Origin of the sequence: Pseudomonas brassicacearum subsp. brassicacearum (assembly GCF_008801605.1) — a bacterium.
Taxonomy (GTDB): Bacteria; Pseudomonadota; Gammaproteobacteria; order Pseudomonadales; family Pseudomonadaceae; genus Aquipseudomonas; species Aquipseudomonas brassicacearum.
Window position 1 is genome coordinate 1 of the sequence record NZ_VZPJ01000023.1, and the last position, 55,243, is coordinate 55,243.

54 protein-coding genes and 1 riboswitch (1 of these 55 cut by a window edge) are annotated in these 55,243 nt (G+C 62.1%); of the genes, 33 read left to right on the top strand and 21 right to left on the bottom strand.

From position 1 onward, the window contains the following. Positions 1–159 precede the first annotated feature (159 nt). Positions 160–1,158, bottom strand: coding sequence for an AraC family transcriptional regulator (locus tag F7R20_RS30095; protein ID WP_003204710.1), 999 nt, complete (start codon positions 1,156–1,158; stop codon positions 160–162). Positions 1,159–1,491: 333 nt separating this feature from the next. Between F7R20_RS30095 and F7R20_RS30100 the strand changes: the two genes are divergently transcribed. After that, the gene (locus F7R20_RS30100) at positions 1,492–2,844 is read left to right on the top strand and encodes a dicarboxylate/amino acid:cation symporter (RefSeq protein ID WP_003204708.1); all 1,353 of its coding nucleotides are present in this window, start codon (positions 1,492–1,494) and stop codon (positions 2,842–2,844) included. A 178-nt stretch (positions 2,845–3,022) separates the two neighbouring features. Beyond that, positions 3,023–4,204, top strand: coding sequence for a CaiB/BaiF CoA transferase family protein (locus tag F7R20_RS30105; protein WP_003204706.1), 1,182 nt, complete (start codon positions 3,023–3,025; stop codon positions 4,202–4,204). A 120-nt stretch (positions 4,205–4,324) separates the two neighbouring features. Here F7R20_RS30105 and F7R20_RS30110 read toward each other — a convergent pair whose 3' ends face one another. Continuing rightward, complete coding sequence (locus F7R20_RS30110) at positions 4,325–4,819, bottom strand: SprT family zinc-dependent metalloprotease (protein ID WP_003204703.1); 495 nt, start codon at positions 4,817–4,819, stop codon at positions 4,325–4,327. 172 nt (positions 4,820–4,991) lie between these two features. Next, complete coding sequence (locus F7R20_RS30115) at positions 4,992–5,594, bottom strand: Yip1 family protein (RefSeq protein WP_003204699.1); 603 nt, start codon at positions 5,592–5,594, stop codon at positions 4,992–4,994. A gap of 403 nt (positions 5,595–5,997) precedes the next feature. Between F7R20_RS30115 and ttcA the strand changes: the two genes are divergently transcribed. Together ttcA and F7R20_RS30125 are read left to right on the top strand one after the other, a co-directional pair. Further along, positions 5,998–6,822, top strand: a complete 825-nt coding sequence (gene ttcA, locus F7R20_RS30120) for a tRNA 2-thiocytidine(32) synthetase TtcA (RefSeq protein WP_003204698.1) — start codon at positions 5,998–6,000, stop codon at positions 6,820–6,822. A gap of 64 nt (positions 6,823–6,886) precedes the next feature. Next, the gene (locus tag F7R20_RS30125) at positions 6,887–7,561 is read left to right on the top strand and encodes a DNA-3-methyladenine glycosylase I (protein ID WP_003204697.1); all 675 of its coding nucleotides are present in this window, start codon (positions 6,887–6,889) and stop codon (positions 7,559–7,561) included. A 98-nt stretch (positions 7,562–7,659) separates the two neighbouring features. Here the strand turns inward: F7R20_RS30125 and F7R20_RS30130 are convergent, their stop codons facing one another. From F7R20_RS30130 to arsC, 3 genes are read right to left on the bottom strand one after another with little or no spacing between them, the layout of a single operon-like run. Continuing rightward, positions 7,660–8,085 (bottom strand): DUF2069 domain-containing protein, encoded by a 426-nt coding sequence (locus F7R20_RS30130; RefSeq protein ID WP_003204696.1) that lies wholly within the window; start codon positions 8,083–8,085, stop codon positions 7,660–7,662. Continuing rightward, the gene (gene wrbA, locus F7R20_RS30135) at positions 8,078–8,683 is read right to left on the bottom strand and encodes an NAD(P)H:quinone oxidoreductase (RefSeq protein WP_003204695.1); all 606 of its coding nucleotides are present in this window, start codon (positions 8,681–8,683) and stop codon (positions 8,078–8,080) included. Before wrbA ends, F7R20_RS30130 begins: the two co-directional genes overlap by 8 nt. Next, entirely contained in the window at positions 8,680–9,033 is a 354-nt protein-coding gene (gene arsC, locus F7R20_RS30140; protein WP_003204694.1) for an arsenate reductase (glutaredoxin), read from the bottom strand. The genes wrbA and arsC overlap by 4 nt, the downstream gene beginning before the upstream one ends. A gap of 114 nt (positions 9,034–9,147) precedes the next feature. Here arsC and F7R20_RS30145 point away from each other — a divergent pair, with 114 nt between their 5' ends. Beyond that, positions 9,148–9,615 carry a TlpA disulfide reductase family protein gene (locus F7R20_RS30145; RefSeq protein ID WP_003204690.1) on the top strand — a complete coding sequence of 156 codons (468 nt, stop codon included), beginning with the start codon at positions 9,148–9,150 and terminating at the stop codon, positions 9,613–9,615. A gap of 124 nt (positions 9,616–9,739) precedes the next feature. On the opposite strand, the gene F7R20_RS30150 is transcribed toward F7R20_RS30145, so the two are convergent. The 4 genes from F7R20_RS30150 to F7R20_RS30165 form a co-directional block, all read right to left on the bottom strand. Continuing rightward, positions 9,740–10,144: an META domain-containing protein gene (locus tag F7R20_RS30150; protein WP_003204689.1), complete on the bottom strand. Its 405-nt coding sequence runs from the start codon at positions 10,142–10,144 to the stop codon at positions 9,740–9,742. Continuing rightward, the gene (locus tag F7R20_RS30155) at positions 10,144–10,578 is read right to left on the bottom strand and encodes a hypothetical protein (RefSeq protein WP_003204688.1); all 435 of its coding nucleotides are present in this window, start codon (positions 10,576–10,578) and stop codon (positions 10,144–10,146) included. Before F7R20_RS30155 ends, F7R20_RS30150 begins: the two co-directional genes overlap by 1 nt. A gap of 193 nt (positions 10,579–10,771) precedes the next feature. Next, positions 10,772–11,761, bottom strand: a complete 990-nt coding sequence (locus tag F7R20_RS30160; protein WP_003204687.1) for a 2-hydroxyacid dehydrogenase — start codon at positions 11,759–11,761, stop codon at positions 10,772–10,774. An 87-nt stretch (positions 11,762–11,848) separates the two neighbouring features. Further along, entirely contained in the window at positions 11,849–14,599 is a 2,751-nt protein-coding gene (locus F7R20_RS30165; protein ID WP_013694068.1) for a response regulator, read from the bottom strand. A gap of 275 nt (positions 14,600–14,874) precedes the next feature. On the opposite strand from F7R20_RS30165, the gene cysM reads away from it, so the two are divergent. The 5 genes from cysM (at position 14,875) to F7R20_RS30190 (ending at position 21,026) form a co-directional block, all read left to right on the top strand. Then, a complete protein-coding gene (cysM, locus tag F7R20_RS30170; protein ID WP_003204682.1) occupies positions 14,875–15,777 on the top strand; it encodes a cysteine synthase CysM in 903 nt (300 codons plus the stop codon). Beyond that, positions 15,777–17,147 carry a 23S rRNA (uracil(1939)-C(5))-methyltransferase RlmD gene (gene rlmD, locus F7R20_RS30175; protein ID WP_003204677.1) on the top strand — a complete coding sequence of 457 codons (1,371 nt, stop codon included), beginning with the start codon at positions 15,777–15,779 and terminating at the stop codon, positions 17,145–17,147. The genes cysM and rlmD overlap by 1 nt, the downstream gene beginning before the upstream one ends. Before the next feature lie 100 nt (positions 17,148–17,247). Further along, a complete protein-coding gene (gene relA, locus F7R20_RS30180) occupies positions 17,248–19,494 on the top strand; it encodes a GTP diphosphokinase (protein ID WP_003204671.1) in 2,247 nt (748 codons plus the stop codon). A 132-nt stretch (positions 19,495–19,626) separates the two neighbouring features. After that, the gene (gene mazG, locus F7R20_RS30185; RefSeq protein ID WP_003204669.1) at positions 19,627–20,460 is read left to right on the top strand and encodes a nucleoside triphosphate pyrophosphohydrolase; all 834 of its coding nucleotides are present in this window, start codon (positions 19,627–19,629) and stop codon (positions 20,458–20,460) included. 26 nt (positions 20,461–20,486) lie between these two features. Further along, positions 20,487–21,026 (top strand): DUF2058 domain-containing protein, encoded by a 540-nt coding sequence (locus tag F7R20_RS30190; protein ID WP_003204668.1) that lies wholly within the window; start codon positions 20,487–20,489, stop codon positions 21,024–21,026. A 190-nt stretch (positions 21,027–21,216) separates the two neighbouring features. Here F7R20_RS30190 and F7R20_RS30195 read toward each other — a convergent pair whose 3' ends face one another. From F7R20_RS30195 to purM, 4 genes are all read right to left on the bottom strand, one after another. Beyond that, a complete protein-coding gene (locus F7R20_RS30195) occupies positions 21,217–21,411 on the bottom strand; it encodes a hypothetical protein (RefSeq protein WP_003204666.1) in 195 nt (64 codons plus the stop codon). A 288-nt stretch (positions 21,412–21,699) separates the two neighbouring features. Further along, positions 21,700–22,413 (bottom strand): DUF3108 domain-containing protein, encoded by a 714-nt coding sequence (locus F7R20_RS30200; protein ID WP_003204662.1) that lies wholly within the window; start codon positions 22,411–22,413, stop codon positions 21,700–21,702. Between the two features lie 8 nt (positions 22,414–22,421). Next, positions 22,422–23,072: a phosphoribosylglycinamide formyltransferase gene (gene purN, locus F7R20_RS30205; RefSeq protein WP_003204660.1), complete on the bottom strand. Its 651-nt coding sequence runs from the start codon at positions 23,070–23,072 to the stop codon at positions 22,422–22,424. Then, entirely contained in the window at positions 23,072–24,130 is a 1,059-nt protein-coding gene (purM, locus tag F7R20_RS30210) for a phosphoribosylformylglycinamidine cyclo-ligase (protein ID WP_003204658.1), read from the bottom strand. Before purM ends, purN begins: the two co-directional genes overlap by 1 nt. 364 nt (positions 24,131–24,494) lie before the next feature. Between purM and F7R20_RS30215 the strand changes: the two genes are divergently transcribed. From F7R20_RS30215 to F7R20_RS30235, 5 genes are all read left to right on the top strand, one after another. Next, on the top strand, positions 24,495–25,553 hold the full coding sequence (locus tag F7R20_RS30215) for a DUF2066 domain-containing protein (protein WP_003204656.1): 1,059 nt from the start codon (positions 24,495–24,497) through the stop codon (positions 25,551–25,553). A gap of 32 nt (positions 25,554–25,585) precedes the next feature. Then, the gene (locus tag F7R20_RS30220; RefSeq protein ID WP_003204655.1) at positions 25,586–26,659 is read left to right on the top strand and encodes an AI-2E family transporter; all 1,074 of its coding nucleotides are present in this window, start codon (positions 25,586–25,588) and stop codon (positions 26,657–26,659) included. A 169-nt stretch (positions 26,660–26,828) separates the two neighbouring features. Further along, a complete protein-coding gene (gene hda, locus F7R20_RS30225) occupies positions 26,829–27,533 on the top strand; it encodes a DnaA regulatory inactivator Hda (protein WP_003178999.1) in 705 nt (234 codons plus the stop codon). A 212-nt stretch (positions 27,534–27,745) separates the two neighbouring features. Then, on the top strand, positions 27,746–28,372 hold the full coding sequence (locus tag F7R20_RS30230) for a C40 family peptidase (RefSeq protein WP_003204649.1): 627 nt from the start codon (positions 27,746–27,748) through the stop codon (positions 28,370–28,372). A gap of 165 nt (positions 28,373–28,537) precedes the next feature. Further along, entirely contained in the window at positions 28,538–29,074 is a 537-nt protein-coding gene (locus F7R20_RS30235; protein ID WP_003204647.1) for a C40 family peptidase, read from the top strand. 146 nt (positions 29,075–29,220) lie between these two features. Here the strand turns inward: F7R20_RS30235 and F7R20_RS30245 are convergent, their stop codons facing one another. Then, positions 29,221–30,531 (bottom strand): PQQ-dependent sugar dehydrogenase, encoded by a 1,311-nt coding sequence (locus F7R20_RS30245; protein ID WP_003204646.1) that lies wholly within the window; start codon positions 30,529–30,531, stop codon positions 29,221–29,223. Between the two features lie 137 nt (positions 30,532–30,668). Further along, complete coding sequence (locus F7R20_RS30250; RefSeq protein WP_003204644.1) at positions 30,669–31,253, bottom strand: hypothetical protein; 585 nt, start codon at positions 31,251–31,253, stop codon at positions 30,669–30,671. Between the two features lie 154 nt (positions 31,254–31,407). Next, positions 31,408–31,616, top strand: a riboswitch (cobalamin riboswitch). Positions 31,617–31,696: 80 nt separating this feature from the next. Between F7R20_RS30250 and cobO the strand changes: the two genes are divergently transcribed. The 13 genes from cobO (at position 31,697) to F7R20_RS30315 (ending at position 43,220) form a co-directional block, all read left to right on the top strand. Then, the gene (cobO, locus tag F7R20_RS30255) at positions 31,697–32,323 is read left to right on the top strand and encodes a cob(I)yrinic acid a,c-diamide adenosyltransferase (RefSeq protein WP_003204642.1); all 627 of its coding nucleotides are present in this window, start codon (positions 31,697–31,699) and stop codon (positions 32,321–32,323) included. 11 nt (positions 32,324–32,334) lie between these two features. Then, on the top strand, positions 32,335–33,732 hold the full coding sequence (locus F7R20_RS30260; protein ID WP_013694064.1) for a cobyrinate a,c-diamide synthase: 1,398 nt from the start codon (positions 32,335–32,337) through the stop codon (positions 33,730–33,732). Then, positions 33,729–34,379, top strand: a complete 651-nt coding sequence (gene bluB / locus F7R20_RS30265) for a 5,6-dimethylbenzimidazole synthase (RefSeq protein WP_003204638.1) — start codon at positions 33,729–33,731, stop codon at positions 34,377–34,379. The genes F7R20_RS30260 and bluB overlap by 4 nt, the downstream gene beginning before the upstream one ends. Further along, on the top strand, positions 34,376–35,284 hold the full coding sequence (gene cbiB, locus F7R20_RS30270) for an adenosylcobinamide-phosphate synthase CbiB (RefSeq protein WP_003204636.1): 909 nt from the start codon (positions 34,376–34,378) through the stop codon (positions 35,282–35,284). Before bluB ends, cbiB begins: the two co-directional genes overlap by 4 nt. Next, on the top strand, positions 35,277–36,269 hold the full coding sequence (gene cobD / locus F7R20_RS30275; protein WP_003204633.1) for a threonine-phosphate decarboxylase CobD: 993 nt from the start codon (positions 35,277–35,279) through the stop codon (positions 36,267–36,269). Before cbiB ends, cobD begins: the two co-directional genes overlap by 8 nt. After that, entirely contained in the window at positions 36,266–37,717 is a 1,452-nt protein-coding gene (locus F7R20_RS30280; RefSeq protein ID WP_003204630.1) for a cobyric acid synthase, read from the top strand. The genes cobD and F7R20_RS30280 overlap by 4 nt, the downstream gene beginning before the upstream one ends. Before the next feature lie 152 nt (positions 37,718–37,869). Beyond that, positions 37,870–38,391, top strand: a complete 522-nt coding sequence (gene cobU / locus F7R20_RS30285; RefSeq protein WP_003204628.1) for a bifunctional adenosylcobinamide kinase/adenosylcobinamide-phosphate guanylyltransferase — start codon at positions 37,870–37,872, stop codon at positions 38,389–38,391. Beyond that, positions 38,388–39,443, top strand: a complete 1,056-nt coding sequence (cobT, locus tag F7R20_RS30290; RefSeq protein ID WP_003204626.1) for a nicotinate-nucleotide--dimethylbenzimidazole phosphoribosyltransferase — start codon at positions 38,388–38,390, stop codon at positions 39,441–39,443. The genes cobU and cobT overlap by 4 nt, the downstream gene beginning before the upstream one ends. Then, positions 39,440–40,015, top strand: coding sequence for an alpha-ribazole phosphatase family protein (gene cobC / locus F7R20_RS30295; protein ID WP_003204623.1), 576 nt, complete (start codon positions 39,440–39,442; stop codon positions 40,013–40,015). The genes cobT and cobC overlap by 4 nt, the downstream gene beginning before the upstream one ends. A 2-nt stretch (positions 40,016–40,017) precedes the next feature. Next, the gene (locus tag F7R20_RS30300) at positions 40,018–40,749 is read left to right on the top strand and encodes an adenosylcobinamide-GDP ribazoletransferase (protein WP_003204621.1); all 732 of its coding nucleotides are present in this window, start codon (positions 40,018–40,020) and stop codon (positions 40,747–40,749) included. Between the two features lie 72 nt (positions 40,750–40,821). After that, complete coding sequence (locus tag F7R20_RS30305; protein ID WP_003204618.1) at positions 40,822–41,226, top strand: MarR family winged helix-turn-helix transcriptional regulator; 405 nt, start codon at positions 40,822–40,824, stop codon at positions 41,224–41,226. 52 nt (positions 41,227–41,278) lie between these two features. Further along, entirely contained in the window at positions 41,279–42,487 is a 1,209-nt protein-coding gene (locus tag F7R20_RS30310; protein ID WP_003204616.1) for an MFS transporter, read from the top strand. Between the two features lie 181 nt (positions 42,488–42,668). Continuing rightward, on the top strand, positions 42,669–43,220 hold the full coding sequence (locus F7R20_RS30315; RefSeq protein ID WP_003204612.1) for a glutathione peroxidase: 552 nt from the start codon (positions 42,669–42,671) through the stop codon (positions 43,218–43,220). Positions 43,221–43,310: 90 nt separating this feature from the next. On the opposite strand, the gene F7R20_RS30320 is transcribed toward F7R20_RS30315, so the two are convergent. The 3 genes from F7R20_RS30320 to F7R20_RS30330 all read right to left on the bottom strand — a co-directional run bounded on the left by F7R20_RS30320 (position 43,311) and on the right by F7R20_RS30330 (position 45,720). Beyond that, positions 43,311–44,591, bottom strand: coding sequence for an OmpP1/FadL family transporter (locus F7R20_RS30320; protein ID WP_003204610.1), 1,281 nt, complete (start codon positions 44,589–44,591; stop codon positions 43,311–43,313). A gap of 145 nt (positions 44,592–44,736) precedes the next feature. Next, on the bottom strand, positions 44,737–45,219 hold the full coding sequence (locus tag F7R20_RS30325) for a hypothetical protein (RefSeq protein WP_013694058.1): 483 nt from the start codon (positions 45,217–45,219) through the stop codon (positions 44,737–44,739). Positions 45,220–45,495: 276 nt separating this feature from the next. Beyond that, positions 45,496–45,720 carry a hypothetical protein gene (locus F7R20_RS30330; protein ID WP_003204606.1) on the bottom strand — a complete coding sequence of 75 codons (225 nt, stop codon included), beginning with the start codon at positions 45,718–45,720 and terminating at the stop codon, positions 45,496–45,498. A gap of 955 nt (positions 45,721–46,675) precedes the next feature. Between F7R20_RS30330 and F7R20_RS30340 the strand changes: the two genes are divergently transcribed. Both F7R20_RS30340 and rmuC read left to right on the top strand, forming a co-directional pair. Then, positions 46,676–46,999, top strand: a complete 324-nt coding sequence (locus F7R20_RS30340) for an SEL1-like repeat protein (RefSeq protein WP_003204604.1) — start codon at positions 46,676–46,678, stop codon at positions 46,997–46,999. 188 nt (positions 47,000–47,187) lie between these two features. Next, entirely contained in the window at positions 47,188–48,576 is a 1,389-nt protein-coding gene (gene rmuC / locus F7R20_RS30345) for a DNA recombination protein RmuC (RefSeq protein ID WP_161796658.1), read from the top strand. Positions 48,577–48,733: 157 nt separating this feature from the next. Here the strand turns inward: rmuC and F7R20_RS30350 are convergent, their stop codons facing one another. Both F7R20_RS30350 and F7R20_RS30355 read right to left on the bottom strand, forming a co-directional pair. After that, complete coding sequence (locus F7R20_RS30350) at positions 48,734–52,204, bottom strand: hybrid sensor histidine kinase/response regulator (protein WP_003204600.1); 3,471 nt, start codon at positions 52,202–52,204, stop codon at positions 48,734–48,736. Positions 52,205–52,454: 250 nt separating this feature from the next. Then, a complete protein-coding gene (locus F7R20_RS30355) occupies positions 52,455–52,994 on the bottom strand; it encodes a TetR/AcrR family transcriptional regulator (protein ID WP_003204598.1) in 540 nt (179 codons plus the stop codon). Between the two features lie 103 nt (positions 52,995–53,097). Between F7R20_RS30355 and F7R20_RS30360 the strand changes: the two genes are divergently transcribed. From F7R20_RS30360 to F7R20_RS30370, 3 genes are all read left to right on the top strand, one after another. Beyond that, entirely contained in the window at positions 53,098–54,288 is a 1,191-nt protein-coding gene (locus tag F7R20_RS30360) for an MFS transporter (RefSeq protein WP_003204597.1), read from the top strand. A gap of 69 nt (positions 54,289–54,357) precedes the next feature. After that, complete coding sequence (locus F7R20_RS30365; RefSeq protein WP_003204594.1) at positions 54,358–54,669, top strand: cupin domain-containing protein; 312 nt, start codon at positions 54,358–54,360, stop codon at positions 54,667–54,669. 103 nt (positions 54,670–54,772) lie between these two features. After that, positions 54,773–55,243, top strand: partial view of a TDT family transporter gene (locus F7R20_RS30370; RefSeq protein WP_003204592.1) — the 5' portion only. The gene runs 678 nt beyond the window's last position; 471 of the gene's 1,149 nt are visible here — the first part of the coding sequence; the start codon lies at positions 54,773–54,775; the stop codon falls past the right edge of the window.

Here is a 55,243-nt window from a genome sequence, read left to right on the forward strand (position 1 = left end):
TCCTTATTGGCGCTTTGGGTAGAAAGGGCGGGACGAGAAGTCTCCCACGGTCCGTACTGGCTAGAGTCGGAATCGAGCTTTTAGTCCCGCCCACCCCTTCAAGTCTAAACATACAAGCGAGCTTGCTCGCGATGAGGCCAGTCAACACAGCACATCCATTCAGTTCTCCAACTCCCGATAGGCCCCCGGCGTGACCCCCGTCCACTTCTTGAACGCCCGGTGAAACGCCGACGGCTCTGAGAACCCCAACTGCTCGGCGATCTGCTGCAACGACAAATCCGCACGCCCCAAGTGGTAGATGGCGATATCCCGCCGCAGCTGATCCTTGAGTTCCTGGAAGCTGGTGCCTTCCTCACGCAAATGCCGGCGCAAGGTCTGTGGGCTGATGTGCAGATGGCCGGCGACGGTGTCCAGGTCGGGCCAGCGGGCGGCGTCGCGGCAGAGCAGGCGGCGCAGTTGGCTGCTCAGGCTGTGGCCATCGTCCGGGCGCGACAGCAGGTCGGCGGGGGAGCGTTCGAGGAAATGCTTGAGGGTGCGTTCGTCCTGCAGCAGCGGCATGTCCAGGTAACGGCTGTGGAACAACAGGCTGCTGCTGCGCGCTTCGAACACCAGCGGGCAAGGAAACAGTAAGTCGTATTCGGCACCGTGGGTGGGCTTGGGGTAGCCGAAGGTCGCCTGTTCCAGGCCGATCCGCTGGCCGATCAGCCAACTGGCAAGTCGATGCCAGACTACCAGCAAGCTTTCAGTCAGGAAGTGATCCGGGTCCCACAGCGTCGAATCGTCCAGCACCAGCCGCACTCGCTCGCCTTCGGCTTCCAGCGTCAGGCTCGGCGCGTCGGGGAACAGGCTGTAGAACAGCAAGCCGCGCTGAAGGGCCTTGCCCAGTGTCCGACAGTGGATCAACGCGTGACACATCATGGCAAACGTCCCGGGTTTACTCGCAGCCCTGCCGAATCCCAGGTATTCGTCCCCCAATGCCAGCCACAGCGCCTGCAACAGACGCGCGAACTGCTCGGGCGCAATCCGCGCGCGCGGCTCATCCAACAGCTCTGGGCTGATGCCCAGCTGGTGCAGCAGAGGAAAATAGTCGAAGCCTTGCCGACGCGCGCCGCCCAAGGCTGCGCGGGCGAAGTGGCTGGCGATCGTGCGTTGGCGCATGGCTGAAGTCCGTCCGTTGAGCGGGCGATGGTAGCAGGGCACTGCGGCTCGACAAGGCGGATATCCGCCAAATCCCGGAGTGATAAACGCCCTGTGGGCGGAAATCCGCCACATTCCGCGCCCGCGTTTAACCCGTGAATAATTCCAGGAGCCTTCTGCAACAGCGCTTGTAGGGTTTTTCTGAAAAATGGCACGAGCCTTGCGATAGAGCACTCAGGTCTGCCGCGTGCAGCCGACAAAAAACAAATCCCTCCAGTGCAGGAGGGTTCGCAATTGAGGTGCCGTGGACGACAGGTGGATGTCGTCAAACGGGACTCTTGAGGAAGGTTTGCCATGACGACTCGTCAGCCACTGTACAAATCCCTGTATTTCCAGGTGATCGTAGCCATTGCCATCGGTATTTTGCTCGGCCACTTCTACCCGCAGACCGGTGTTGCCCTCAAACCATTCGGTGACGGGTTCATCAAACTGATCAAAATGGTCATCGCTCCCATCATCTTCTGTACCGTCGTCAGCGGCATCGCGGGCATGCAGAACATGAAGTCGGTGGGCAAGACCGGTGGCTACGCGCTGCTGTACTTCGAAATCGTTTCCACCATCGCCCTGCTGATCGGCCTGGTCGTGGTCAACGTCGTGCAACCGGGCGTCGGCATGCACATCGATGTGTCGACCCTGGACACCAGCAAGATCGCCGGTTTCATCTCGGCTGGTAAAGACCAGAGCATCATTGCCTTCATCCTCAACGTGATCCCGAACACCATCGTCGGCGCGTTCGCCAACGGCGACATCCTGCAAGTGCTGATGTTCTCGGTGATCTTCGGTTTTGCCCTGCATCGCCTGGGTGCCTACGGCAAGCCGGTGCTGGACTTCATCGATCGCTTCGCCCACGTGATGTTCATCATCATCAACATGATCATGAAGCTGGCCCCCCTCGGTGCCTTCGGTGCCATGGCGTTCACCATCGGTGCCTATGGCGTCGGTTCGCTGGTGCAACTGGGCCAGCTGATGATCTGCTTCTACATCACCTGCGTGGTGTTCGTGCTGGTAGTGCTGGGCGCCATCTGCCGCGCCCACGGCTTCAGCGTCGTCAAGCTTATCCGCTACATCCGTGAAGAACTGCTGATCGTGCTGGGCACTTCCTCGTCGGAATCGGCCCTGCCACGCATGCTGATCAAAATGGAGCGCCTGGGTGCCAAGAAGTCGGTCGTAGGCCTGGTGATCCCGACTGGCTACTCGTTCAACCTCGACGGTACTTCGATCTACCTGACCATGGCCGCAGTGTTCATCGCCCAGGCCACTGACACCCAGATGGACCTGACTCACCAGATCACCCTGCTGCTGGTGCTGCTGCTGTCGTCCAAAGGTGCGGCCGGCGTGACCGGTAGCGGCTTCATCGTGCTGGCGGCCACCCTGTCGGCCGTGGGCACCTTGCCGGTGGCCGGCCTGGCACTGATCCTGGGTATCGACCGCTTCATGTCCGAAGCCCGTGCCCTGACCAACCTGGTGGGTAACGCTGTCGCCACGATCGTGGTTGCCAAGTGGGTCAAGGAGCTGGACGAAGACCAGTTGCAGACCGAGCTGGCTTCCGGTGGTCGTGGTATCTCCGACGTCCGTGAAGATGACGAGCAGATCGCAGCGGCGCAGATTGTAGCGGCTGAAACCTCTGCTCCAGGCGCTGTGAAGTAATTTTCAGGTTGCAATGAAAAACCCGCTTCGGCGGGTTTTTTATTGGTTCTCAATTTTGAAGCTCCCTCGCCACGATGGGTTCACACTGAGCGCAATCGTCATCCAAAACGACACCTGCGGTAATTGCCCCACCGCCAACCCCTGCCTAGTCTTTAGCCATCCCCCTCGGAGATCGCCCATGCAAGGCCCACTGGCATCGCTCAAGGTTCTGGACTTCTCGACCCTGCTGCCCGGGCCGTTCGCCTCGCTGTTGCTGGCGGACATGGGGGCCGAGGTGTTGCGCATCGAGTCGCCGACCCGCCAGGACCTGCTGCGGGTACTGCCGCCCCATGACCAGGGGGTATCGGCCAGCCACGCCTACCTCAACCGCAACAAACGCAGCCTGGCCCTGGACCTCAAGCAACCGGAAGCGTTGGCGGTGGTCACGCAATTGCTGAAGGACTACGACATCCTGCTGGAACAGTTTCGCCCCGGCGTGATGGAGCGACTGGGCCTGGGGTACGAGGCCTTGAAGGCGATCAATCCGCGGCTGATCTACGTGTCGATCACCGGCTACGGCCAGACCGGACCCTACAAGGACCGCGCCGGTCACGACATCAATTACCTGGCCCTGGCGGGGCTGGCCAGCCACATCGGCCGTGCCGACAGCGGTCCGTTGCCGCTGGGGATCCAGGCGGCAGACATCGCCGGTGGTTCGTTGCACGGGGTGATCGGGCTGTTGGCGGCGGTCATCGCCCGCCAGCAAACCGGGCAGGGCCAGCACCTGGACGTGAGCATGACTGACTGTGTGTTCAGCCTCAACGCCATGGCTGGTGCCGGTTACCTGGCCTGCGGTGTCGAGCCGGGGTGGGAAAAGCAGATGCTCAACGGCGGCAGCTTCTATGACTATTACCGCACCCGCGATGGTCGCTGGATGTCGGTGGGCAGCCTGGAACCGGTGTTCATGCAGGCGTTGTGCGAGGCCTTGGGACGGCCGGAACTGGCGGCCCAGGGGTTGTCGCCCAAGCCTGAACAACAACACGCTCTTAAGCAGGCGCTGCAGGCCGAGTTTGAAAAACACGATTTCGCCGAGCTGTGCAGCCTGTTTGCCGGGATCGATGCCTGCGTCGAGCCGGTGCTGAGCCTGGAGGAAGCTGTCCGGCATCCGCAGTTACAGGCTCGGGAGCTGGTGACTCAGGTGCCCCGGGGCGATGGTTCGAGCCAGGCGCAGATGGCTTGTCCATTGAGATTTTCCGAAGGGTTGCCCGAGCCTCGGCATATTGGCGCGGAGTTGGGGGCGCATACGGATCAGGTGCTGGGGGAGTTGGGGTTCAGTGCGCAGCGGATCGAAGCGTTGCGTAAGCGCGGGGTGGTTTTGTAGCGTCTGTCAGGCCGCCATCGCGAGCAAGCTCGTTCCCACACTGGATTTGCGGCGCTCACAAAACCCCTGTGGGAGCGAGCTTGCTCGCGAAGGGGTCAGCCCAGACACCACAAAGCCTGACTACTCGACCCGGGTTTCTCCACTGAACACCAAGGTATTGCGGCAGCTACGGCACAAATACCGTCGCCCCTGGCGCACCAGGCTGTGGCGCTGGGCCGAGAACGGGAAGTCGCTGCCGTCGCAGGGGCATTTGTAGATGTAGCGGGTCACGCTGCGGCGTTTGATTTCGTAGGTGTGGCAGCGGTTGGGCGGCAGTTCGTACACCCCGCGCATGATCAGTTGCCATTCCTCGCCATGGGGCTGGATGCGTTCGCCAAACAGTTGATGGGCGATCAGGTGCGCGACTTCATGGGCAACGGTCTGCTTGAGGAAGTCTTCGGCGTTTTCCCGGTACAACTGTGGATTGAAGCGCAGCAGATTCTCATGCAGGTGCGCGACACCGGCCTTCTGGCCACGCAATTTGAAGCTGACCACCGGGCGTTTGAAGGGACGTTTGAAAAAGGATTCGGCTTGTTGGTAACACTCTTCGACGCGGGTATTGAGTTGCTCGAGCATGCTTTACGGGTCTCCAGAAGCCCGAGTATGCCGCAAGCGTCGGCCGTTGCGAATCGTCCAGGCGCCCAGTGGTCGTTTCGAGCGGCTCAAACACAGGAAGGCCGCCTTGCGGCGGCCTGTGTCGGCAGATCCTGTTTTTATTGGAGGGTACTATCGGGACCTTTTCATTCCTTCAATTGGTATAGATCGGGCCGACGCCGAGCCCCCAGACAATCACCGTGAACGCCATGATGGCCACCAGTACCACCAGGCCGACGGCGAGCACCGAACTGGAAAACAGAAAACCTTCGTCCTGGGGAATATTCATGAACGTCGGCAAGCCCACATACAGCAGGTAGACCGTGTAGCAGATCGCCGCTGTGCCGACGATCATTCCCAGCCACATGTGCGGGTAGAGCGCCGCCAGGCCGCCGATGAACAAAGGTGTCGCGGTGTAGGTGGCGAACGCGACGCAACGGGCCAGGCTCGGATTGGCGTCATAAGTGCGGGCCATCCAGTGGATGAAGGCGCCCATCACTGCCACACCGCCCAACATGGCCAGGTACGACATGACGGTCATCCACAGCGCACTTTCCTGGGTAAGCATGACCGGTGCACGATTGCCGATGACCCATCCCACCTGTGTGGTGCCGATGAACGCCGAAACCGCGGGAATGGCCGCCAGGATCAGCGTGTGGGTGAGGTACATGTGGCTGATGCTTTCCTCCTGGTCGCCACGGATTTCTTTCCATTCTTGATCAGGGTGGGTAAAGAGCCCCACGACATGAGAGATCATAGTCAGTCACTCCTTTGTTATTGCCATCGCCCCCCAACGGAGCGCCTACGGGCCAAATGGCCGGGTAAGTAAAGGTCTGTAAGTGTGTGCGACCTTATGTCGCAGTATAGAAAGGAGTCACCCCGAGGGGGATGGGGGGCTTAGAGCAAATCGCGCTCTAGGTCGTGGTGCTAATCGCCGATGGGTCTGTACACAACCCTGGCAAAGAAATTCACCTTGTGGGAGCAAGGCTTGCCCGCGATGGAAGAGATGCGGTCTTTCAGAAACCGAGCCGTCTGTTTTCGCGAGCAAGCTTTGCTCCCACAATGGTCTCGCCACAAAAGTGCCTGTCATCAGCCTTCGCCGACGGCGGATTTTTTGCGTAAAATGCCGGCCTTTCGTCACACCTCACGGATTTCGCGTCATGGGCACTCTTACGGTCAACCAGAACAAACTGCAAAAGCGCCTGCGCCGCCAGGCCGGTGAGGCGGTCGCCGATTTCAACATGATCGAGGACGGCGACAAGGTCATGGTCTGCCTGTCCGGCGGCAAGGACAGCTACACCTTGCTCGATGTGCTGATGCATCTGCAGAAGGTTGCGCCGATCAAGTTCGACATCGTCGCGGTGAACATGGACCAGAAGCAGCCCGGGTTCCCCGAGCATGTGCTGCCGGCCTACCTTGAGTCGCTGGGTGTGGAATATCACATCGTCGAGAAAGACACCTATTCGGTGGTCAAGGAACTGATTCCCGAAGGCAAGACCACCTGTTCGCTGTGCTCACGCCTGCGGCGCGGAACGCTCTACACCTTCGCCGACGAGATCGGTGCGACCAAGATGGCCCTGGGGCACCATCGCGACGACATCGTCGAGACCTTCTTCCTGAACATGTTCTACAACGGCTCGCTCAAGGCCATGCCGCCCAAGCTGCGCGCCGATGACGGGCGCAACGTGGTGATCCGCCCGCTGGCCTATTGCAGCGAGAAAGACATCCAGGCCTATTCGGATTTCAAGCAATTCCCGATCATCCCCTGCAACCTGTGCGGCTCCCAGGAAAACCTGCAACGCCAGGTGGTCAAGGAGATGCTCCAGGAGTGGGAACGCAAGACGCCGGGCCGTACCGAGAGCATTTTCCGCGGCTTGCAGAACGTCATTCCGTCGCAACTGGCGGACCGCAACCTGTTTGACTTCACCAACCTGCGCATCGATGAAAACGCCACGCCGCGGTTCGTCAATGTGGTGAATCTCTGACTCTACCGATAGTTATTACGGCGCTTTCAAGCGCCGTTTTCATTTCTAACCCCCAGGAGAGGGCATGCGCGATTACAAGTGGCTGCACGAGTACTGTCTGAACCGCTTCGGTTCGGCGGCTGAACTGGAAGCCCGTCTGCCGGTGCCCAAGACCCCGGCGCAACTGCGCAAGATCAGCGACGATCGCTACCTCTCGACCATGGCGCTGCGGGTCTTCCGCGCCGGGCTCAAGCACAGCCTGGTGGACGCCAAGTGGCCGGCGTTCGAGGAAGTGTTCTTCAAGTTCGACCCGGAAAAAGTCGTGTTGATGGGGGCTGAGCATCTGGAGCGATTGATGCAGGATACGCGGATCATCCGCCACCTGGGCAAGCTCAAGAGCGTGCCGCGCAACGCGCAACTGATCCTGGACGTGGCCCATGAAAAGGGCAGCTTCGGCGCGCTGGTCGCCGACTGGCCAGTGACCGACATCGTCGGCCTGTGGACCTATCTGAAAAAACACGGCCATCAGTTGGGCGGCCTGTCGGCACCGCGCTTCCTGCGCATGATGGGCAAGGACACCTTCACGCCCAGTTATGACGTAGTGGCGGCGCTCAATGCCCAGGAGATCATCGACAAAGTCCCCACCAGCCAGCGGGACCTGGCGACGGTGCAGAATGCCTTCAACCAGTGGCATGAACAGAGTGGCGGACGGCCGATGTCGCAGATTTCGATGATGCTGGCGTATACCGTCAATCATTGAGACCGCGTCGCGCCCATCGCGAGCGAGCTCGCTCCCACACTGGATCTTTGGCGTTCACAAAACCCTGTGGGAGCGAGCTTGCTCGCGATGGCGGCCTATCAGGCGACGGAGACCTCTCCCTCTCCCGCCAACCGTCGATTCAACTGAAACCGCCACCGCACATACAACAACGCCGAGCAGAACACCGCCACGCTCGCCACCATTTCCAGCACGCCGAACAACTGTCGGTTGGGGTCGTAGGCCGCCAGCGCACCCTTGATGAAATACAGGTTCACCACGAAGCACATCCACGAGTGTCCGCGGGCGCTGCCGGTGAGCATGCCGGGGGCGAGTATCAGCAGCGGCACCAGTTCGATCAGCAGAATGACCCAGGGGCGTGCGCCGTGCAGGTCGGCGATCAGCAGGTAGTAGGCGCTGAGCAACCCCACCAGGCCGAAAAAGCACAGCAGGCTGAGGATGCGGGCGATGCGTACGCGCGGTTCCAGCCATTGGATCGAAGGCAGGATCTTCGGCTTCTTAGCCACGGCCGTTCTCCAGTAACAGGGCGGTTTTCGCCAGGCGCAAACCCAAGGCGCGGCACAGGGCGACCTCATGTTCGTTCAAGCCGCTTTTGCCGTCGGCCCCGGCGTGATGGCTCGGGCCGTAGGGCGTGCCACCGCCCTGGGTGTCGATCAGGGCCGATTCGCTGTAGGGCAGGCCGGTGATCAGCATGCCGTGGTGCAGCAGCGGCAGCATCATCGACAGCAGGGTGGTTTCCTGGCCGCCGTGCAGGCTCGCGGTGGAGGTGAACACCCCGGCCGGTTTGCCCACCAGGGCGCCGGTCAGCCACAGGTTGCTGGTGCCGTCGAGAAAGTATTTGAGCGGCGCGGCCATGTTGCCGAAACGGGTCGGGCTGCCCAAGGCCAGGCCAGCGCAGTTCTTCAGGTCATCGAGGCTGGCGTAGAGCGGGCCTTGTTCAGGGATGTCCGGCGAAACCGCTTCGCACTCGGCAGAAATTGCCGGCACCGTACGCAACCTGGCTTCCAGCCCGGCCTGCTCGACACCACGGGCGATCTGCCGGGCCATTTCGTTGGTGGAGCCGCTGCGGCTGTAATACAACACCAGGATGTACGGCGTGGTCACGGCAGGATCTCCAGGATCTTCTCCGGCGGACGGCCGATCACGGCCTTTTCCCCGGCTTCCAGAATCGGCCGTTCCATGAGTTTCGGGTGGGCGGCGATGGCCGCGATCAACTGGGCCTGGCTCAGGCTTTCGTCGGCCAGGTTCAGATCCTTGTACTCGTCCTCGCTGGTGCGCAGCAATTGCCGGGCGGTGATGCCGAGCTTGCCCAGCAGGCGTTCCAGTTGCGCGGCGTCGAGCGGGGTTTCCAGGTAGCGGACCACGGTGGGCGTCAGGCCACGGGCCTCCAACAGTTCCAGCGCACCGCGGGATTTCGAGCAGCGCGGGTTGTGATAAAGCGTCAGATCGGTCATGAGTGGGTCGCATCTTGCGTAAGGTGGCGGCTATTCTACTGTGCCGCGAAGCCCCTAGCACCTGAGAGAGGCGACGGGTCGCAGCAGCGTTCACATTCAGACAAGGATTGGCACATGGCAAGGCGATTGACGGCGGCACTGACATTCATCGGCATTTTGTTGCTCGCCGGCTGCGGGAACGACTACGGCGTGGACCAGAACGGCCAGGCCATTGCCTCGCAGCGGCTGGACAAACAATGGGTGGTGCTCAACTACTGGGCCGAATGGTGCGCGCCGTGCCGTACCGAAATCCCGGAATTCAATGCCTTGGCCGAACAGCTCAAGGGCCGCAATGTCGGTGTGTTCGGGGTCAACTTCGACCAGGTGCAGGGCGAAGAACTCAAGAGTGCCAGCGACAAGATGGGGATTCGCTTCACGGTGCTGGCCCGGGATCCGGCCGAGATCTTCGACCTTCCTCGCAGCGAAGGGCTACCGGTGACGTACATCATCGATAACAAGGGCAAGGTGCGCGAGCAGTTGCTGGGGGAGCAGACGGCGGCGGGGGTGATGGCCAAGCTTGAGGCGTTGCAGGCGCTCAAGTGATGATCGTTCCCACGCTCCGCGTGGGAATGCAGCCCGGGACGCTCTGCGTCCCAAAAGCGGAACGCGGAGCGTCCCCAGAGGCGTTCCCACGCGGAGCATGGGAACGATCAAGTGGGGCCGGAGCTCAGCCCTCTTCCAGCCACCAACGCAGCGGCTTGCCCTGGGCTGGCCAGAAGCGTATTTGCTCGATGGGCGAGATGTCCCAGCGCTCGACCTTTTCCAGGGCCTGCAAGAAGCGCGTTTCTTGCTCCATCACCGCCGGGGCGCAGAGTTTGCGTGTGCTGCCGATCTTGCCGAAGCTCAAGCGGTGGCCTTCCAGGGTGTAGGGCGCGAACCAGTGGTTGCAGCCGCCGTTGCCATAGGCGCGACCGTCATCCCCAAGGGTGATGGTCAGGTGGCTGTAGTCCATCAATGGCCGCTCACCGATCCACTCCAGGATGTAGCTGCGGTTATGTTGCAGCTGCACAGGTTCAGCGGCACAGCCCATCAGGCTCATGCCGATCAACGCGGACAGGGCCAAACGTTTCATCAGGCGGCTTCCTGGCATTTCGGGCACAGGTGTTTTTCACCCACGGTGGTCCAGCCCAGTTCGGCGATTCGCGCGGTGGCGGCCGGTTTTTCGGCCTTGACGCCGAGCTTGGCATCCACGGCGAATTCGAAGCTCAGTTCCTTGGCGCAGCTGTCGCAGTTGACCTGCCAGGTGTGGATCGCCAGTTCGCCGAACACCGGGCCGGTGGTCATGGCCGTCCATTGGCCCATGGGCTTGAGCAGGTGCCGCACGGTGTCCACGGTCAGGCGCATGGACAAGTCCTTGCTGCCCTTGAGCGTGACGAGCAACACATCGTTGGCCTGGATCGAACCGCCATTGCCCGTGACCTGGTAGCGGCCCGGCGCCAGCGCGCGGACTTCGGTCAAGGTGTGCTGAGGGTTCATCAGGGTGTAGCGGAAATCGTGTTCGGCCATGGGTCCTCCAAATAGGCGCGACATGCTAGCACGGGGCATGGGTTGGGATGGTCAACCACGAATCTTGCCGACGAAACTCCATCCCTAATGTGGGAGCGGGCTTGCTCGCGAAGGCGGTCTGTCAGCAACACATAGGCTAACTGAAACACCGCCTTCGCGAGCAAGCCCGCTCCCACAGGGGGGACTGGGAGGGTTAGCTGTCTACCAGGTTTTGCGGCGTGCCGGCGGCCCAGGCGGCGATGTTGTCCAGGGTGGTCATGGCAATCGCCGCCAAGGCCTCATGGGTCAGGAACGCCTGGTGGGCGGTGACGATCACGTTGGGGAAGGTCAACAGCCGGGCCAGCACGTCGTCCTGCAAGGGCAGGTCGGAGCGGTCCTTGAAAAACAGCTGGGCTTCTTCCTCGTACACATCCAGGCCCAGGTAGCCCAACTGGCCGCTTTTCAACGCCTCGATCAAGGCCGGTGTGTCCACCAGGCCGCCGCGCCCGGTATTGATCAGCATGGCGCCGCGTTGCATCGCAGCAAGCGATCGGGCGTTGATCAGGTGTCGGCTTTGTTTATTGAGCGGGCAATGCAGGCTGATGATCTGCGCCTGCGCGAGCAGCTCGGCCAAGGGCAGGTAGCGGGCGCCCAAGGCTTCGACCTGCGGGTTGGGGTAGGGGTCATAGGCCAGCAACTGGCAGCCGAAGCCGGCCATGATCCGTGCGAACGTCGCGCCGATCTGCCCGGTGCCGATCACCCCGACGGTCTTGCCCACCAGGTCGAACCCGGTCAGCCCATGGAGGCTGAAATTGCCGTCTCGGGTGCGGTTGTAGGCGCGGTGTAGGCAGCGATTGAGGGCCATGATCAACGCCACGGCATGTTCGGCCACGGCATGGGGCGAGTAGGCCGGCACCCGGACGATGCTCAAGCCCAGGCGCTGGGCGGCGAGCAGGTCGACGTGGTTGTAGCCGGCCGAGCGCAGGGCGATCAGCCGCGTGCCGCCTTCGGCCAGCCGCTCCAGCACCGGGGCGCTGAGGTCATCGTTGATGAAGGCGCACACCACTTCATGCCGTTCGGCCAGGGCCACGGTGTCGAGGTTCAGACGGGCGGGCTGGAATTGCAATTGAAGACCCGCGGGCGACGGAGCCTTGGTGAAACTGTCGCGGTCGTAGGTCTGGCTGCTGAAAAAAATCACGCGCATGGCGGCCTCCTGGCAGAAAAAAAAGCCCGTAGGAGCTGTCGGAACGTGGATTTTCAGCGATTCCGGTTCCCTGGATCTTGCCCTGGATCAGGCGCTGATACGGGCCTCGCTGGCCAGGCGGTTGATGGCCCGCTCCAATTCTTCCAGGGCGGCGGTGGCCTTGGGATCCTGTTGCTTGAGCAGGGTTTCGCTGCGCTGGCAGGCCGCCCGCAATTGCGGTACGCCGCAGTAGCGGGTGGCGCCGTGCAGGCGGTGGACGCGTTCGATCAGTGCGTTGTGATCGTTGGCCTCGCTGGCCTGGCGGATCGCTTCGCGGTCGGCTTCCAGGGACGCCAGCAGCATCGCCAGCATGTCCGCCGCCAGGTCGGCCTTGCCGGCGGCCAGGCGCAGGCCTTCTTCGTGATCGAGCACCAGCAGTTCGCTGCCGCCCTGGGCATCGCCGCTGCGCTCCGGTGACTGGTTGCGCAGGGCCAGGCCAGTCCATTTGAGCACCACCTGGGCCAGTTGCCGCTCGCTGATGGGTTTGGTCAGGTAGTCGTCCATGCCGCTTTGCAGCAGGGCACGCTTTTCGTTGGCCATGGCGTGGGCGGTGAGGGCGACGATCGGCAGCGGCGTGCAGTGCCGCTCGCTTTCCCACTGGCGGATCGCCTCGGTGCTCTGGCGACCGTCCATGCCGGGCATCTGCACGTCCATCAAGACCAGGTCGAAGGTTTCCTTCTGCACGGCCTTGACCGCCGCATAGCCGCTTTCCACGGCCAGCACCTTGGCGCCCATGTCTTCGAGCAGGGTCTGCACCAGCAGCAGGTTGGCCGGGTTGTCGTCCACGCACAGAACTTTCGGGGCGCGGCTGGAAACCGGCTCGTGGGGTTCGCTGCGGGTCGGGCGCGGGTTGACCAGGTCGGAAAGCGCGCGGCGCAACTTGCGGGTGCAGGCCGGCTTGGCCTGGAGCTGGCTGTGAGGGTTGGGCACCGAGAGGTGGTACAGGGTCTGTTCGGTGGTGGGGCACAGCACGAGTACTTTGCAGCCCAGGTGCTCAAGGTCCCAGATGTGTTGGTTGAGGCGCTCCGGTGGCATGTCGTTGCTGGTGATGCCCAGCACGGCCAGGTCGATCGCCTGATCGGTCTGGTGGGCGACGGTGATGCCGTTGGTCAGGCTTTCCAGGGTGTTGAACGGCGTCACTTGCAGGCCGCAGTCTTCGAGCTGGTGCTGCAAGGCCTGACGGGCCAGTTCGTGATTCTCCAGCACCGCCACGCGCCGGCCCAGCAACGGCGGGCCGGGCAGGTCCTCGGCATCGTCGCGGGTCTTGGGCAGGCGCAGGCTGATCCAGAACTCCGAGCCTTCGCCCGGTGTGCTGTCGACGCCGATCTCCCCGCCCATCTGTTCCACCAGGCGCTTGGAAATCACCAGGCCCAACCCGGTGCCCCCCGGTTGCCGCGACAGTGAGTTGTCAGCCTGGCTGAACGCCTGGAACAGCGCTCGCACATCCTGGTTGGACAGGCCGATACCCGTGTCCTGGATGCTGATGCGCAACTGCACGCTGTCTTCGTGTTCGTCTTCGAGCATGGCCCGGGCGACGATGGTGCCCTCGCGGGTGAACTTGATGGCGTTGCTCACCAGGTTGGTCAGGATCTGCTTGAGGCGCAGCGGATCGCCCACCAGCGACAGCGGCGTGTCCCGGTAGACCAGGCTCACCAGTTCCAACTGCTTGGCATGGGCGGCGGGGGCGAGGATGGTCAGGGTGTCCTGCAGCAGGTCGCGCAGGTTGAACGGAATGCTGTCGAGCACCAACTTGCCGGCCTCGATCTTCGAAAAGTCGAGGATCTCGTTGATGATCCCCAGCAGGCTGTCGGCGGATTTCTCGATGGTGCCCAGGTAGTCGAGCTGGCGCGGGGTCAGTTCGCTTTTCTGCAACAGGTGGGTAAAACCGAGGATGCCGTTGAGCGGTGTGCGGATTTCATGGCTCATGTTCGCCAGGAACTCGGATTTGATCCGGCTCGCTTCCAGGGCTTCCTTGCGGGCCAGGTCCAGCTCGATGTTCTGGATCTCGATGGTTTCCAGGTTCTGGCGCACGTCTTCGGTGGCCTGGTCGATGCTGTGCTGCAATTCTTCCTGGGCGTTCTGCAAGGTACTGGCCATGCGGTTGATGCCCGAGGCCAGTTCGTCCAGCTCCTGGCTGCCCAGCGGCGGCAGGCGGGTTTCCAGGTGACCGTCCTTGAGTTGCGCCACGGCCTGCTTGATCTGGCTCAGTGGACGGTTGATCGTGCGGCCCATGCGCAGGGCCAGCAACCCGGTCAGGCACAGGCCGGCGGCGATCAGCAGCAGGCTGGCGAACAGGCTGCGATAGCCACGCAGCAACATGCCGCTGTGGGACAACTCCAACTCGACCCAGCCCAACAGGCGGTCTGCTTCTTCGGGAATCAGTTCGCCCGCCAGGTTGCGGTGCTTGCCGAATACCGGCAGCAGGTAGCGCGTGGCGTCGTTGCCAGTGCGTTGCAGTAGCTGCGTGCTGTTGCCCTCCGGTGCCCGGTTGAGCATGGTCGGGCCAGCGTGGGCCAGTGGTATGCGGTCGGGGGCGAGAAAGGTTACGGCACGCACGTCCGCCTGTTCGAGGGACTGGGTGGCGATGCGCTCCAGCAGATCGGTGTCCTGGCGGCTCATGGCTGGGGCGACCAGTGGCGCAAGTTGTTCGGCGATCATCTCGCCACGTTGCAACAACTGGGCGTGCAGGTCCGATTGCTGCATCCAGGTGAAATAGCCGCCCAGGACCAGCGCCATCAGGCTGGTTGGCAACAGGGTCAGCAACAGCACGCGGCCTTTGATTCCCAGTTTCTTGAGCACACTTGTCTCCTGCATCCAGCGTCTGATTGAGCGGTGCGCGCATCCGGCACGCATTACCTGCGCAGTGTAGCGATTTGCGGGCGGGCGATCTTCGTAAAATTCACAAGGCGATGGGGGCGCGGTCCATGGGATAGCCATCGAGGGAAAGCTAAGCGCGTGCTCGGCTTTCGCCTCGCTTATTCCCATAAGCCATAACCCCCTTACTTTGCGTGATATGGCCTGGCCAGGTTTGCCGGTATGATAGGCGCCCCCGCAGTCCGGATTGCGAATACGCCATGACTCTGCAGTACCCAACCATCGCCGATTGCGTCGGCAACACTCCGCTGGTCCGTTTGCAACGCTTGCCCGGCGTGACCACCAATACGCTTTTGCTCAAGCTCGAAGGGAATAACCCGGCGGGTTCGGTCAAGGACCGGCCGGCGCTGTCGATGATCACCCGTGGCGAATTGCGCGGGCAGATCCAGCCCGGCGACACGCTGATCGAGGCGACCTCCGGCAACACCGGTATTGCCCTGGCGATGGCAGCGGCGATCAAGGGCTACAAGATGATCCTGATCATGCCCGACAACTCCAGCGCCGAGCGCAAGGCGGCGATGACGGCCTACGGTGCCGAGTTGATCCTGGTGACTCAGGAGGAGGGCATGGAGGGTGCCCGGGACCTGGCCGAGCGCATGCAGGCCGAGGGTCGTGGCAAGGTGCTGGACCAGTTCGCCAACGGCGACAATCCCGAGGCCCACTACACCACCACCGGCCCTGAGATCTGGCGCCAGACCGACGGCACCATCACCCATTTCGTCAGCTCGATGGGCACCACCGGCACCATCATGGGCACCTCGCGCTATCTGAAAGAACAGAACCCGAACGTGCAGATCATCGGCCTGCAACCGATGGAAGGTTCGGCCATTCCAGGCATTCGTCGCTGGCCGGAGGAATATCTGCCGAAGATCTACCAGGCCGAGCGCGTGGACCGCATCATCGACATGGCCCAGAGCGAAGCCGAGGACGTGACCCGTCGTCTGGCTCGCGAAGAAGGCATTTTCTGTGGCGTGTCTTCGGGCGGTGCCGTGGCGGGGATGCTGCGTCTGTCCAAGGAAGTTGAAAATGCGGTGATCGTCGCGATCATCTGCGACCGTGGCGACCGTTACCTGTCGACCGGCATTTTCGACGCGCCCAACTGATGGCCAAGCAAGAAAGAGGCTTGCGCTTCCAACCCAGCGGCGGAAGCCGGGCCCCGCAAGTGCCCACCGGTAAAAAGCAGCGTTTGACCATCGAACGCCTGGCCAACGATGGCCGGGGCATCGCCTTTGTCGAGGGGCGCACCTGGTTTGTCATCGGCGCCCTGGCCGGCGAAGAAGTCGAGGCGCGGGTGCTCGGTGCCCATGGCAAAGTGATCGAGGCACGCACCGAGCGGGTGTTCCTGCCCAGTGAACTGCGTCGTGCGGCGCCGTGCATCCATGCCGGTCGTTGTGGCGGATGCAGCGTCCAACATTTGCCCCATGACGAACAACTCGCCCTGAAACAGCGCATGCTCGCCGAGCAGTTGTCTCGGGTGGCTGGGGTGGTGCCAGAGGAATGGGCCGCGCCCCTGAGCGGACCGGAGTTCGGTTACCGGCGTCGCGCCCGGGTGGCGGTGCGCTGGGACCAGAAAGCGAAAAAACTCGAAGTCGGTTTCCGCGCCGTCGGCAGCCAGGACATCGTTGCCATCGGTGATTGCCCGGTGCTGGTACAGCCCTTGCAGCCGATCATGAGCCGTCTGCCGGAAATGCTGCGTCGCTTGAGCAAACCCCAGGCGCTGGGGCATGTGGAGTTGTTCGCCGGTTCGTCCCTCGCGGTATTGCTGCGCCACATGGCGCCGCTGTCGGAGGCCGACCTGACGATCCTCAAGGACTTCTGTGCGTTCCATGAAGCCCAGTTGTGGCTGCACGGTGAAGGTGAGCCGCAACCGGTGGAGCCTGGGCAGGCCCTTGGGTTTCGCCTGGATGCCTGGGACCTCGAGCTGGCTTACCGGCCGGGGGATTTCATCCAGGTGAACGCCGGGGTCAACGAGGCGATGATCGCCCAGGCCCTGCAATGGCTGGCGCCGCAAGCCGAGGAGCGGGTGCTGGATCTGTTCTGCGGCCTGGGCAACTTTGCCTTGCCGCTGGCCAAAAGCGTGCGCCAGGTAGTGGCCGTCGAAGGCGTGCAGACCATGGTGGAGCGTGCGGCGGCCAATGCCGTCAGCAACAATTTGAATAACACTGCTTTTTTTCAGGCCGATTTATCCCAGCCTCTGGCTGATGCCGAATGGATCGGCGAGGGCTTTTCTGCGGTACTCTTGGACCCACCCCGTGACGGTGCTTTCGAGGTGGTGCGCAAGCTGTCGTCCCTGGGTGCCAAACGGTTGGTTTATGTTTCGTGCAACCCGGCAACTTTGGCCCGGGATACGGTCGAACTGATCAAGCAGGGCTACCGGTTAAAACGTGCCGGGATTCTCGATATGTTTCCTCAAACGGCGCATGTCGAGGCCATGGCGTTATTTGAAGCGAGCCAGGATGGCTTGTCCGACTGACCCGTTCGTGCCAACTCGCCACAGCCCTGGGCGCAAACACGGGCATGAAGGTCAGCGAAGTTGACGCATTGAATCTGCGTCGTAGGGAAGGTAAGTAAAGATGGTACAGGTGAGAGCACACCAGCCGATCAACACCGACGGCAGTATCAATCTCGAGGCTTGGCTCGATCATGCGGTCAGCGTCGACATGGCTCTGGATCGCGAAGCCTTGAAGGCCGCCTGCGAGTTCGCTCGTGAGGCGGAGCAGCAACATAACGCGGCGAAGAACCTGTGGTCCGAAGGCACCTCGAGTTTCCAGACGGGCCTGGAGATCGCCGAAATTCTCGCTGACCTCAAGCTCGACCAGGATTCGCTGGTGGCGGCGGTGCTGTACCGCGGCGTGCGCGAAGGGCAGATCCAGCTACCGGTGGTCAGCCAGCGCTTCGGCACGGTGGTGGCCAAGCTGATCGACGGCGTGCTGCGCATGGCGGCCATCAGTGCCAGCCTCAGCCCGCGCCAGTCCATGGTGCTGGGCACCCAGGGCCAGGTGGAAAACCTGCGCAAGATGTTGGTGGCGATGGTCGACGACGTGCGTGTCGCGCTGATCAAGCTGGCCGAACGCACCTGTGCGATCCGCGCCGTGAAGTCCGCCGATGACGAAAAACGCAATCGCGTCGCCCGGGAGGTGTTCGACATCTATGCACCCCTGGCCCACCGTCTCGGCATCGGTCACATCAAGTGGGAGCTGGAGGACCTGTCCTTCCGCTACCTGGAGCCCGATCAGTACAAGCAGATCGCCAAGCTGCTGCATGAGCGGCGCCTGGATCGCGAGCGCTTCATCACCGATGTGATGACCCAGTTGCGAGAAGAACTGCAGGCCACCGGCGTGGTAGCCGACATCAGTGGCCGGGCCAAGCACATCTACTCGATCTGGCGAAAAATGCAGCGCAAAGGCCTGGAATTCAGCCAGATCTACGACGTTCGCGCCGTTCGCGTCCTGGTCCCGGAAATGCGCGACTGCTACACCGCGCTGGGGATCGTCCATACCTTGTGGCGGCACATTCCGAAGGAGTTCGACGACTACATCGCCAATCCCAAGGAAAACGGCTATCGCTCGCTACACACTGCAGTGATCGGCCCCGAGGGCAAGGTGCTGGAAGTGCAGATCCGCACCCACGCCATGCACGAGGAGGCCGAGCTGGGCGTCTGCGCCCACTGGAAATACAAGGGCACCGACGTCAAGTCCGGGTCCAATCACTATGAAGAGAAAATCTCCTGGCTGCGTCAGGTGCTCGAGTGGCATGAGGAGCTGGGTGACATTGGTGGCCTGGCCGAACAGCTGCGGGTCGATATCGAGCCGGACCGGGTCTATATCTTCACCCCCGACGGCCACGCCATCGACCTGCCCAAGGGCGCGACGCCACTGGACTTCGCCTACCGGGTTCACACCGAGATCGGCCACAACTGCCGTGGCGCCAAGATCAACGGGCGGATCGTGCCGCTCAACTACAGCCTGCAGACCGGTGAGCAGGTCGAGATCATCACCAGCAAGCACGGTACGCCGAGCCGCGACTGGCTGAACCCGAACCTGGGCTACATCACCACCTCGCGGGCGCGGGCGAAAATCGTCCACTGGTTCAAGTTGCAGGCTCGCGACCAGAACGTCGCCGCCGGCAAGACCCTGCTCGAGCGTGAACTCGGTCGCCTGGGCCTGCCGCAGGTGGATTTCGACAAGCTGGCCGAAAAAGCCAATATGAAAACCGCCGAGGACATGTTCGCCGCCCTCGGTGCCGGCGATCTGCGCCTGGCGCAGTTGGTCAACCTGGCCCAGCAACTGGTGGAGCCGGAGCGGGGCAACGAGCAACTGGAGCTGATTCCGCGCAAGGCTACCGGCTACAAGCCGGGCAAGCGCGGCGATATCCAGATCCAGGGCGTGGGCAACCTGATGACCCAGATGGCGGGCTGCTGCCAGCCACTGCCGGGGGATGCGATCGTCGGCTACATCACCCAGGGCCGTGGCGTGAGCATTCACCGCCAGGACTGTGCCTCGGTGCTGCAACTGGCCGGTCGCGAGCCGGAGCGGATCATCCAGGTCAGTTGGGGCCCGGTGCCGGTGCTCACCTATCCGGTGGACATCGTCATCCGCGCCTACGACCGATCAGGTCTGTTGCGTGACGTGTCTCAGGTGTTGCTGAACGAGCGGATCAACGTGTTGGCGGTCAACACCCGTTCGAACAAGGAAGACAACACCGCACTGATGTCCCTGACCATCGAGATTCCGGGGCTGGATGCGCTGGGGCGGTTGCTGGGGCGGATTTCCCAGTTGCCGAACATCATCGAGACCCGGCGCAACCGGACGCCAGGTTAAGCGCAGTCCGCAAATGTGGGAGCCTGTGGGAGCAAAGTCTGTGGGAGCAAGCTTTGCTCCCACAGGTTCACTCCTATTGACTTGCTTCCATTGGATTATTTCCCATAGGGTGATTTGTGATGGGATGGATTGATGTACAGCCTTGAAGACCTGCTCCACCTGATGAACCGCCTGCGGGACCCGCAGTACGGCTGCCCGTGGGACATCCAGCAAACCTACGCGACCGTCGTCCCTCATACCCTGGAAGAAGCCTACGAAGTGGCCGATGCCATCGAGCGCGGCGATTTCGATCACTTGCAGGGCGAGTTGGGCGACCTGTTGTTCCAGGTGGTGTATTACAGCCAACTGGCCCGGGAAGAAAACCGCTTCGAATTTGCCGGTGTGGTCGACAGCATCACCCGCAAGCTGATCCGTCGCCATCCCCATGTGTTTCCTACCGGTGACCTGTATGCGCCCGTGGATATCCCGCGCCTGAGCGAAGAACAGGTCAAGCAGCGCTGGGAAGAAATCAAGGCAGAGGAACGGGCCGAGAAAGCCACGGCACCCGAGCAGTTGTCATTGCTCGACGACGTGCCGGGAGCGCTGCCGGCGTTGTCCCGTTCAGCGAAGCTGCAAAAGCGTGCGGCTCAGGTCGGTTTCGACTGGCCAGGCCCGTTGCCGGTGCTCGACAAGGTGCGGGAGGAACTGGACGAAGTGCTCGAAGCCATGGCCGACAACGATCCGGTGGCCATCAGCGATGAGATCGGCGATCTGCTGTTCAGTGTGGTTAACCTGGCTCGTCACTTGAAAGTGGACCCGGAAACCGCCCTGCGTGGCGCCAACGGAAAGTTCGAGCGGCGGTTCCGATTTATCGAACAGGCATTGCGCGACACCCACCGTCCCATGGAAGATTGCACCCTCGAAGAGTTGGACGCCTTGTGGGGCGAAGCCAAACGTCAGGAAAAGAATTTGCCCAGCTGTGGCTGAGGCCGTTGCCTAAGTGAGTAAGCACCATGAGCCTTTCCCTTCGCGACCAGTTGCTCAAAGCAGGGCTGGTCAACCAAAAGCAGGCCAAGCAGGTCGGCAAAGAGAAACAGAAGCAGCAACGCCTGGCCCATAAAGGCCAGATCGAACTGGATGACTCCCAGCAGCGCGCCGCCCAGGAGGCCATGGCCGAGAAGGTCAAGCGCGACCAGGAACTCAACCGTCAGCAGCAGGAAAAGGTCGAGCAGAAGGCTCGGGCCGCGCAGATCAAGCAATTGATCGAAGTCTCGCGCCTGCCGAAGCTGACTACTGAGGACTATTACAACTTCGTCGACGACAAGAAGGTCAAGCGCATCTCGGTCAACACTCTGATGCGCAACAAGCTGAGCAGTGGCTCGCTGGCGATTGTCCACCATGCCGGCGGTTACGAAGTGATCCCGCGCGAGGCGGCCCTGAAGATCCAGGAGCGCGACCCCCAGCGCATCGTCCAGCTCAACACCCAGACCGAAGAAGTGGATGCCGATGATCCGTACGCGGCGTATCAGATTCCTGATGATTTGATGTGGTAAGCCGGACAGCAAGCTAAACACAAAGCCTGTGGAAGGCCTGAGGGAATATCTGTAGGGATCTATGAGATCTGTGGGAGCAAAGCTTGCTCGCGATAGCGGAGTGTCAGCCGGTAAAAATGTTGCCTGATACTCTGCTATGGCGAGCAAGCTTTGCTCCCACAGGCACAAGTCCCATAGGGGTTTGTGTCGTTCAGGATTCTGCGGTCTCACGCGAGCGCTGCCATTCCTCACGCTCCAGTTCGGCCTTGTAGCTGTGAGCGTCCGTTTCGGAGTGGAACATTCCCACCAGCAGATCCTGTTGATGCACATCCCAGATCCGGATACCGGCGGCAATCCCTTCGTGGGACATGTGGGCGTCGTCGCGTTCAGTTACTTTCACAGTCATCTTGCAAGCTCCAATCTCTGTTATCTGCAGCAAGGCGTGTGCAGGACTTTGTTATAGATTTTGGTAGCGTGCTAAGTAAATGCTTCGGCGCGTTAAGAAATTTTCATGGAAAGTGCATCCGTCCTGCAGGCCAGGCAGTGCGCGGCATTCGGTCGCAGGTGGTTTTTCATGAAGAAATTTTCATGTTGCAGCGGCAAACCTGAGTGAAAGCGCAACCCCTGTGGGTGGTCATGAAATCCGGGCAATAAAAAGCCCCGCATCGGCGGGGCTTCTTGTTGTCGTCGTCGATCAGCTGCCTTTCACAGCCTTGCCGTTGACCGTGCCGTCCAGGAGCATGATGTTGTACTCCTTGCCGTCGGTCTCGACCTGTTGCAGGCGTACAAGCAGGTAATCCCAGTCCTTGGCGAACCAGAGCACGGTGATGCGCTTGCTTTGCGTCGGGTCGCGCACGCGCTCGACCTTGATGGCGTCGATCTGGCCGGCCTTGGTGTCGACTTTTTCCGAACCCAGCACGCGGAAGTCATAGGTATCGACCTCGCCATCATCGACGACCTGATAGCTCATGCTTTTCTTGCCGGCCGCCACGTCGTGCTGCAGGGCCAGTTGATAGGTGGATTTATCGACCATGCCACGGTTGAGCGGCAGCTTGACCGCGTCGCCGCGATCGGTGCCGGTGACCATCTTGGTGTTCCAGTCGAAGTCCAGGTCGGCCTTCTTGGCCTTGCCCAGGCCACCACGTTCGAAGTGGTAGGACTGTGGCAGCAGCGTGTCCTTGTCCAGGGTCAGGGTGCTTTCTTCGGTCAGGCTGGCGATCATCATCGAAGCCTTGAAGCTCAGCTTCCAGGTGCCGTTGGCTTCCTTGGTCAGGCTGCGCTCGGCGGTGCCGCTCATGGGCAACTGTTTCCAGTCGGCGGTGTAGCTGGCGGAGAACGGTTGTAGTTCCGAAGCCTGTGCCAGGGGCAAGGCAAGCAGAGCGCAAGCGAAGAGCAGGGCGCGACGCATAAAATCTCCTAGTATCGAATCAAATGGCCGCTGGCGGCGAGCAACTGGCCGTCCAGTGAGGCTCCGCGATCGTCGAGGGTCAGCCTTCCTTCGGCAAACCAACGCACGGCCATCGGGTAGATCTGGTGCTCGCGGGCGTGAACCCGTTGCGCCAGGCTTTGCGGCGTGTCGTGCAACTCTACCGGTATTACTGCCTGTACGACCAGTGGTCCGCCATCGAGTTCCTCGGTGACAAAGTGCACAGAGCAGCCGTGCTCCGTGTCTCCGGCCTCCAGCGCGCGCTGGTGAGTGTGTAACCCTTTGTATTTGGGCAGTAGCGAGGGGTGGATATTGAACAGGCGGCCCTGGTAGTGACGCACGAAGCCGGCGCTGAGGATGCGCATGAAGCCAGCGAGGACCACCAGTTGCGGATTGAAGGTGTCGATCTGTTCGATCAGCGCGGCGTCGAAGGCTTCGCGGCCCTCGAACGCCTTGTGATCCAGGACGCGGGTGTCGATACCCGCGTCCTTGGCGCGTTGCAGGCCGTAGGCATCGGCGCGGTTGGAAATCACCGCGCGGATACGGACCGGGCTGTCGCCGGTCCGCGTGCTGTCGATCAAGGCCTGCAAGTTACTGCCGGTGCCGGACAGCAGCACCACCACGTCACAGGTTGCGGACATCAGTGCGCCTTAAGGTTTTTCAGCTCGACCTGTGCAGCGCCTTCGGCCGCGGTAGCGATCTGGCCGATGACCCAAGGCTGCTCGCCGGCTTCACGCAATACGTTCAGGGCGGTCTCGACGTGTTCCTGGGCCACGCAGATGACCATGCCCACGCCGCAGTTCAGCACGCGATGCATTTCGGTTTCATCGACATTGCCTTTCTCTTGCAGCCAGTCGAACACCGCCGGGCGGGTCCAGCTCGCCACGTCGACCACGGCCTGGGCACCTTTTGGCAGCACGCGCGGGATGTTGTCCAGCAGGCCACCACCGGTGATGTGGGCCATGGCCTTGACGGCGCCGGTGTCCTTGATCAGCTTGAGCAGCGGCTTGACGTAGATGCGGGTCGGGGCCATCAGCAGGTCGGCCAGTGGCTTGCCGTCGAGCTGGGTGTTTTCGATGTCGGCACCCGAGACTTCGATGATCTTGCGGATCAGCGAGTAGCCATTGGAGTGCGGGCCGGAGGACGGCAGGGCGAGCAGGGCATCGCCAGCGGCGACTTTCGAGCCGTCGATGATCTCGGCCTTTTCCACGACACCGACGCAGAAGCCGGCGAGGTCGTAGTCTTCGCCTTCGTACATGCCAGGCATTTCCGCGGTTTCGCCGCCGACCAGGGAGCAGCCGGACAGCTCACAGCCGGCGCCGATGCCGGTCACGACCTGGGCGGCGGTATCGACGTTGAGCTTGCCGGTGGCGTAGTAGTCGAGGAAGAACAGCGGCTCGGCACCGCAGACCACCAGGTCGTTCACGCACATGGCCACCAGGTCGATGCCGATGCTGTCGTGCTTGTTCAGGTTCAGGGCCAGGCGCAGCTTGGTGCCGACGCCGTCGGTGCCCGAGACCAGGACCGGTTGCTTGTAGCCGGCCGGGATCTCGCAGAGGGCGCCGAAACCGCCCAGGCCGCCCATGACTTCCGGACGCGCAGTGCGCTTGGCGACGCTCTTGATGCGTTCGACCAATGCTTCACCGGCGTCGATGTCTACACCGGCGTCCTTGTAGCTCAGGGAGGGTTGCTTGCTCATGATCCAGGCCTTTAGGGGGGATTTCTGGGTAACGACCGACGCCGGGGCCATTGAATAACCGTTGTACGAATTATTCCGGGAGCCCAGCCATTGCCGGTCTGCGAAGGCGCGCGATTTTATCAGGCTTGAGGGGCAGCGGCCATCCTCGCGCCGACGGGCAGGGACATATCCACGGAAAAAAACCGATATTTCTTATATTGGTACTGCGTAGCGCGTCTGTATAAGGTGTAGCGGTAACCGGTTATGGTGATGACCGTGCGAAACTTCCATCGGGTGTGTGAATGTTTTGCCGGGTGCTGTGGTCACAGCCATGCTCAATCTTCTTCACACGGCCTGTTCCAGCCGTTATGTCCGGGAATCTTCCATGCGTTTGTTCAAATTCTTGTCCGTGGGCTGCTTGTCGCTGATCAGCCTGGCGAGCCATGCCGAAACCGTCAATGGCCTCTATCAGGTGCTCGAACCGGTCGTCAGCCAGACACCGGAGGAGCGCAATCAGGCGACGCTGCGCGCCCTGGATACGCTGGTCCTGCGCCTGACCGGCGACGCCAAGGCTGCCCAGAATCCCGGGTTGGCGGCGCTGCGCAAGGACCCGCAACAGATCATTCTTCAATATGGCTACGACGCCGGCCCGCCGGAAAGCCTCAAGGTGGACTTCGACCCGGCGAGCACCGACCGGGCATTGCGTTCGGCAGGCTTGTCGCTGTGGAGCGCGAACCGGCCATCGATCCTGGGCTGGTGGCTGAACGACTCGGTCGAGGGCTCCAGCCTGGTGGGCGATGGCCAGGCCAGCGCCACGCCATTGCGGCGTGCCGCCCAGCATCGGGGGCTGGCATTGCACTTGCCGCTGGCGGATTTGAGCGAGCAGATCGTTGCCACCGCACCGAACCTGGAAGGCAGCGACCCGGCGCCTCTGCGCGCTGCCTCTGAGCGCTACGCGACAGACGCCTTGCTGGCGGTCCACGCCAAGGAAGAGGGCGGGCAGTGGCATGGGGCCTGGCGCCTGTGGCTGGGCGATCAGCGTGAGCAGGGCACAGCCCAGGGTGCCGATCCGGCCGCACTGGCTGACGCGGTGATGTTGGCGGTGAACCAGCGCCTGGCGCCGCGCTTCGTCGCCAAGCCGGGCGTGGCCACTGAACAGTTGCTGGAAGTGCAGGGCATGAACCTTGAGCGGTACGCGGCGCTTGGGCGTTTGCTCGAGCCATTTGGTGGGCAGTTGCAGCAGGTTGAGGGTGATCGGATCGTCTATCGGGTCAACGGCAGCGCCGAGCAGTTGAAGGCGCAACTGGCCCTGGCGAAATTGCAGGAAATCCCGCCCGGCGAGGCCGTCGCGCCAGTGCCTGTGGCGCCGCCCGCCGCCGATGGTTCGGCCCCGGTTGCAGCACCTGTGCCGGCGCCGGCAGCCAATCTGCGGTTCCGCTGGTAGGTTTTCTTTCTTTATATAGCTAGGAGTGGTTCATGGGCGATACGCGGCGTTGGTTCTGGTTGGGCGGGGTTGCCCTGCTGATTGCGCTTATCTATTTGCTGCATCCGATCCTGACGCCGTTCCTGGTTGCGCTGCTGTTGGCCTATCTGTTCGACCCGGTAGTGGATCGCCTGGAAAAACTCGGCCTGTCGCGGACCTGGGGCGTGGTGGCGGTATTTGCGCTGTTCACCTTGATTGTGGGCGCACTGTTGCTGGTGCTGATCCCGATGCTCGCCAAGCAACTGCTGCGCCTGTACGAATTGGCGCCGCAGATGCTCGATTGGTTGCAGCACAGCGCGGTGCCGTGGGTGCAGTCGAAGCTGGGGTTGGCGGACGGTTTCTGGAAGTTCGACAAGGTCAAGGCGGCCATCAGCGAGCATATGGGCCAGACCACCGACATCGTTGGCGTGGTGTTGAGCCAGGCCACGGCCTCGGGCCTGGCGTTGATCGGCTGGCTGGCGAACCTGGTGCTGATTCCAGTCGTGGCCTTCTATCTGCTGCGGGATTGGGACCTGATGATGGCGAAGATTCGCAGTCTGCTGCCGCGTCACCGTGAAGAACGCATCATGACCCTGACCGGCGAATGCCACGAAGTGTTGGGGGCGTTCGTGCGCGGGCAACTGCTGGTGATGGTGGCCCTGGGCTTCATCTATGCGGCCGGGCTGATGTTGGTGGGACTGGAGCTTGGGCTGTTGATCGGCTTGATCGCCGGCCTGGCGGCCATCGTGCCGTACATGGGCTTTGTGATTGGTATTGGCGCGGCATTGATCGCCGGATTGTTCCAGTTCGGCGGCGACCTGTACCCGATGGTGGGCATCGTTGCGGTGTTCATGGTCGGTCAGGCCCTGGAGGGCATGGTGCTGACGCCGCTGCTGGTGGGCGATCGTATTGGCCTGCATCCGGTGGCGGTGATCTTCGCGATCCTGGCGGGGGGCGAGTTGTTCGGCTTCACCGGGATCCTGCTGGCGCTGCCGGTGGCGGCGGTGATCATGGTGCTGGTGCGTCATATGCACGATTTGTACAAGGATTCGGACATCTATAGCGGCGCCGAAGACCCTGATCTTTAGGGCGAATGTCGGGCGCAGCGTCAGGGAAACCGTCGCTCCGCTGTCTTGCCGCTGCAAACCTTTGATTTTGCTCGTGGTCCGGCGCATTGTGCGGTCCGCGCCACGGGTATAAACTTTGCGCACTTTACACAGAGGCCACTAACGGTTCCTTGGGAACTGTTCAGTCAGCATGAAACCGATTCAGCTGCCCCTAGGTGTGCGTCTGCGTGATGACGCCACCTTTATCAATTACTACCCAGGCGCCAATGCCGCTGCACTCGGCTATGTCGAGCGGCTTTGCGAAGCCGACGCCGGCTGGACCGAAAGCCTGATCTATCTGTGGGGCAAGGACGGGGTAGGGCGCACGCATCTGTTGCAGGCCGCGTGCCTGCGGTTCGAGCAATTGGGCGAACCTGCGGTGTACCTGCCGTTGGCCGAGTTGCTCGATCGCGGCGTTGAGATCCTCGACAACCTCGAGCAGTACGAACTGGTCTGCCTGGACGATCTCCAGGCCGTGGCCGGCAAGGCTGACTGGGAAGAAGCGCTGTTTCACCTGTTCAATCGGTTGCGTGACAGCGGTCGGCGCTTGCTGATCGCCGCCTCGACGTCGCCACGGGAGCTGCCGGTGAAGCTGGCGGACCTCAAGTCCCGTCTCACCCTGGCGCTGATTTTCCAGATGCGCCCGCTTTCCGACGAAGACAAACTTCGTGCCTTGCAGCTGCGCGCGTCCCGGCGTGGCCTGCACCTGACCGACGAAGTCGGGCATTTCATCCTCACCCGCGGTACCCGCAGCATGAGCGCGTTGTTCGAACTGCTCGAACGCCTCGATCAGGCCTCACTCCAGGCCCAGCGCAAGCTGACTATTCCTTTTTTGAAAGAAACCCTGGGCTGGTAGAACCGTTGCAGGTAGTGGCTCTTGGCCTGCTCTGGACACGGCGAAACCCGCGGTCCTGCTGGGCTGCAGGCCACGTGACGTTCAAAATGGGCTTAAGCGCTTAGATGTAAACGTAAAACCGAGAAGTCACATTTGCATCGATTGAATTTGCAAATGAGGTTGATAGAAGGCATAGTCTCGCCATCTTTACTACTTCAGCCACGGTCGTGCCCATGCTAAATCGCTTCGCACCCCTCGTGCCTCTCGCACTCGTTACCCTGTTGTTTGGTTGCGCTGCCCACTCCCCAGTGTCCCAGCAAGAGCAACAACCACAGGTCAAGAACTCCGTTACCGCCCAGTCTTCCTCCGTTGCGTTCCAGGAAGAAATGGCCTCCGACAAAGAGCTCGCAGCCTTCGCCGGCAGCAAGCCCTACCAGCTTCCAGTACTGGCCGACAGCATCCTGGAACGCGGTATGTCGTTGATCGGTACCCGCTACCGTTTTGGCGGTACCTCTGAAGCCGGCTTCGATTGCAGCGGTTTCATCGGTTATCTGTTCCGCGAAGAGGCCGGCATGAACCTGCCGCGTTCCACTCGCGAAATGATCAACGTGAATGCCCCTCTGGTGGCTCGCAACCAACTGGAACCCGGTGACCTGCTGTTCTTCAGCACCAACGGTCGTCGCGGTCGTGTCAGCCACGCCGGTATCTACCTGGGCGACAACCAGTTCATCCATTCCAGCAGCCGCCGCAGCGGTGGTGTGCGGATCGACAGCCTGGGCGACAGCTACTGGAGCAAGACCTTCATCGAAGCCAAGCGCGCCCTCGCCATGGCACCGACGGTGGTCACTGCTCGCAAGTAAGCACACAGTTTGTAAGGCAAACTTAAAGTCTTACTTGAAGTTTGCCGTATAGCCGCTAGAATCCTAGATCATTGATTGATGGCAATCCGCCTGCGTACTCCGCAGGCGGATTTGTTTTCATGCCCACGGCAGAAAAGCCGCATCCAGATCAGGATTGTTCTGCATATGTCGACGTCGGCCCGCCTCGCCCTCATGTTTTTTGCCGCGCTGCTCAGCGCGTGCGCCAGCCGCACTCCGCCGCCGCCTGCTCCAGTGCGAGCTCCGGTGGTCTTTGCTCCCGCGCAACCCTTTTCCCCGGCCGCCGAAGATGTGCTCTTCCGGGCGCTTGGCCTGGTGGGCACACCTTATCGCTGGGGCGGTAACACACCGGATTCGGGTTTCGATTGCAGTGGCCTGATTGGCTATGTCTACCGCGATGCCGCCGGCATTTCCCTGCCACGTTCCACCCGCGAGATGATTGGCATGCGTGCCCCGGATGTCGGCAAGGAAGCCTTGCAGAGCGGCGATTTGATCTTCTTCGCCACCAATGGTGGCTCCCAGGTCAGCCATGCCGGGATCTATGTCGGTGAGGGCCGTTTCGTCCATGCGCCGGCCACGGGAGGCACGGTCAAGCTCGATAGCCTGTCCAAGGCCTATTGGCAGAGGGCTTACCTGGGCGCCAAGCGTGTGCTGCAGCCGGAGCATCTGGCGCGTAACCCCTGAGTTGTTGTTGCCCTGATCTGTGGGAGCAAAGCTTGCTCGCGAAACAGGCACCTCGATCTCTGAAAGACCGCATCGCCTTCATCGCGGGCAAGTCTTGCTCCCACAGGTCAGGAGTAAATCCCCTCGTCACAAGGGGTGTGTCGGCCTTATTTACCTGACACGCGCCAGATCTTGTTCCCCACATCATCGGCCACCAACAAGCCACCCTGCTTGTCGATCACCACGCCCACTGGTCGGCCCTGGGCTTTTTCGTCGGCGTTCAGGAAACCGGTCAGCACATCCACCGGTTGTCCCATCGGCTTGCCGCCGTTGAACGGTACGAAAATCACTTTATAACCACTGTGGGGCTTGCGGTTCCAGGAGCCGTGCTGGCCAACGAAAGCCCCTTCGGTAAACGGTGCAGGCAAGGTGCTGCCCTCGGCGAAGGTCAGCCCCAATGAGGCGGTGTGAGGGCCGACGGCGTAGTCCGGGGCGATGGCCTTGGCCACCAGGGCCGGGTTCTGTGGTTCGACCCGGACATCGACATTCTGCCCATAGTAGCTGTAGGGCCAGCCATAGAAGGCCCCGTCCTTGACCGACGTGATGTAGTCCGGCACCAGGTCGCTGCCGATCTCATCCCGCTCGTTCACCGCTGTCCAGAGCGCGCCGCTGCGGGGTTCCCAGGCCAGGCCGTTAGGGTTGCGCAAGCCCGAGGCGAAGATACGGTGATTTCCGCTGGCACGGTCCACTTCCCAGATGGCGGCGCGACCTTCTTCGGCCTCCATGCCGTTTTCCGCGACGTTACTGTTCGAGCCGGTGGTGACATACAACTTGCTGCCGTCACGGCTGGCAATCACGTTCTTGGTCCAGTGATGGTTGAGTGTGCCCCCGGGCAGATCGACGACCTTGGTCGGCTGCGCCTTGATTTGCGTGTCACCGTCCTTGTAGGGGAAACGGATCAATCGGTCGGTATCGGCCACGTAGAGGTCATTGCCGACCAGGGTCATGCCGAACGGTGAGTTGAGGTTTTCCAGGAACACCGTGCGGGTTTCGGCGATGCCGTCGTGATTGGCGTCGCGCAACAGGGTGATGCGATTGGGGCTGGGCACGCCGGCGCCGGCGCGGCCCATGACTTTTTTCATCACCCAGCCCCGGATGCCTTTGGCGTCGTCCGGCTTGGGTGGGGCGTTGGTTTCGGCCACCAGCACATCACCATTGGGCAGCACATAGAGCCAGCGCGGATGGTCCAGTCCTTCAGCGAATGCACCCACTTGCAGGCCCTGGGCCGGGGTCGGCTTGGCGCCTTGCGGCCAGCCGACGGCTTCGGCGATGTTGACGGTGGGCATCAGGGTCTTGTTCGGTTCGGGCAGTTTCGGCGCTGGGCCGGTGCCGTCGGACACTTGCAAGGTGGACGACTCGCCGCAAGCGACAAGTCCGGCGGCAAGGACGACGATCAGGAGGTGGGGTGGCTTGAGCATGCTGGCTTCCCTATGAATGCATGTAGTTATTCATAGAGGAGCGTAGACGCGTGATGGTTCAACGGCGGGTGGGCCCCGTCAGCCAGGCAAGCAAGCTCCCTTTGGGAGCTTGCTTGCACAGTTCCTTGTTGAATGAATCAAGCATGGGCCTGTTTGAATAGCACCGCAATGCCAGGATGGTAATGACCGGCTTCATTGCGCAACTTGCGGTAGGCGTAAGGGAAGTACCAGGCCGCGGCGCAGGTGTTTTCCTTCTGCAGGTCATCGATCATGTCCTGCAATTCTTCGGGCGTGGCGCTTTGCTGGGCTTTTTGCGGCGAGACGAACAGGCAGCCCAGCTTCAGGTCGCTGGCATAGCTGATGCGCTTGGCATCGCTGGTGGCTTCCAGTAGCGGCTGGGTCAGGTTCAGGTTGTTGACCTTGGGCCAGCGCTGGGTGGCCTGGATGAAGGCGCGCTCCTCGGTGCTGGCGATGAACAGGTCGGCGCTGACGTTGCGTTCGCCTTCTTCATTCTGCTTGCGGGTCGGGGCGTTCTGCAGTGTGACCATCTCAGCCATCCAGGCTGCGGCCGACAGCAAGCCGAGGTTGGCTTTTTCATCGAACCAGTAGGGCGTGTCGTTATCGCCACGCACCGCGTTATAGCGGTCGATACAGTCAAACCAACGTTCCAGCACTGGACGCAGAAACTCCAGTTTTGGATTGCTGATGATCATCCCTTGCATGCTTTTGCCCTCTTGTTCTTGTGATATCGGGTCGTAATGTCGCTTTGATATCACTTGCCGCAGAATCCCACAAGATTGGCGTCATTTTATTGATCGGCGCCAATGATCGTCCCGACAGGCGGCTTTAATTGACGCTCCACCCCCAACCCTCTAACCTTCGCCGCTTGTTTCAGGTGCTCTGTGGCTGCGGTCGACAGAGTGAAACAGGGAAGCCGGTGAGTGCATACGAACCCGGCGCTGCCCCCGCAACGGTAAATGAGTCAACGCTGTGCTCAAGCCACTGTGTCGCAGACATGGGAAGGCGCACAGACCGGCACCACGCCGCTCATGAGCCCGGAGACCGGCCTGATTCATCCAACGGCATCACGGTGGGCGATGCCAGGCTTGTTGCCGTCTTTTTTTGTGCCCGCCCGCCGTTATCCAATCCCAAACGGAGGCTTCCCATGACCGACTCCCTCTTCACCGACACGTCTGATCGCAACGAACGCCACCTGGCGCGCATGCTGCGCAAGAAAGCCGTGATCGACGAGCGCATCGCCAACTCGCCGAATGAATGCGGCCTGTTGCTGGTGCTGACGGGCAACGGCAAGGGCAAGAGCAGCTCGGCGTTCGGCATGCTTGCGCGGTCCATGGGCCACGGCATGCAATGCGGCGTGGTGCAGTTCATCAAGGGGCGCAACAGCACCGGTGAAGAACTGTTCTTCCGCCGCTTCCCGGAGCAGGTGCGCTTTCACGTCATGGGCGAAGGCTTCACCTGGGAAACCCAGGATCGCCAGCGCGACATCGCCGCCGCCGAAGCCGCCTGGGCCGTATCGCGTCAGTTGCTCAGCGATCCGTCCATCGGCCTGGTGGTGCTCGACGAGTTGAACATTGCCCTCAAGCACGGTTACCTCGACCTCGATCAGGTGCTGAGCGATCTGCAGGCCCGCCCACCGATGCAGCACGTGGTGGTGACCGGTCGCGGCGCCAAGCCCGAGATGATCGAGTTGGCCGACACCGTGACTGAAATGGGCATGATCAAGCACGCGTTCCAGGCGGGTATCAAGGCGCAGAAAGGCGTCGAACTGTGAGCGATCCCGCCATGACCAGCCGCCACTGTCCGGCGGTGCTGATCGCAGCGCCGGCCTCGGGCCAGGGCAAGACCACCGTCACCGCGGCGCTGGCCAGGTTGCATCGCAACCAGGGACGCAAGGTGCGCGTATTCAAATGTGGCCCGGACTTCCTCGACCCGATGATCCTGGAGCGGGCCAGTGGCGCGCCGGTCTATCAATTGGACATGTGGATGGTCGGCGAGCAGGAAAGTCGCCGACTGTTGTGGGAAGCCTCTGCCGAAGCGGACCTGATCCTGATCGAAGGGGTGATGGGGCTGTTCGACGGCACCCCGTCGAGCGCCGATCTGGCGCGGCATTTTGGCGTGCCGGTGCTGGCGGTGATCGACGGCACGGCCATGGCCCAGACTTTCGGCGCCCTGGCCCTGGGCCTGGCGCGTTATCAACCCGACCTGCCGTTCGCCGGGGTCTTGGCCAACCGGGTCGGCACCTTGCGCCACGCGCAGTTGCTTGAAGGCAGCCTGACCGAAGGCTTGCGCTGGTACGGCGCGCTGTCCCGGGAAACCGGCATCGAATTACCCAGTCGTCACCTCGGTTTGGTCCAGGCCAGCGAGTTGAACGACTTGGACGTGCGCCTCGACGCGGCCGCGCAGGCCCTGGCCGGCAGTTGTGAAGTGGCGCTGCCGCCAGCGGTGGAGTTCGCCGCGCCCGAGGTGATTGCCGTTGAGCCGTGGCTCGCTGGGGTATGCATCGCCGTGGCCCGTGACGAAGCGTTTGCCTTCACCTATGGCGCCAGCCTTGATCTGCTGCGGGCCATGGGCGCGCAGTTGAGCTTCTTTTCGCCGATTCATGACAGCGAACTGCCCGAGGCGGACAGCCTTTATCTGCCTGGCGGTTATCCGGAACTGCACCATGTTGCGCTTGCCGGGAACGCGCCGATGCTCGCGGCGATCCGTGCCCATCACGCAGCCGATAAACCGTTGCTCGCCGAATGCGGCGGCATGTTGTATCTGCTGGACTCATTGGCCGACGTTGAAGGCGTGCGCGCCGAACTGCTGGGTTTGCTGGCGGGTGATGCGCAGATGCAAAAACGCCTGGCGGCCCTGGCGTTGCAATCGGTGGACTTGCCGGAAGGCACCTTGCGTGGGCATACCTATCATCATTCGCTGACCAGCACCGAACTTGAACCGATTGCCCGTGGCCATAGCCCCAACGGCGGGCGCGGGGCGGAAGCGGTTTTCCGTAAGGGGCGGATGACGGCTTCCTATGTGCATTTTTATTTTCCGTCCAATCCCAAGGCGATTGCTGCGTTGTTTGCGCCGGATCCTGAGCCCGCTATCGCGAGCAAGCTCGCTCCCACAGGGGACCCAGTGATCTCAAGTGCAACGCTAGCCAATGTCGGAGCGAGCTTGCTCGCGAAGAGGCCATGACAGACACCGCTTTCTCCCAGGCCGAACGCGACGCCATCTACCGCGCCATCGCCGAGCGTCGCGACATGCGCCATTTCAGCGGCGGGACGGTTGAGCCGGCCTTGCTGCGCCGTCTACTGGAAGCCGCACACCAGGCCCCCAGCGTCGGGCTGATGCAACCGTGGCGATTCATCCGCATCAGCGACCGCGCCTTGCGTGGGCAGATCCGCGAACTGGTGGAGCAGGAACGCATTCGCACCGCCGAGGCCCTGGGGGAGCGCAGCGATGAATTCATGACGCTCAAGGTCGAAGGTATCGACGACTGTGCCGAAGTGCTGGTGGCGGCGTTGATGGAAGATCGTGAGCGGCACATCTTCGGTCGTCGGACCTTGCCGGAAATGGACCTGGCCTCGCTGTCCTGCGCGATCCAGAACCTGTGGCTGGCTTCCCGCGCAGAAGGGCTGGGGATGGGCTGGGTGTCGCTGTTCGAACCCCAGGCCCTGGCCGACCTGCTGGGCCTGCCCGCCGGGGCCAAGCCGCTGGCGATCCTCTGCCTGGGCCCGGTCGAGGGTTTTTATCCGGCGCCGATGCTCGCTCTGGAAGGTTGGGCGCAACCGCGCCCGCTCAATGAACTGCTATATGAAAACCATTGGGGAGTGAGCCCATGAGTGTGGCGTTGCTCAGTGCCGCCGCCGTGGCGCTGGATGCGCTGCTGGGCGAGCCCCGGCGCTGGCATCCGCTGATGGCATTCGGCGGCTTTGCCAATCGCATCGAACAACGTTTCAATTCCGGTGGACGCGGTTGGCGCAGCCATGGGGTGACGGCGTGGATCATCGCCGTGGTGCCGTTGACCTTGCTCGCCACGGCCCTGTCCTGGGCGCCGATGGTCGGCTGGCTGGTGGAGATCCTCGCCTTGTACTGTGCCCTCGGCCTGCGCAGCCTCGGTGAACATGTCGAGCCGGTGGCGCGGGCCTTGCGCAGCGGCGACCTGGCGGAGGCGCGCAAGCGTGTCGGCTACCTGGTCAGCCGCGAAACGGCGGAACTGGATGAAGCCGCCGTGGCCCGCGCCGCCACCGAGTCGGTGCTGGAAAATGGCAGCGACGCGGTGTTCGCCGCGTTGTTCTGGTTCGCCGTGGCCGGCGCTCCTGGGGTGGTGTTGTACCGCCTGAGCAATACCCTCGACGCTATGTGGGGCTATCGCAACGAACGCTTCGAGCGCTTCGGCTGGGCGGCGGCAAAAATCGATGATGGGCTCAACTACATTCCGGCGCGCCTGGTGGCATTGACCTACGCGCTGCTCGGTAAAACCCGCCTGGCGCTCAAGTGCTGGCGCACCCAGGGTCCGACCTGGGACAGCCCCAACGCCGGACCAGTGATGGCCGCCGGTGCCGGAGCGCTGGGTGTCGAGCTGGGCGGGGCGGCGGTTTATCACGGCGAACTGCACCAGCGTCCAGCGCTGGGCGAAGGCGTGCCGGCGAGTGCCGACGCCATTGATCGCGGCTGGCAATTGGTCCAGCGCGGCGTATGGTTATGGCTGCTGATTCTCTGCCTGGGAGCTGAGTTTTATGCTTGAGCACGGTGGCCGTTTGCGCAACGCAATCCGGCAATACGGCATTGCCGAGGCTGATTGGCTCGACTTGTCCAGCGGACTCGCGCCTTGGCCGTTCGACGTCCCGGCGATTCCCCTGCGCGCCTGGTCGCGCCTGCCGGAAACCGATGACGGCTTGGAGCAGGCGGCCTGCGATTATTACGGCGCGCTGAATGTGCTGCCGGTGGCCGGTTCGCAGATGGCCATCCAGCTGTTGCCGCGCCTGCGCCGGGCCGGCAAGGTCGGTGTCTTGTCGCCCTGTTACGCCGAGCACGCCGAAGCCTGGCGCCGCAGCGGCTACATCGTGCGCGAAGTGCTGGAGTCGGAGGTGGATTTCTTTCTCGACAGCCTCGACGTGCTGGTGGTGGTCAATCCGAACAATCCCACGGGCCTGAGCCTTGCGCCCGAGCGCTTGCTGGACTGGCATGCGCGCCTGGCCCAGCGCGGTGGCTGGCTGGTGGTGGATGAAGCCTTCATGGACGTCACGCCGGCGTTGAGCCTGGCGGCGCACACCCATCTGGTCGGGTTGATCGTGCTGCGCTCGTTCGGCAAGTTCTTTGGCCTGGCCGGGGTTCGCCTGGGGTTTGTATTGGCCGAACGTCGCTTGCTCAAGTTGCTCGCCGAACAGGTCGGGCCGTGGGTCGTCAGTGGGCCGACCCGAGTGCTGGGCCAGGCGTGCCTGCTGGACACCGACGCCCACGCCCGCCAGCGCCAACGCTGCGAAGCCACCAGTCAACGCCTGGCGCTGATGCTCGAACGCCACGGCTTCAAGCCGCAAGGTGGCTGCGGATTGTTCCAATGGCTGGTCACCGAGCGCGCCCTGGGACTTCACGATTTCATGGCCCATCGCGGCATTCTCCTGCGCTTGTTTACCAACACCAGCAGCCTGCGCTTCGGACTGCCGGCCGACGACAGCGAATTCCTGCGCCTCGAACAGGCCTTAGAGGCCTACGCCAAGGACACCCAATGACCACAGTGATGGTGCAGGGCACCACGTCCGATGCCGGCAAAAGTACCTTGGTCACGGCTTTGTGCCGCTGGGTCCGGCGCCAAGATGTGAGCGTGGTGCCGTTCAAGCCGCAGAACATGGCCCTCAACAGTGCCGTGACGGCCGACGGCGGCGAAATCGGCCGCGCCCAGGCCGTGCAGGCCCAGGCGGCGGGGTTGGAACCGCACACCGACATGAACCCGGTGCTGCTCAAGCCCAACAGCGACACCGGCGCCCAAGTGATCATCCATGGTCGTGCCGTGACCACCATGAATGCGGTGGCCTATCACGATTACAAAGCCATCGCGATGCAAGCCGTGCTGGCCTCCCACGCGCGCTTGAGCGCGGCCTATCCGGTGGTGATGGTGGAAGGCGCCGGCTCGCCGGCCGAGATCAACCTGCGCGCTGGTGACATTGCCAACATGGGCTTTGCCGAGGCGGTGGATTGCCCGGTGCTGCTGATCGCCGATATCAATCGTGGCGGGGTGTTCGCCCATCTGGTCGGCACCCTGGAGCTGCTTTCGCCCAGTGAACAGGCGCGGGTCAAGGGCTTCATCATCAACCGTTTTCGCGGCGACATCGCCTTGCTGCAACCGGGCCTGGACTGGCTGGAAGCGCGTACTGGCAAACCGGTGATCGGCGTGCTGCCCTACGTGATGGACCTGCACCTGGAAGCCGAGGACGGCCTCGACCAGCGCCAAACCGCCAAGGCTGAGCAGGTGCTCAAGGTGGTGGTGCCGGTGTTGCCGCGCATCAGCAACCACACCGATTTCGATCCACTGCGCCTGCATCCGCAGGTCGACTTGCAATTCATCGGCCCCGGCCAGCCCATCCCGCCGGCTGACCTGATCATCCTGCCCGGTTCGAAAAGCGTGCGCAGCGACCTGGCCTATCTACGCGCCAACGGTTGGGCAACGGCGATCAACCGTCACCTGCGCTACGGTGGCAAGCTGCTGGGTATCTGCGGCGGTTTGCAGATGCTCGGCCAGCAGGTCCACGACCCGTCGGGGCTCGAAGGCGCGGCCGGTTCCAGTGCCGGGCTGGGCCTGCTGGATTTCGACACGACGCTGGAACACGAGAAGCAATTGCGCAATGTGCGCGGGCGACTGGCCTTGGAAGAGGCTGAGGTCAGCGGCTATGAGATCCACGCGGGCGTGACCACCGGCCCGGCCCTGGAAAACCCCGCGGTGCATCTGGAGGACGGTCGTTGCGACGGTGCCCAGAGTCTCGACGGGCAGGTGTTCGGCACCTACCTGCATGGGCTCTTTGAGTCGCCGGCGGCCAGTAGCGCGTTGTTGCGCTGGGCCGGGTTGCAGGATGTGCAGGCGGTGGATTACCACGGGTTGCGCGAGCGGGACATCGAGCGGCTGGCGGATCTGGTGGAGCGGCATTTGGATACTCGGTTGCTGCGTGAACTCTGTGGGATTTGAGGTGGCTGTGCCGGCCCCTTCGCGAGCAAGCTCGCTCCCACATTGGATGTCTGATGACCACAGAATTCGTGCACACCATAACTCCCCTTGTGGGAGCGAGCTTGCTCGCGAAGAGGCCAGTCGCCACAGCGCCAAATAAAAGGTAATGACCCATGCTGCAACTGATCCTCGGCGGCGCCCGCTCCGGCAAGAGTCGCCTGGCGGAAAAACTCGCCACAGACACCCAATTGCCAGTGACCTACATCGCCACCAGCCAACCCCTGGATGGCGAGATGAACGCGCGAGTCGTGCAACACCGCGCGCGGCGCCCGACCCAATGGGCGCTGGTGGAAGAACCCCTGGCCCTGGCGCGGGTGCTGCGGGAAAACGCCGCCCACGGGCAATGCCTGCTGGTGGATTGCCTGACCCTGTGGCTGACCAACCTGCTGATGCTCGACGACCCCGAGCAACTGAGCGCCGAACGCGAAGCACTGCTGGACTGCCTGGCCGCGCTGCCCGGGGAGATCATTTTTGTCAGCAACGAGACCGGCATGGGTGTCGTGCCACTGGGCGAGCTGACTCGCCGTTACGTCGATGAAGCCGGTTGGCTGCATCAAGCCTTGGCCGAACGTTGTCAGCGCGTCGTGCTGACCGTCGCCGGCCTGCCCCTGACTCTCAAAGGTACTGCGTTATGAATCACTGCTGGTGGCTGGACCCGTGCAAGCCCGTCGATACCCAGGCCCTGGAACAGGCTACGGCCCGTCAGCAACAACTGACCAAACCAGCGGGCTCCCTGGGGCGGCTGGAGTCGGTGGCGGTGCAACTGGCGGGCCTGCAAGGGCAGGTCAAACCGAGCCTGGAGCGGCTATGGATCGCGATTTTCGCCGGTGACCATGGCGTGGTCGCCGAGGGCGTATCGGCCTATCCCCAGGAGGTCACCGGGCAGATGCTGCTCAACTTCGTCAGCGGCGGCGCGGCCATCAGCGTCCTGGCGCGGCAACTGGGCGCGTCGCTGGAAGTGGTGGACCTGGGCACCGTCACGCCTTCGCTGGACCTGCCCGGCGTACGGCACCTGAACGTCGGGCCGGGCACGGCGAATTTTGCCCAGGGCCCGGCGATGACGGTGAGCCAGGGCGAGCAGGCCTTGCATGCCGGACGCGACAGCGTGGCGCGTGCGGTCGCGGCCGGGACGCACTTGTTCATTGGCGGCGAGATGGGCATCGGCAACACCACGGCCGCCAGCGCCCTGGCCTGCGCCTTGCTCGAATGCCCGGTGGCGCATCTGGTCGGGCCGGGCACGGGGTTGGACGCGGCGGGTGTCAGCCGCAAGGCCCAGGTGATCGAACGGGCCCTGGCGCTGCACACTGTTCAGGGCAGCGACCCGTTGCAGACCCTGTTCAACCTCGGCGGTTTTGAAATCGCCGCGTTGGTCGGTGCGTACCTGGCCTGTGCCCAGCAGGGCGTCGCCGTGCTGGTGGATGGTTTCATCTGCAGCGTCGCGGCCCTGGTGGCGGTGCGCCTCAATCCCGCGTGCCGGCCCTGGTTGCTGTTCGGCCATCGCGGCGCCGAGCCGGGCCATCGCCACGTGCTGGAAACCCTCGGCGCCGAACCGCTGCTGGACCTCGGCCTGCGCCTGGGCGAGGGCAGTGGTGCGGCGTTGGCGGTGCCACTGTTGCGCCTGGCCTGTGACCTTCATGGACAAATGGCGACGTTCGCCGAAGCGGCCGTGGCGGATCGCCCGGCATGACCTTGCGCCTGGACCTGCTGCGTCACGGCGAAACCGAGCTGGGCGGTGGCTTGCGCGGCAGCCTCGACGATGCCTTGACGGCCAGGGGCTGGGAGCAGATGCACACGGCAGTCGAGCAAGGCGGGCCCTGGGATTGCCTGGTGAGTTCACCGTTGCAACGTTGCGCCCGTTTCGCCGAGCAACTTGGTGCCCGACTCGGCGTGCCGGTGCAGCTGGACAAAGATCTGCAAGAGCTGCATTTCGGCGCCTGGGAAGGCCGTAGCGCAGCAGCGCTGATGGACACCGACGCCGAGGCACTGGGCCAGTTCTGGGCCGATCCCTATGCCTTCACACCCCCCGAAGGCGAGCCGATGCTGGCGTTTTCCAGCCGCGTGCTGGCGGCGGTCGAACACCTGCACTCGGCCTATGCCGGTCAGCGGGTCTTGCTGGTCAGCCATGGTGGCGTGATGCGCCTGCTGCTGGCCCAGGCCCGGGGTCTGCCTCGGGAGCAATTGCTCAATGTCGAAGTCGGCCATGGCGCGCTGTTTTCCCTGGCTGTGTCGGCAGGGCCCGTGCTCAAAGAGGCGGATTGACGATGCTGCCCTTCTGGATCGCCTTGCAATTTCTCAGCAGCCTGCCGGTGCGCCTGCCCGGCATGCCCGAGCCCGAACAGCTGGGCCGTTCGTTGTTGTTCTATCCGGTAGTGGGGCTGTTGTTCGGCGCCTTGCTGTGGCTGCTCAATGCACTGCTGATGGGTACACCGTTGCTGCTGCACGCTGCGCTGTTGCTGAGCGCGTGGGTGTTGCTCAGCGGCGGCCTGCACCTCGATGGCCTGGCCGACAGCGCCGATGCCTGGCTCGGTGGTTTTGGCGATCGCGAGCGCACGCTGCTGATCATGAAAGACCCGCGCAGTGGGCCGATCGCAGTGATCACCCTGGTGCTGGTGTTGCTGCTCAAATTCACCGCGCTGCTGGCGTTGATCGAGCAGGGACAAACGTTGGCCTTGGTCATCGTGCCGGTGCTGGGGCGTGCCGCGTTGCTCGGCCTGTTCCTGACCACCCCTTACGTGCGTGCCGGTGGGTTAGGCCAGGCGCTCGCCGATCACCTGCCGCGACGCTCGGGCTGGCAGGTGTTGGCGGCCTGTGCGTTGGGGAGCCTGCTGCTGTTGGGCTGGACCGGGCTGTGGACGCTGGTGGTTGCCGCGCTGGTGTTCATCGGGCTGCAACGGATGATGCTGCGCAGGCTGCAAGGATGCACCGGGGATACGGCGGGCGCCTTGCTGGAACTGCTGGAGATGGCCGTTCTGGTAGCGTTGGCGTTGAGTTGAATCCGGATCTTGCTGGCAGGACAGCGTTCATTTAAATTTGCATTCATTCAGTCGCGGGTATATACACGCATCATGCTTCCTTCCCAATGTCTGTGCATCAACCTGCGTCGTGCCGCCCGTGGCGTCAGCAGGTATTACGACGGCGCCCTCGACGGCTTCGGGATCAACGTTGCCCAGTATTCTTTGCTGAGCAACCTGGCGCGCCTGGACCAGCCGAGTATTTCTTCCCTGGCCGAGGCCATGGGCCTGGACCGCAGCACCCTGGGTCGTAACCTGCGGGTGCTGGAAGGCGAAGGGCTGGTGGCGCTGGCCGAGGGTGACGACCTGCGTAACCGCATCGTCGTGCTCACTGAAACGGGGCAGGCCCGGCTGGCGGCGGCGTTGCCTGCCTGGGAAGCGGCGCAGCAGAAACTGATCGATAAGCTGGGCGCCGAAAAGCGTGCGACCTTGCTGGCCTTGCTGGATGAACTGGCGTGAAGCCGGTTCGTTCGATAATAAGTGGGTATATACCCGCGACCGGAGAACAAGAATGACATCGATGTGGCGTACCTGTGGTTGGGTCCTGGTGGGCAGCGCGCTGATCCTGGCGTTGTCCCTGGGCGTACGGCATGGCTTCGGCCTGTTCCTGGCGCCCATGAGTGCCGAGTTCGGCTGGGGCCGTGAGGTATTCGCCTTCGCCATTGCCTTGCAGAACCTGATCTGGGGCCTGGCGCAGCCGTTCACCGGCGCGCTGGCCGACCGCTTCGGTGCGGCGAAAGTGGTGCTGATCGGCGGTGTGCTGTACGCAGTGGGCCTGGTGTTCATGGGCATGGCCGATTCGCCATGGTCCTTGTCGTTGAGCGCGGGCCTTTTGATTGGTATCGGTCTGTCGGGCACGTCGTTTTCGGTGATTCTGGGTGTGGTCGGACGGGCCGTGCCGCCGGAAAAACGCAGCATGGGCATGGGTATCGCCAGTGCCGCCGGTTCCTTCGGCCAGTTCGCCATGCTGCCCGGTACGCTGGGGCTGATCGGTTGGCTCGGTTGGTCGGCGGCGTTGTTGGCGCTGGGGCTGCTGGTGGCGTTGATCGTGCCGCTGGTGAGCATGCTCAAGGACGCGCCGTTGCCGGTCGCTGGCCATGAGCAAACTCTGGTCGAAGCCTTGCGTGAGGCATGCAGTCATTCCGGGTTCTGGCTGCTGGCGATTGGCTTTTTCGTTTGCGGGTTCCAGGTGGTGTTCATTGGCGTGCATTTGCCGGCGTACCTGGTGGACCAACACCTGCCAGCCAGCGTCGGCACCACCGTGCTGGCCCTGGTCGGGTTGTTCAATATCTTCGGCACCTATACCGCCGGCTGGCTGGGGGGGCGCATGTCCAAGCCACGCCTGCTGACTGGGTTGTACTTGGTGCGGGCGGTGGTGATCGGTTTGTTCCTGTGGCTGCCCGTGACCACCACCACTGCGTATCTGTTCGGCATGGCGATGGGCTTTCTGTGGCTGTCGACGGTGCCGTTGACCAACGGCACGGTGGCGACCCTGTTTGGTGTACGAAATCTCTCTATGTTGGGTGGGATCGTGTTCCTGTTCCACCAGTTGGGCTCGTTCCTCGGTGGTTGGTTGGGCGGGGTGGTGTACGACCGTACCGGCAGCTATGACTTGATCTGGCAGGTGTCGATCCTGCTCAGCCTGTTGGCGGCGGCGTTGAACTGGCCAGTACGTGAACGTCCGGTGGCGCGCCTGCAAGTCCAGGCCGGCGCAGCATGAGTCGTGTCGGCCCGTGGTTGATCGCTGCCGGTGCCGGCCTGCTGCTGGCGTTCGCCTGGTGGGGTTGGCATCAGGGCGGGTTGGCCTTGATGCAGCTGGGCATGGGCAACTGCTGAACAATGGACGGCATCGGACGCTGCGAGTAACGTCGTGGTCTGACGTGCTTTTAAGGAAGATAGACATGTTGATGCGTTGGTTTGCTGTTCCCGCCCTGTTGCTGGCTGTGACCGGGCAAGTCTGGGCCGCCGGTTGCCCACCGTTGCTGGAAGGTTCGTTGCCCAAGCTGCGGGCCAAGGAAACCATTGATTTGTGCCAGCGCTTCGCCGGCAAGCCGCTGGTGGTGGTCAACACTGCCAGCTTCTGTGGGTTCGCCCCGCAATTCAAAGGCCTCGAAGCGCTCAACCAGCGCTACAAGGAGCAAGGGTTGCAAGTGCTGGGTGTGCCGTCCAATGACTTCAAGCAGGAGTCCAAGGACGGTGCTGAAACCGCCAAGGTCTGCTACGTCAATTACGGCGTGACCTTCACCATGACCGAACCTCAACCGGTGCGCGGTGCGGATGCGATACCGTTGTTCAGGCACCTGGCTGAACAATCCAGCGCGCCGAAATGGAATTTCTACAAGTATGTGGTGGACCGCCAGGGCAATGTCGTAGGCAGTTTTTCCAGCCGGATCAAGCCTGACGATCCCGATTTCATCAAGGCGGTGGAAGCGGCCATTGCTTCCAGACCCTGATCGCCAGCCACGAAAAAGCCCCGCCTCTTTGCAGAGTGCGGGGCTTTTTTTCGCTTCAGGTGGCGAGGGGTTCAGGTTCGCCGTGAAACATCAGAAGCGGTAGGTTGCACCGACACCGAAACCGTTGGCGCTGTTTTCATATTTGGCGTTGTAGGACTGGCCGAGGGCGTTGCTGCCGCTGACGTTGACTTTTTCTTCCTTGAGGTAGGAATAAGCCACGTCGATGGTCAGGTCGTCGGTCGGGCTCCAGCCGGCACCGAGGCTGAAGATGGTCCGGTCGCCAGTAGGGATGCGTGGCGAGCGGTCGGCGTTGTTGGTCGGTGCCTGGTCGAAGGACAGGCCGGTACGCAGTACCCACTGTTTGTTCAACTGGTAGGAAGTACCGATGGCGTAGGCCCAGGTGTCGTGCCAGTTTTGCTCTTCGGTGATGGTACCGAGGAAGGCAGGAGCGAACACACCACCCGATGTTGTCACCCCTTCGTTATTCACGGTGATTTCTTTCAGGCGACTCCAGCGTGTCCAGGTGCTGCCCGCATAAACGGTCCAGGCATCATTGAGCTTTTGGGTGACCGAAAAGTCCACCGATTCAGGTGTGGTGATGTCCAGCGAGGCATCGTAGCGCCCGTTATTCAAAAGTACCGCAGGAGTACCGGCGCCAGGGCTCACTTCAGTGTGGCCTTCAAGCTTGTACTTGACCTTGGAGTGGTAGGTCAGGCCGACACGAGTGGTGTCGGTCGCCTGGACCAGCACGCCAATGTTGTAGCCGTAGCCAATGTCGTCGCCCTTGATCTTCACGTCGCCGTCATTAGCTGAAAACGGAGTGTTCAGCGTCGACTCCAGAGAGCCGGAAATACGGTTGATGGTCGGGCCGAAACCGATCGATACCTTGTCGTTGAAGGCATAGCTGACGGTTGGCTGGAACGTGACGACCTTCACTTCGCTCTTGCTACCGAAGTTGCCGCCCTGGAAGCCGTTTTCATAATCGGTGATCAAGCCAAACGGTGCGTAGACACCCAGGCCGAATGCCCATTGATCATCGATAGGCTTGACGTAATAACCCATCGGAACGCCGGTCAGCGGGACCATGTCGCCCTTGTTAGTGCCGGACTTGGTGCCGCTGGCATCGTCGATATCGGTGGAGGCATCAATGGCGGCGAAGCCACCGGTGACTTGCTGGCGCTTGAGGCGCGACATGCCGGCAGGGTTGCCAAACACGGTGCTGGCGTCATCGGCAGCGGAAGAACGACCTGCGAAACCAGTGCCCATGCCACTGATGCTTTGTTCGTTCAAGGCAAAGCCACTGGCGAAAAGTTGGGTGGATGCCAAGGTCACGGCAAGGCCAAGGGTGGTTTTGAGCATGATTTTTTTCATTGTTAGAACTCCTGATGATCACCGGGGCGAAAATTACCAACATTTTCGTGCAAGCGCTATAGCCCGTATCGCTTGATTTAGAGGGGTTTTGTAGGACAATCCGACCAGATTCGCGACCGTTGCAGGAAGTTTCCAAATTTCCACATCAGCAAGCGACCTGATTCATGGGTGAAACACAGCTTCGCCATGCGCAGGTGAAATCTCGCAGGCGCCCTTGGGGGTGAAAGGTTTGTCGCCAGATGCGGGCCATGCCAAGCAGGTCATCGGCTTCAGGAAGCGGAGTGTTCTGTTCCTCCACCAGCAGCCAGGCAATGGCGGTGGCATAGCGCAGGTTGACGGTCAATTCCAGGTGCGGGCCGCTGAGAAAGGCGTGCTGGCTGGCCAGGCCGCGTACCAGGCTGGCTCGTTCCGGGTCCAGCGCCAGGTAATGGTCCCAGAGTGCCTGGTGTCGGGGCTCGGTAATGCGATACAGGCCATGCCCGCGGCGATCATGCAGGGCTGAACCCAGGGCGGACTGGCTGGCGGCAATACCCAGCAACAAGGATTCCGCAGTTGCGCTGTGACGCTCAAGGTAGAGGAGCGTCGGGCGGATCACATATCGACACAGTTCGCTGGCAGCGATACCCATAAAACCCTCGAAGTGTGAAATGGGCGGAGCCTGAAGAGTGTGGGCTTGGCAGCGGTGGATCGGTCCAGGCCCCGCCGGAAGCGGATCATGCCGCTTGACTTGAAGTGTAGTGTCATATTTACGTTGTAAAGGACTGTTTTTAAAACATCTTCAACGAACGGTTATAACTGTTATATCCCTTGGTACTTACGCCGTTTCGCTTGATCGAGAAATTCCAGGCAATAAAAAACCCCGCTTTTTGGGCGGGGCCTTTGGGGTTTCAGCCTTTCTGGCGTCTCAGGCAACCAGTGCCTGGCGGGTACGCTCGATCACGGCCTGCAGCGGTTCGGCGCTGGAGTACTGATCGGGGTACAGGCGTTCGCTGTGACGGGCGATGCCGTGTTCGTTGACCAGGGTGAAGCTGAAGCAGCCTTTGCGAGCGGCCATGATCAGGCAGTTCATCGGGGCAAAAGCGTTGGTGAGGGTGCGGATAGCATCCTGTGCGTGGATTTGAGTAGACATGTTATGGGTGTTCCTACAAATGACACGGTTAAGAACCGTGCAACGTTAAAACGTTCCAGTAACGTCGACCACCATTGGTCGAACGAAGAACCCGACTGGAACAAAGCAGCCAGTTTGAGCGCTATATAAAGTGCGCGCTTGGGCTGGCAGGTAGGTACTTAGGAGGGCAGGCAACACATCAAGGGCAAAGGTTCTGGGCCCGGGGTGAAGATCCTGATCAATTTTGCAGGTTGGTTCGGTCAGAGTAATGAGCCTGGCAACACCCTTTGCATTCGATCAAAGGCTGTGTTGACGCAAGGTTTACCTGGAAACCATCGAGGGGGCCGGTCTCCTTTTTTCGGTGAGGTGTCCTTTGAAGGATGGCTGACCGTGGAGATGTGTTCGACCCGGAATTGACTTTCAGCTTGGTACTAACGCTGCGGATACTAACGGATCGAACTCGTGAAGGGAAGGGCGTTGGTTAAAAAATATTCAAGCAGGGCCATGCGTCGATGTCGGGATCGGACGCGTAGCACAGGACCCAACTGTACTCGGGTGTGTCCATGCCACCCACGCCGCGCGCAAGGCCCGAGGTTTATCCCCAGGTTTTACCGCCAGATGCGCCAAAAAAGCGCAGCGTTATAACCCATTCGGCTGTTACTTGTGCACACTCGCTGCACCACTTGTCACTGTACTGTCATGTCGAAACAATCCGGGGTGGGTGCCTGTATCCAAAATTTAAGTCAATGAAAAACATCGCTTTTTTTTACTGGTGAAAAAATCGTCAGTTTGAGCGCAGGCCCCGTTCCACAGGGCTTTGCGCGAGTTCAGGGTGGGTTGTCCACTGAGTTATCCACAGCTTCTGTGGATTGTCCCAAGCGCTTGCTCTAGCACGGGCGTGCTGGTTTTTTTCGGCTTTACCCGTACGAAAAAAGGAGTAGAGTGGCGCGCCTTCCGATCTAGCCCACAGTGTTTTATGAAGTTTCGCTCCGTATCAAATCCTGTTACCTCCACATCCCATGGTGTTACCCCACCCAAGCGTATTTCGATGCGGGTGGCCGAGTGGCTACTCGACAGCCCGAGACTGGGAGATAGCCCCAGCGTCAAGCACTTGGCCGGCCGTTTACTCAAGCAACCGGCCCGTGAAGGCGTGGTGGCCGCGCAAAGTCGCCTCGGACAATTGATGTGCCGTGAATGCGGCAACGCCCGGGATCGCCGCATCGGCCAGGACCTGCTGCGCCAGGCCGCGCGGGCCGGCGATGATCGAGCCCGCCGGGCCCTCGGTGAAATCGAAGGCTGAAAACGAAGACCGAGCTGGGCAACCCCCGGCCGCTTGGTTAACCTTCGGGCTTTATTTGATCGGCAGGAATTGTCATGGCTATGGATTTGACCAGCCTGTTGTTTGGCCTGGCGGGCGCTGCGGTGCCATTGCTGGCACTGGCCTGGCACCTGCAACGCCAGGCCGGCGCTGCGCAGACCGAACAGGCCCTGCTGGAAGAACGCCTGGCCACCGCGCACATGGCCCACGACGGCCTCAATGCCCAGCTCGATGCCTGCCGCGATGAGATCAGCGACCTGAGCCAGGCCAACGCCGCCAAGCAAGCCGAGCTTGCCGCAGCCTGTCGTGAAGTCGAGTTGTTGCAAATCGAGCGGGACAACGCCCGGGATGCGGCCCACGCCTGGAACCTCGAGCGCGCCAACAAGGAAGCAGAATTGCGGCGGCTCGATGCCCAGGCGGCGTCGTTGCATGCCGAACTGCGCGAGCAGCAGGAAAGCCATCAGCAACGCCTGGATGATCTGCAAGGTTCGCGCGACGAGTTGCGGGCACAATTCGCCGAGCTCGCCGGAAAAATCTTCGATGAGCGTGAGCAGCGTTTCGCCGAAACCAGCCAACAGCGCCTGGGCCAGTTGCTCGATCCGCTGAAGGAGCGCATCCAGTCCTTCGAAAAACGCGTCGAAGAAAGTTATCAGGCCGAGGCCCGGGAACGTTTCTCCCTGGGCAAGGAGCTGGAGCGCTTGCAACAGCTGAACCTGCGCTTGAGCGACGAGGCCACCAACCTCACTCGGGCACTCAAGGGCCAGAAGACCCAGGGCAACTGGGGCGAGTTGATTCTGGAGCGGGTGCTCGAACATGCTGGCCTGGAGAAGGGCCGCGAGTATCAGACCCAGGTCAGCCTCAAGGGCCCGGACGGCGAGCGTTTCCAGCCGGACGTGTTGATTTATCTGCCTGGCGACAAGCAAGTAGTGGTCGACTCCAAGGTCAGCCTCACGGCCTATCAGCAGTACGTGGCCGCCGAAGATGACGCCATTGGCCAACTGGCCCTCAAGCAACATGTGGTGTCGTTGCGAGCCCACGTCAAAGGCTTGGCCGGCAAGGACTACAAACGCCTGGACGGTTTGCACAGCCTGGATTTCGTGTTGTTGTTCGTGCCGATCGAAGCGGCGTTTTCCGCCGCCTTGCAAGCCGAGCCGAACCTGTTCCAGGAAGCCTTCGACCGCAACATCGTGATCGTCAGCCCGACCACGTTGCTGGCGACCCTTCGGGTGATCGATAGCTTGTGGAAGCAGGAACGCCAGAGCCAGAACGCCCGGGAAATCGCCGAGCGGGCCGGGTGGCTGTATGACAAGTTCGTCTTGTTCATCCAGGACCTGGATGAGATCGGCAGTCGCTTGCAGCAGTTGGACAAAGCCTACAGTGCCGCGCGCAACAAATTGACGGAAGGGCGCGGCAACCTGATCAGCCGCAGCGAACAGCTCAAGCTGCTCGGCGCCCGGGCCAGCAAGAGCTTGCCCAGCGAATTGCTCGAACGGGCGATGACCGATGCGGATGGGCTGCCTGAGTTGCCGGAAGAAGCCAGCGAGAAAACCCAGGGCTGAAACACAAACCCAAGGCTGAAGCAGAAGCTTGTGGCAAGGTCATCTTGTGGGAGCAAAGCTTGCTCGCGATGGCATCCTTGAGACCGACTTCGCGGGCAAGCCTTGCTCCCCACAAGATTTTCCATCGCCACAGCGGAACAGCGTGTCCCTCAGCCCATTACAACGGCAAATGCCGACTCAACAACGCCCGCAACGCCGCCGGCTTCACCGGCTTGGCCAGGTAATCCAGGCCTGCGGCATGCACCTGGGCTATCATCTCAGGTCGGCCGTCGGCGCTGATCACCACACCGGGAATCGGTTCGCCCATGCGCGTGCGCAACCAGGCCATCAGCTCGGTACCGGTCTCGCCGTCGTCCAGATGAAAATCCACCAGCGCCAGTTGCGGTCGGCCGCCCTGGGCCAGCCAACGCTCGCATTCTTCCCGGTTGCGCGCCGTCCACACCTGGCAACCCCAGCGTGTCAGCAGGCTGTTCATGCCGATCAGGATGCTGTCTTCGTTATCGACGCACAGCACCTGGGCGCCGCTTGGCAAATGACCGTTGGGTTCAGCCGCGGGACTTGGTGCGACGACCTGTGTATGGGCCAAGGGCACGCTGACGCTGAACACGCTGCCACGCCCCGGCCAGGAGCGCACGCGCAAGGTATGGCCCAGCACGCGGCATAGCCCGTCGGCGATGGCCAGGCCCAGGCCCAGGCCTTTTTCGGCGCGGGTCTGGTGGCTGTCCAGGCGTTTGAATTCTTCGAAAATGACCTGCAGCTTATCCTCGGCAATTCCCGGCCCGCGATCCCAGACTTCCAGGCACAACTCGCCGTTGCGCCGGCGTACCCCCAGCAACACAGGGCCCTTGGCATAGCGGAAGGCGTTGGTGAGGAAGTTCTGCAGAACCCGCCGCAACAACTTGATGTCGCTGTCGACCCGCAGTCGCGAGCCTCGCATTCGGAATTTCAGGCCTTGTTCCTGGGCCAGCGCCGTGAACTCGGCGCCCAAGGTGTCGAACAATTCGTTGAGGACGAACGGCTTGCGGTCGGGATTGATCTTGCCGTTTTCCAGGCGGGAGATGTCCAGCAGGTCGGTGATCAGGTCTTCAGCGGAACGCAGCGAACTGTCCAGATGCTGCACCAATTGCCGGGCCTCGCTCGGCAAACCCTCGTGCTGGTGGGACAGCGCGGCAGAGAATAGCCGCGCGGCGTTGAGCGGTTGCATCAGGTCGTGGCTGACCGCAGCCAGGAATCGGGTCTTGGATTGATAGGCCGCTTCGGCGGTGCTCTTGGCTTCGGTCAGGGCCAGGTTCAGTTGCGATAATTCCCGGGTGCGTTCGGCCACTCGTTGCTCCAGCCCCTCGTTGGCTTCGGTCAGCGCTTGCGCGGCCTCACGGAACGCGGTGATGTCAGTGAAACTCATGACGAAACCGCCACCGGGCATCGGGTTGCCGATCAGCTCGATCACCCGGCCGTTGGGGAACAATCGTTCAGAGGTATGGGCGCGGCCCTGGCGCATCCAGTGCAGGCGTCGGGCGACGTGAACTTCGGCTTCGCCTGGGCCGCAGAGACCACGCTCGGCGTTGTAGCGGATGATATCGGCAATGGGCCGGCCAACACTGATCAAGCCGTCCGGATACTTGAACAGCTCCAGATAGCGACGATTCCAGGCTACCAGCCTGAGGGACTGGTCGACCACGCTGATGCCCTGGCTGATGTTCTCGATGGCGCCTTGCAACAGCGCGCGGTTGAACTGCAAAACTTCCGAGGCTTCGTCTGCGATCCGCACGACGTCTTCGAGCTGCATCTCCCGACCTTCAATGGCGGCCTTTACCACAGCCCTGGTCGAAGAGGCCCCGAGTACACCGGCCAGCAGGCGTTCGGTGTGGGCGATCCATTCGCTGTCGGCGTTCTGGGTCGGGTTGAAGCCTTTGCCCTGGCGGTAGGCAAAGCGAATGAAACTCTGCCGCGCCCGCTCCTCGCCGACGAAACGGGCGGCCAGTTGCAACAAGTCTTCGATGTGCACCGCCAGCATTGAGCGGGGGTTGGGGCGGGCGCTGATTTCCTGGCCGATGAAGCGTCCGGCCTGCCAGTGTTCCGAGACGCGTGTGCGCGACAGCACGGACACCCAGGCGAACAACGTGAAGTTACCGGCCAGGGACAGGACCACCCCTTGGGTCAGGGGAGTAATCGGCAGGTTCAATGGATTGCCGTGCAGCCAGGCCAGGCCCGGGAAGCTACTGAGCGACCAGCCCAGGCTGTGAGCGGCGATCGGCAACACCAGGGTGTAGAACCACAGAAAAATCCCCATGGCGAGGCCAGCGAACACACCGCGGCGGTTGGCCTGTTTCCAGTACAGCGCGCCGAGCATGGCCGGGGCCAGTTGGGTCACGGCGGCGAAGGCGATCTGGCCGATGGTCGCCAGGCTCGCCGTCGAACCCAGCAGGCGGTAGCTGACGTAGGCCAGCAACAGGATCACGACGATGCTCACCCGACGCACCGACAGCATCCACTGGCGGAACACTTCGAAGGGCCGCTCGGCGTTGTTGCGGCGCAGCAGCCACGGCAACAGCATGTCGTTGGAGACCATGGTGGACAGCGCCACGCTGGCCACGATCACCATGCCGGTAGCCGCCGAGGCGCCACCAATGAACGCCAGCAATGCCAGGGCCGGATGGGCCTGGGCCAGCGGCAGGCTGATGACGAAGGAGTCCGGCAATACGGAGCTGGGCAGCATCATTTGCCCGGCGAGGGCGATGGGCACCACGAACAGTGCGGCCAGGGCCAGGTAGGCGGGGAATACCCACTTGGCCAGGCGCAGGTCCTGGGGTTCGATGTTCTCCACCACGGTCACGTGGAACTGTCGTGGCAAGCAGATGATCGCCATCATCGCCACCCCGGTCTGCACCACCATGGATGGCCAGTTGATTGTTTCTTTCCAGTACTGCTCCAGCCGTGGGGCGAGCATGGCCTGGTTGAACAGGTCGTCGAAGCCGTCGTACAGGCCGTACGTCACGAACGCTCCGACCGCCAGGAAGGCGAACAGCTTGACCAGGGATTCGAAGGCAATCGCCAGCACCATGCCACGGTGGTGTTCGGTGGCGTCCAGGTTGCGGGTACCGAACACGATGGTGAACAGCGCCAGGATCAGCGAGACGATCAGCGCGGTGTCCTGGGCGCGGGTGCCCATGGCATCGGCGCCGGCACCGATCAACAGGTTCACCCCGAGCACGATGCCCTTGAGCTGCAAGGCGATGTACGGCAGCACGCCGACCAGGCAGATCAGCGCGACCACTACCGCCAGGGATTGGGACTTGCCATAGCGGGCGGCGATGAAGTCGGCGATGGAGGTGATGTTCTCCTGTTTGCTGATCATCACCATTTTCTGCAGGACCCACGGCGCCAGCACCAGCAGCAGGATCGGCCCGAGATAGATCGGCAGGAATGCCCAGAGCTGTTCGGCGGCCTGGCCTACGGCGCCAAAGAACGTCCAACTGGTGCAGTACACCGCCAGCGACAGACTGTAGACCCAAGCCCGCACCCGCGGCGGCAGCGGCGTGCTGCGCCGGTCGCCGTAGAAGGCGATGGCGAACATGATGGCCATATAGGCCAGGGCGACAACGGCAATCAGCCCGCTGGACAGCGACATGGAAACTCCCGGACAAAGACACCGGGACTTGAGCCCGGCAGGACAGTCTCGCATGCCCGCTCGGGTTCGTCAGTGTCGACCAAGGTCGAGGCGCGGTGGGGTGTCGCAGGAGGGGGAATTCTTGGGTTATGCAAGGTTTTTGCTGGCCTCATCGCGAGCAAGCTCGCTCCCACACCGAGTCTTGGGCGAGCATAAATTTTGTATTCACAGCAGATCAAATGTGGGAGCGAGCTTGCTCGCGATGGCGGCCTTACTGAGCCAACGCAATATCCACCAGCCGATACAACTCCTCAACCGCTAACGGCGCGGTGGCAAAGAGGATACGAAACACCGTCGGCGCCACCACCACATTGATCAGCCGTTCGACGCCTGGATTGGGCTCATCGGGGTAGCGGTCCAGGATGATCTGCAACTGACGGCTGAGGATCCCCACGCAATACCCCGGCGTGGCGCAGGCCTGGATGTCGCGCATCATGTTGCGACCGGGCTCGGAACTCATTTCGTCCAGGTACTGTTCGGCCCAGGCGAGCAGGTCGCCGCGCAGGCTACCGGTGTTGGCGGGGTCGCTGTCGGGGCGCAAGCGGGCGATGGCGACATCGGCCAGCAGCGCCGGCAGATCACCCCAGCGCCGGTAGATGGTGGACGGCGTCACCCCGGCGCGCGCAGCGATTTGCGGCACGGTCAGGGTCGCGCGGTCCTGCTCTTGCAGCAGGTCGCGGACCGCCGAATGAATCGACTCTTGGACCCGGGCGCTTCGACCGCCGGGGCGTAAACCTTCTTTAATCGCCATGCGTCAGACCTTAACACAAAGAATTTGCTTTAAGCGCATGCTGGTAGCACACTCCACAAAAGCAAAAAATTAGCTTTTGCGAATACTCCTGTGGAGCGTGCCCATGTCCCGTCCAGCTTCGACCCGCGCCAGCCTGATATTCCTGGCGCTCACCTTGCTCGGTTTTCTCGCCGCGTCCAGCGCGCCGACGCCGTTGTATCATCTCTACCAGGAACAATTGCAATTTTCCCCGGCCGTCTTGACGCTGATTTTCGGTGTGTACGCCTTCAGTCTGCTGGCGGCCTTGCTGACCGTGGGTTCGCTGTCGGATTACCTGGGCCGCAAGCCGGTGATCTTCGTGGCGCTGTTGCTCAACATGCTGGCGATGCTGCTGTTTATCAGCGCCGACAGCGTTGCCTGGTTGATCAGTGCCCGCTTGATCCAGGGATTTGCCACCGGCATGGCCACCAGTGTGCTGGGGGCTGCCTTGCTGGATTTCGACCGTCGCCAGGGCCCGCTGATCACCAGTGTCGCGCCGCTGTTGGGCATGGCATGCGGGGCGCTGGGCTGTGGCCTGCTGGCTGAATTCGCGCCGTTGCCCTTGCAACTGACGTACTGGCTTCTGTTGGGCTTGTTCCTGGCCCAGGCCGTTTACCTCTGGCGCCTGGCGGAAAGCGTCAGCCCGCAACCCGGTGCCTGGCAGTCCCTGCGGCCAACCCTGCATGTGCCGCCCCAGGCGCGGCAAGCCTTGTGGCGGGTCCTGCCACTGGACCTGGCGGCCTGGGCCGTGGGCGGTTTCTACTTGTCACTGGCACCGTCCCTGGTGCGAGCGTCAACCGGATCGACCTCCAACCTGATCGGTGGCGCGCTGGTGGCGGTGTTGACCCTCAGCGGCGCGTTATCCATCTACCTGCTGCGCAACCAGGAGGCCGACAAGATGTTGCGCCTCTCCGCGAGCTTGCTGGTGGTCGGTCTTGCATTGGTGCTGGCGGCGGTGCATGGCGCCAGCTTGCCATTGTTCTTCATTGGCACGCTGGTCACCGGCAGCGGTTTTGGCGCGGGATTCCTGGGGGCGCTGCGCAGCATCATGCCGCTGGCGTTGCCCCACGAACGGGCCGGTTTGATGTCGGCGTTCTATGTCCTCAGTTACCTGGCCTTCAGCCTGCCGTCGCTGCTGGCGGGGAACCTGACGCGGGTGTTCGGATTGATCCCGACCACCGATGGCTATGGCGCGGTGTTGATTGTGCTGTGTGTCGTTGCGTTGTTGGGGTTACGTCAATCCATGAGACCGGTCAGCGATGGCGCGCGGCCTTGAAACCAAGGGTGCGGGCGTCGCTGGCAGTAGGTTAGTCTTGGCGCCTCAGTCTTTTTTCCGGACGATCCCTTGAAAATCATTCGCAGCAAGTCCTTCACCGGGGACCGCGCCTGGGCGGCGCTGGATATCGCCAACATGAATGGTGTCACCACGCGCCTGCACTGGACCGATCAGCCGTACAAATGGCACGTCAATGACGGCGAGGAAGTCTTCGTGGTGCTCGATGGGCAAGTGCGGATGTGCTATCGGGAAGAGGGTGTCGAAAAGGAAACCTTGCTGGAGGCCGGGGACATTTTCTACGCCTCGGTGGGCACCGAACATGTGGCCAGGCCCTTGGGCGAAGCGAGAATCCTGGTGATCGAGACCGAAGGCAGCGTCTGATGGTTATCTGCTAAACCGATAACATATAGAGAGATTACCCGTTATATAGATATTCGATTCGGCTCTAGCATGGCTCCACCTTATCCGAGGACAGGAGTTCGCCATGACATGCTGCGCTGCAAAAAACCGCTTGCGTCCATTGAGCCATTTGCCCAGGCCGCTGGAGGCCATTCGCCAATTCACGCCTAACTGGTTTGCCGTGGTCATGGGCACCGGAGTGTTGGCGCTGGCCTTGGCGCAATGGCCTGGGAATGTGCCGGGCCTGCGCCTTTTGGGTGAAGGCTTGTGGTTGTTCAACACGCTGTTGTTCGTGGTATTCGCCCTCATGTACACGGCCCGTTGGGTACTGTTCTTCGACGAAGCACGACGGATTTTCGGTCATTCAACGGTTTCGATGTTTTTCGGCACCATTCCCATGGGGCTGGCGACCATCATCAACGGCTTTTTGGCATTTGGGCTGCCGCGCTGGGGGAGCGGTGTGGTGGCGGTGGCTGAGGCGTTATGGTGGATCGACGTGGCCATGTCGTTGGCCTGTGGTGTGCTGATCCCATTCTTGATGTTCACCCGCCAGGAA

What these genes read in the sequence shown, in the direction of transcription:
- F7R20_RS30095 (WP_003204710.1), bottom strand. Translation starts at nt 1,158, where the DNA reads ATGCGCCAACGCACGATCGCCAGCCACTTCGCCCGCGCAGCCTTGGGC.
- F7R20_RS30100 (WP_003204708.1), top strand. Translation starts at nt 1,492, where the DNA reads ATGACGACTCGTCAGCCACTGTACAAATCCCTGTATTTCCAGGTGATC.
- F7R20_RS30105 (WP_003204706.1), top strand. Translation starts at nt 3,023, where the DNA reads ATGCAAGGCCCACTGGCATCGCTCAAGGTTCTGGACTTCTCGACCCTG.
- F7R20_RS30110 (WP_003204703.1), bottom strand. Translation starts at nt 4,819, where the DNA reads ATGCTCGAGCAACTCAATACCCGCGTCGAAGAGTGTTACCAACAAGCC.
- F7R20_RS30115 (WP_003204699.1), bottom strand. Translation starts at nt 5,594, where the DNA reads ATGATCTCTCATGTCGTGGGGCTCTTTACCCACCCTGATCAAGAATGG.
- ttcA (WP_003204698.1), top strand. Translation starts at nt 5,998, where the DNA reads ATGGGCACTCTTACGGTCAACCAGAACAAACTGCAAAAGCGCCTGCGC.
- F7R20_RS30125 (WP_003204697.1), top strand. Translation starts at nt 6,887, where the DNA reads ATGCGCGATTACAAGTGGCTGCACGAGTACTGTCTGAACCGCTTCGGT.
- arsC (WP_003204694.1), bottom strand. Translation starts at nt 9,033, where the DNA reads ATGACCGATCTGACGCTTTATCACAACCCGCGCTGCTCGAAATCCCGC.
- F7R20_RS30145 (WP_003204690.1), top strand. Translation starts at nt 9,148, where the DNA reads ATGGCAAGGCGATTGACGGCGGCACTGACATTCATCGGCATTTTGTTG.
- F7R20_RS30150 (WP_003204689.1), bottom strand. Translation starts at nt 10,144, where the DNA reads ATGAAACGTTTGGCCCTGTCCGCGTTGATCGGCATGAGCCTGATGGGC.
- F7R20_RS30155 (WP_003204688.1), bottom strand. Translation starts at nt 10,578, where the DNA reads ATGGCCGAACACGATTTCCGCTACACCCTGATGAACCCTCAGCACACC.
- F7R20_RS30160 (WP_003204687.1), bottom strand. Translation starts at nt 11,761, where the DNA reads ATGCGCGTGATTTTTTTCAGCAGCCAGACCTACGACCGCGACAGTTTC.
- cysM (WP_003204682.1), top strand. Translation starts at nt 14,875, where the DNA reads ATGACTCTGCAGTACCCAACCATCGCCGATTGCGTCGGCAACACTCCG.
- rlmD (WP_003204677.1), top strand. Translation starts at nt 15,777, where the DNA reads ATGGCCAAGCAAGAAAGAGGCTTGCGCTTCCAACCCAGCGGCGGAAGC.
- relA (WP_003204671.1), top strand. Translation starts at nt 17,248, where the DNA reads ATGGTACAGGTGAGAGCACACCAGCCGATCAACACCGACGGCAGTATC.
- mazG (WP_003204669.1), top strand. Translation starts at nt 19,627, where the DNA reads ATGTACAGCCTTGAAGACCTGCTCCACCTGATGAACCGCCTGCGGGAC.
- F7R20_RS30190 (WP_003204668.1), top strand. Translation starts at nt 20,487, where the DNA reads ATGAGCCTTTCCCTTCGCGACCAGTTGCTCAAAGCAGGGCTGGTCAAC.
- F7R20_RS30195 (WP_003204666.1), bottom strand. Translation starts at nt 21,411, where the DNA reads ATGACTGTGAAAGTAACTGAACGCGACGACGCCCACATGTCCCACGAA.
- F7R20_RS30200 (WP_003204662.1), bottom strand. Translation starts at nt 22,413, where the DNA reads ATGCGTCGCGCCCTGCTCTTCGCTTGCGCTCTGCTTGCCTTGCCCCTG.
- purN (WP_003204660.1), bottom strand. Translation starts at nt 23,072, where the DNA reads ATGTCCGCAACCTGTGACGTGGTGGTGCTGCTGTCCGGCACCGGCAGT.
- purM (WP_003204658.1), bottom strand. Translation starts at nt 24,130, where the DNA reads ATGAGCAAGCAACCCTCCCTGAGCTACAAGGACGCCGGTGTAGACATC.
- F7R20_RS30215 (WP_003204656.1), top strand. Translation starts at nt 24,495, where the DNA reads ATGCGTTTGTTCAAATTCTTGTCCGTGGGCTGCTTGTCGCTGATCAGC.
- F7R20_RS30220 (WP_003204655.1), top strand. Translation starts at nt 25,586, where the DNA reads ATGGGCGATACGCGGCGTTGGTTCTGGTTGGGCGGGGTTGCCCTGCTG.
- hda (WP_003178999.1), top strand. Translation starts at nt 26,829, where the DNA reads ATGAAACCGATTCAGCTGCCCCTAGGTGTGCGTCTGCGTGATGACGCC.
- F7R20_RS30230 (WP_003204649.1), top strand. Translation starts at nt 27,746, where the DNA reads ATGCTAAATCGCTTCGCACCCCTCGTGCCTCTCGCACTCGTTACCCTG.
- F7R20_RS30235 (WP_003204647.1), top strand. Translation starts at nt 28,538, where the DNA reads ATGTCGACGTCGGCCCGCCTCGCCCTCATGTTTTTTGCCGCGCTGCTC.
- F7R20_RS30245 (WP_003204646.1), bottom strand. Translation starts at nt 30,531, where the DNA reads ATGCTCAAGCCACCCCACCTCCTGATCGTCGTCCTTGCCGCCGGACTT.
- F7R20_RS30250 (WP_003204644.1), bottom strand. Translation starts at nt 31,253, where the DNA reads ATGCAAGGGATGATCATCAGCAATCCAAAACTGGAGTTTCTGCGTCCA.
- cobO (WP_003204642.1), top strand. Translation starts at nt 31,697, where the DNA reads ATGACCGACTCCCTCTTCACCGACACGTCTGATCGCAACGAACGCCAC.
- F7R20_RS30260 (WP_013694064.1), top strand. Translation starts at nt 32,335, where the DNA reads ATGACCAGCCGCCACTGTCCGGCGGTGCTGATCGCAGCGCCGGCCTCG.
- bluB (WP_003204638.1), top strand. Translation starts at nt 33,729, where the DNA reads ATGACAGACACCGCTTTCTCCCAGGCCGAACGCGACGCCATCTACCGC.
- cbiB (WP_003204636.1), top strand. Translation starts at nt 34,376, where the DNA reads ATGAGTGTGGCGTTGCTCAGTGCCGCCGCCGTGGCGCTGGATGCGCTG.
- cobD (WP_003204633.1), top strand. Translation starts at nt 35,277, where the DNA reads ATGCTTGAGCACGGTGGCCGTTTGCGCAACGCAATCCGGCAATACGGC.
- F7R20_RS30280 (WP_003204630.1), top strand. Translation starts at nt 36,266, where the DNA reads ATGACCACAGTGATGGTGCAGGGCACCACGTCCGATGCCGGCAAAAGT.
- cobU (WP_003204628.1), top strand. Translation starts at nt 37,870, where the DNA reads ATGCTGCAACTGATCCTCGGCGGCGCCCGCTCCGGCAAGAGTCGCCTG.
- cobT (WP_003204626.1), top strand. Translation starts at nt 38,388, where the DNA reads ATGAATCACTGCTGGTGGCTGGACCCGTGCAAGCCCGTCGATACCCAG.
- cobC (WP_003204623.1), top strand. Translation starts at nt 39,440, where the DNA reads ATGACCTTGCGCCTGGACCTGCTGCGTCACGGCGAAACCGAGCTGGGC.
- F7R20_RS30300 (WP_003204621.1), top strand. Translation starts at nt 40,018, where the DNA reads ATGCTGCCCTTCTGGATCGCCTTGCAATTTCTCAGCAGCCTGCCGGTG.
- F7R20_RS30305 (WP_003204618.1), top strand. Translation starts at nt 40,822, where the DNA reads ATGCTTCCTTCCCAATGTCTGTGCATCAACCTGCGTCGTGCCGCCCGT.
- F7R20_RS30310 (WP_003204616.1), top strand. Translation starts at nt 41,279, where the DNA reads ATGACATCGATGTGGCGTACCTGTGGTTGGGTCCTGGTGGGCAGCGCG.
- F7R20_RS30315 (WP_003204612.1), top strand. Translation starts at nt 42,669, where the DNA reads ATGTTGATGCGTTGGTTTGCTGTTCCCGCCCTGTTGCTGGCTGTGACC.
- F7R20_RS30320 (WP_003204610.1), bottom strand. Translation starts at nt 44,591, where the DNA reads ATGAAAAAAATCATGCTCAAAACCACCCTTGGCCTTGCCGTGACCTTG.
- F7R20_RS30325 (WP_013694058.1), bottom strand. Translation starts at nt 45,219, where the DNA reads ATGGGTATCGCTGCCAGCGAACTGTGTCGATATGTGATCCGCCCGACG.
- F7R20_RS30330 (WP_003204606.1), bottom strand. Translation starts at nt 45,720, where the DNA reads ATGTCTACTCAAATCCACGCACAGGATGCTATCCGCACCCTCACCAAC.
- F7R20_RS30340 (WP_003204604.1), top strand. Translation starts at nt 46,676, where the DNA reads ATGAAGTTTCGCTCCGTATCAAATCCTGTTACCTCCACATCCCATGGT.
- F7R20_RS30350 (WP_003204600.1), bottom strand. Translation starts at nt 52,204, where the DNA reads ATGTCGCTGTCCAGCGGGCTGATTGCCGTTGTCGCCCTGGCCTATATG.
- F7R20_RS30355 (WP_003204598.1), bottom strand. Translation starts at nt 52,994, where the DNA reads ATGGCGATTAAAGAAGGTTTACGCCCCGGCGGTCGAAGCGCCCGGGTC.
- F7R20_RS30360 (WP_003204597.1), top strand. Translation starts at nt 53,098, where the DNA reads ATGTCCCGTCCAGCTTCGACCCGCGCCAGCCTGATATTCCTGGCGCTC.